General features: G+C 53.7%; 43 protein-coding genes and 1 tRNA gene (1 of these 44 running past the window's edge). 3 read left to right on the top strand and 41 right to left on the bottom strand.

Annotation, left to right across the window (positions count from 1 at the left end):
* From frr to tyrS, 27 genes are all read right to left on the bottom strand, one after another.
* Positions 1–398 carry the 5' portion of a ribosome recycling factor gene (gene frr, locus FYJ35_RS10865; protein ID WP_154526441.1) on the bottom strand. 151 nt of this gene lie to the left of the window's left edge, so the window shows 398 of its 549 coding nt (coding positions 1–398); the start codon lies at positions 396–398; its stop codon lies beyond the left edge, outside the window.
* 139 nt (positions 399–537) lie between these two features.
* Positions 538–1233, bottom strand: a complete 696-nt coding sequence (gene pyrH / locus FYJ35_RS10860) for a UMP kinase (protein ID WP_154526439.1) — start codon at positions 1231–1233, stop codon at positions 538–540.
* 101 nt (positions 1234–1334) lie between these two features.
* On the bottom strand, positions 1335–2621 hold the full coding sequence (locus tag FYJ35_RS10855) for a phenylacetate--CoA ligase family protein (RefSeq protein WP_154526437.1): 1287 nt from the start codon (positions 2619–2621) through the stop codon (positions 1335–1337).
* Entirely contained in the window at positions 2621–3799 is a 1179-nt protein-coding gene (locus tag FYJ35_RS10850; protein ID WP_277067099.1) for an ATP-grasp domain-containing protein, read from the bottom strand. Before FYJ35_RS10850 ends, FYJ35_RS10855 begins: the two co-directional genes overlap by 1 nt.
* Positions 3799–4809 carry a glycosyltransferase family 2 protein gene (locus tag FYJ35_RS10845; RefSeq protein ID WP_154526435.1) on the bottom strand — a complete coding sequence of 337 codons (1011 nt, stop codon included), beginning with the start codon at positions 4807–4809 and terminating at the stop codon, positions 3799–3801. Before FYJ35_RS10845 ends, FYJ35_RS10850 begins: the two co-directional genes overlap by 1 nt.
* 47 nt (positions 4810–4856) lie before the next feature.
* The gene (locus FYJ35_RS10840) at positions 4857–7790 is read right to left on the bottom strand and encodes a YfhO family protein (protein WP_154526433.1); all 2934 of its coding nucleotides are present in this window, start codon (positions 7788–7790) and stop codon (positions 4857–4859) included.
* Complete coding sequence (locus tag FYJ35_RS10835; protein ID WP_205839813.1) at positions 7787–10498, bottom strand: YfhO family protein; 2712 nt, start codon at positions 10496–10498, stop codon at positions 7787–7789. Before FYJ35_RS10835 ends, FYJ35_RS10840 begins: the two co-directional genes overlap by 4 nt.
* A 264-nt stretch (positions 10499–10762) precedes the next feature.
* Positions 10763–11476 carry a L,D-transpeptidase gene (locus FYJ35_RS10830; protein ID WP_154526429.1) on the bottom strand — a complete coding sequence of 238 codons (714 nt, stop codon included), beginning with the start codon at positions 11474–11476 and terminating at the stop codon, positions 10763–10765.
* A 43-nt stretch (positions 11477–11519) separates the two neighbouring features.
* Complete coding sequence (locus FYJ35_RS10825) at positions 11520–12248, bottom strand: L,D-transpeptidase (protein WP_235906553.1); 729 nt, start codon at positions 12246–12248, stop codon at positions 11520–11522.
* 145 nt (positions 12249–12393) lie between these two features.
* Positions 12394–14076 carry a hypothetical protein gene (locus FYJ35_RS10820; protein ID WP_154526425.1) on the bottom strand — a complete coding sequence of 561 codons (1683 nt, stop codon included), beginning with the start codon at positions 14074–14076 and terminating at the stop codon, positions 12394–12396.
* Positions 14077–14110: 34 nt separating this feature from the next.
* The gene (locus tag FYJ35_RS10815) at positions 14111–14587 is read right to left on the bottom strand and encodes a rhodanese-like domain-containing protein (protein WP_154526423.1); all 477 of its coding nucleotides are present in this window, start codon (positions 14585–14587) and stop codon (positions 14111–14113) included.
* Positions 14584–15603, bottom strand: coding sequence for an acyltransferase family protein (locus FYJ35_RS10810; protein ID WP_154526421.1), 1020 nt, complete (start codon positions 15601–15603; stop codon positions 14584–14586). The genes FYJ35_RS10815 and FYJ35_RS10810 overlap by 4 nt, the downstream gene beginning before the upstream one ends.
* Positions 15604–15773: 170 nt before the next feature.
* Positions 15774–17201 carry an oxaloacetate decarboxylase subunit alpha gene (locus tag FYJ35_RS10805; protein WP_154526419.1) on the bottom strand — a complete coding sequence of 476 codons (1428 nt, stop codon included), beginning with the start codon at positions 17199–17201 and terminating at the stop codon, positions 15774–15776.
* 45 nt (positions 17202–17246) lie between these two features.
* Positions 17247–18395, bottom strand: coding sequence for a sodium ion-translocating decarboxylase subunit beta (locus tag FYJ35_RS10800; protein WP_154526417.1), 1149 nt, complete (start codon positions 18393–18395; stop codon positions 17247–17249).
* A 42-nt stretch (positions 18396–18437) separates the two neighbouring features.
* A complete protein-coding gene (locus FYJ35_RS10795; RefSeq protein ID WP_154526415.1) occupies positions 18438–18821 on the bottom strand; it encodes a biotin/lipoyl-containing protein in 384 nt (127 codons plus the stop codon).
* A gap of 48 nt (positions 18822–18869) precedes the next feature.
* Positions 18870–19769, bottom strand: coding sequence for an OadG family transporter subunit (locus FYJ35_RS10790; RefSeq protein ID WP_205839812.1), 900 nt, complete (start codon positions 19767–19769; stop codon positions 18870–18872).
* A 15-nt stretch (positions 19770–19784) separates the two neighbouring features.
* The gene (locus FYJ35_RS10785) at positions 19785–21215 is read right to left on the bottom strand and encodes an acyl-CoA carboxylase subunit beta (protein WP_154526411.1); all 1431 of its coding nucleotides are present in this window, start codon (positions 21213–21215) and stop codon (positions 19785–19787) included.
* A 112-nt stretch (positions 21216–21327) separates the two neighbouring features.
* The gene (locus FYJ35_RS10780) at positions 21328–22188 is read right to left on the bottom strand and encodes a sulfate/molybdate ABC transporter ATP-binding protein (RefSeq protein ID WP_154526409.1); all 861 of its coding nucleotides are present in this window, start codon (positions 22186–22188) and stop codon (positions 21328–21330) included.
* Between the two features lie 57 nt (positions 22189–22245).
* Complete coding sequence (gene modB / locus FYJ35_RS10775; RefSeq protein ID WP_154526407.1) at positions 22246–22902, bottom strand: molybdate ABC transporter permease subunit; 657 nt, start codon at positions 22900–22902, stop codon at positions 22246–22248.
* 178 nt (positions 22903–23080) lie between these two features.
* Entirely contained in the window at positions 23081–24337 is a 1257-nt protein-coding gene (locus FYJ35_RS10770) for an XdhC family protein (RefSeq protein WP_154526405.1), read from the bottom strand.
* A gap of 69 nt (positions 24338–24406) precedes the next feature.
* Positions 24407–25093, bottom strand: a complete 687-nt coding sequence (scpB, locus tag FYJ35_RS10765) for an SMC-Scp complex subunit ScpB (protein ID WP_408634791.1) — start codon at positions 25091–25093, stop codon at positions 24407–24409.
* A 40-nt stretch (positions 25094–25133) separates the two neighbouring features.
* Positions 25134–25967 carry a segregation and condensation protein A gene (locus FYJ35_RS10760; RefSeq protein WP_154526403.1) on the bottom strand — a complete coding sequence of 278 codons (834 nt, stop codon included), beginning with the start codon at positions 25965–25967 and terminating at the stop codon, positions 25134–25136.
* Between the two features lie 78 nt (positions 25968–26045).
* A complete protein-coding gene (locus tag FYJ35_RS10755) occupies positions 26046–26897 on the bottom strand; it encodes a metallophosphoesterase (protein WP_154526401.1) in 852 nt (283 codons plus the stop codon).
* Positions 26898–27139: 242 nt separating this feature from the next.
* On the bottom strand, positions 27140–28726 hold the full coding sequence (gene cls, locus FYJ35_RS10750) for a cardiolipin synthase (protein WP_277067090.1): 1587 nt from the start codon (positions 28724–28726) through the stop codon (positions 27140–27142).
* A 258-nt stretch (positions 28727–28984) separates the two neighbouring features.
* A complete protein-coding gene (rpsU, locus tag FYJ35_RS10745) occupies positions 28985–29161 on the bottom strand; it encodes a 30S ribosomal protein S21 (RefSeq protein WP_154526399.1) in 177 nt (58 codons plus the stop codon).
* 298 nt (positions 29162–29459) lie between these two features.
* Positions 29460–32114 carry an alanine--tRNA ligase gene (gene alaS, locus FYJ35_RS10740; protein ID WP_154526397.1) on the bottom strand — a complete coding sequence of 885 codons (2655 nt, stop codon included), beginning with the start codon at positions 32112–32114 and terminating at the stop codon, positions 29460–29462.
* Between the two features lie 153 nt (positions 32115–32267).
* Complete coding sequence (gene tyrS, locus FYJ35_RS10735; protein ID WP_154526395.1) at positions 32268–33497, bottom strand: tyrosine--tRNA ligase; 1230 nt, start codon at positions 33495–33497, stop codon at positions 32268–32270.
* Between the two features lie 299 nt (positions 33498–33796).
* On the opposite strand from tyrS, the gene FYJ35_RS10730 reads away from it, so the two are divergent.
* The 3 genes from FYJ35_RS10730 to FYJ35_RS10720 all read left to right on the top strand — a co-directional run bounded on the left by FYJ35_RS10730 (position 33797) and on the right by FYJ35_RS10720 (position 36039).
* Positions 33797–34195, top strand: a complete 399-nt coding sequence (locus tag FYJ35_RS10730) for a precorrin-2 dehydrogenase/sirohydrochlorin ferrochelatase family protein (protein ID WP_154526393.1) — start codon at positions 33797–33799, stop codon at positions 34193–34195.
* Positions 34196–34396: 201 nt separating this feature from the next.
* Positions 34397–34873 (top strand): ribonuclease HI, encoded by a 477-nt coding sequence (gene rnhA, locus FYJ35_RS10725; RefSeq protein ID WP_154526391.1) that lies wholly within the window; start codon positions 34397–34399, stop codon positions 34871–34873.
* Between the two features lie 53 nt (positions 34874–34926).
* Entirely contained in the window at positions 34927–36039 is a 1113-nt protein-coding gene (locus tag FYJ35_RS10720; RefSeq protein WP_268892550.1) for a 3-deoxy-7-phosphoheptulonate synthase, read from the top strand.
* A 96-nt stretch (positions 36040–36135) separates the two neighbouring features.
* Here the strand turns inward: FYJ35_RS10720 and FYJ35_RS10715 are convergent, their stop codons facing one another.
* From FYJ35_RS10715 to FYJ35_RS10650, 14 genes are all read right to left on the bottom strand, one after another.
* On the bottom strand, positions 36136–36789 hold the full coding sequence (locus FYJ35_RS10715) for a class II aldolase/adducin family protein (protein WP_154526387.1): 654 nt from the start codon (positions 36787–36789) through the stop codon (positions 36136–36138).
* Positions 36790–36900: 111 nt separating this feature from the next.
* The gene (locus tag FYJ35_RS10710; RefSeq protein WP_154526385.1) at positions 36901–37581 is read right to left on the bottom strand and encodes a sortase family protein; all 681 of its coding nucleotides are present in this window, start codon (positions 37579–37581) and stop codon (positions 36901–36903) included.
* Between the two features lie 27 nt (positions 37582–37608).
* On the bottom strand, positions 37609–38724 hold the full coding sequence (locus FYJ35_RS10705) for a sortase B protein-sorting domain-containing protein (RefSeq protein WP_205839811.1): 1116 nt from the start codon (positions 38722–38724) through the stop codon (positions 37609–37611).
* 109 nt (positions 38725–38833) lie between these two features.
* Positions 38834–39652, bottom strand: a complete 819-nt coding sequence (locus FYJ35_RS10700) for a class C sortase (protein ID WP_235906551.1) — start codon at positions 39650–39652, stop codon at positions 38834–38836.
* Between the two features lie 447 nt (positions 39653–40099).
* Positions 40100–41575, bottom strand: a complete 1476-nt coding sequence (locus tag FYJ35_RS10695; RefSeq protein WP_154526379.1) for an isopeptide-forming domain-containing fimbrial protein — start codon at positions 41573–41575, stop codon at positions 40100–40102.
* 202 nt (positions 41576–41777) lie between these two features.
* On the bottom strand, positions 41778–48500 hold the full coding sequence (locus FYJ35_RS10690) for a Cna B-type domain-containing protein (RefSeq protein ID WP_154526377.1): 6723 nt from the start codon (positions 48498–48500) through the stop codon (positions 41778–41780).
* Between the two features lie 35 nt (positions 48501–48535).
* The gene (lepB, locus tag FYJ35_RS10685) at positions 48536–49201 is read right to left on the bottom strand and encodes a signal peptidase I (protein WP_154526375.1); all 666 of its coding nucleotides are present in this window, start codon (positions 49199–49201) and stop codon (positions 48536–48538) included.
* A gap of 404 nt (positions 49202–49605) precedes the next feature.
* Positions 49606–49677: transfer RNA gene (locus FYJ35_RS10680), tRNA-Gly, on the bottom strand.
* 132 nt (positions 49678–49809) lie between these two features.
* Complete coding sequence (locus FYJ35_RS10675) at positions 49810–51381, bottom strand: methyltransferase domain-containing protein (RefSeq protein WP_154526373.1); 1572 nt, start codon at positions 51379–51381, stop codon at positions 49810–49812.
* A gap of 183 nt (positions 51382–51564) precedes the next feature.
* Complete coding sequence (locus FYJ35_RS10670; protein ID WP_154526371.1) at positions 51565–52512, bottom strand: peptidoglycan recognition protein family protein; 948 nt, start codon at positions 52510–52512, stop codon at positions 51565–51567.
* A gap of 21 nt (positions 52513–52533) precedes the next feature.
* Positions 52534–54000, bottom strand: coding sequence for an IMP dehydrogenase (guaB, locus tag FYJ35_RS10665; RefSeq protein WP_154526369.1), 1467 nt, complete (start codon positions 53998–54000; stop codon positions 52534–52536).
* 176 nt (positions 54001–54176) lie between these two features.
* Positions 54177–54686 carry a DUF6106 family protein gene (locus tag FYJ35_RS10660; protein ID WP_154526367.1) on the bottom strand — a complete coding sequence of 170 codons (510 nt, stop codon included), beginning with the start codon at positions 54684–54686 and terminating at the stop codon, positions 54177–54179.
* Positions 54683–55597: a hypothetical protein gene (locus FYJ35_RS10655; protein WP_154526365.1), complete on the bottom strand. Its 915-nt coding sequence runs from the start codon at positions 55595–55597 to the stop codon at positions 54683–54685. The genes FYJ35_RS10660 and FYJ35_RS10655 overlap by 4 nt, the downstream gene beginning before the upstream one ends.
* A gap of 217 nt (positions 55598–55814) precedes the next feature.
* A complete protein-coding gene (locus FYJ35_RS10650) occupies positions 55815–57149 on the bottom strand; it encodes a C40 family peptidase (protein ID WP_154526363.1) in 1335 nt (444 codons plus the stop codon).
* Positions 57150–57671 lie beyond the last annotated feature (522 nt).

The following is a 57671-nucleotide window of genomic DNA, read 5'->3' as shown; positions in this document are numbered from 1 at the left end:
TCCCTGCGGATGTTCCGGATGGCAACCTTCGCCGCCTCGCCCTTTTTCTTGACCTCCTTGGAAAGCTCTTTTCTCCTCTCCTCTGTCAGCTCCGGGAAGATCAGACGGATCACCTTTCCATCCGTCGTCGGGTTGATTCCGATATCGGACATGTTGATAGCCTTGATGATGGCCTTCACCATCGACGGTTCCCAGGGCGCGATCTGAAGAATCCGTGCCTCCGGCACCGTGATATTTCCCACCTGAGAAACCGGAACCTCAGAACCATAGTACTCAACACGGACGCGGCTCAGAACGGCCGGATTCGCGCGTCCGGCACGCACGGTCTTGAAATCCTCCTCCATTGACTCATAGGTCTTTCTCATCTTCTCTGCGAAAGGCTGTATTCTGCTGTCCATACCTGTTTCCTCCTTCATGCGGCGCCCCTGAAGCGCTCATATTCCGTTGTAAGCGTCTTTTTCTCCTGAACTGTCCTTCTTCAGCCGCAGGAATCTCCCGCTCCTGAAGCTTTCCAACTTTGTCCCCGGCGCCGGTTTTTCAGACTGTGACATAGGTCCCGTCAGACTGCCCTCTGGCTGCCTTCAGGATGCTGCCTTCCTCATTCAGGCCGAACACCAGCATCGGCATGTGGTTCTCCCTTGCCAGAATCGAGGCTGTCATATCCACAACGCCCAGGTCCTTTCTGATAACCTCATCAATCGAAATTTCCCGATACTTTCTGGCGTCCGGATTCTTCTTCGGGTCGGAATCATAGACCCCGTCAACCGACTTCGCCAGCAGAATCACGTCCGCCTCGATTTCGATTGCGCGCAGCAGCGTCCCCGTATCTGTCGAGAAGTACGGATGTCCGATTCCGCCTGCAAAGAAGACAATCTCTCCCTTTTCCAACGCCGACACGGCTGCATCCTTCGAAAACAGCTCCGTGAATGCACCGACCTGGAAGGGTGTCATCACATGCGTCTGAAGCCCCTCAGACCGGAAAATTTCCGATACGTAAAGACAGTTCATGACCGTTGCCAGCATACCGATCTCATCCGCCTTCGTCCGATCCATATTCTCGCTGGATCTTCCTCTCCAGAAGTTTCCGCCGCCGGTCACGATTCCGATCTGTATGCCCTCGTCATGCAGCGTTTTCACCTGTCTGGCAATGCCTGCGACCGTCTCCTCGTCAAACCCTGTTTTTCTGCTGCCGGCGAGTGCCTCCCCGCTCAGCTTTAATAGTACCCGTTTCATGTTCTTGCCTCCGACTTTTGCTTATTAGCACAAGTTTACCATAGAGACAGCTCTGATGTCATCTATTCATCGGCCGCCCGCATTTTCATCTGAGCGGGGCTCTACACCTCGCAGACAATCATCCGAAGCTTCCCGTTCTTGTCCGGCGGAATCACCTTCATCCATTCAAACTCAAACCGGAACGGCTTCTTGAAGATCTGGTTCAGATTCGTCTCAAGGTACGTCTCAAGCTCCTTCTCCGTCATCCTGGCCTTCTCGTCCCGGACGATCTGTACATGGATCAGATCGTAGTTTTTCTGGATGAACCGGATCTGAAGGATATCCGCACAGTGTGCGATAACCGGTGTCACCTCAAAGAAGCTGGTCACCCGGCCATCCTCGTATCGGAAATAATCATTCAGCCGGCCCTCAACCTCTGTGATGAAATGAACACCTCCCTTTACCTTCATGACTGCCCGGTCTCCGACCTCGTAGTTGATCAGCGGCAAATCGGTCTTGTACAGCGGCGTGATGACAACTCTTCCCCGCTGGCAGAGCTTCCCCGCATCGTCGACCACATTCACGACAAACGAATCGTTGTGAACCACGTAATAATCCTTGTCAGGCAGCCGGATCATCGCTGCCCCGGTCTCCGCCGTTCCGTAGGAATCGATGATCCCCGGGCCCAGCACTTCCTTGAACAGCTTCCGGTCATTTTCCGTCACCTTCTCCGAGATGGCGTCATAGAACTTCGGATGCCAGACCTTCTTCCCTGTCCGGTGCGCGTACAGAACGAAGCGCATCATTTCCGTCTTGTTCATGTACAGCCAGTCCGGTCTGTACGCATTGATGGCATCTATGATCTCCTGCTCGGAGGCATACTGATTGACAAACCTGTGTCTGAAGACACCAAACCGTTGAAGAAAGGTGTCTCTCCCGCCTGCATTCTCATCGTGGGCATTGATCCGGCTCATCGTCTTTCCGGTCAGCGGATTGTAGCCCGCCACCAGCATGACCCGGTACCAGTTTGCCTTCATGTAGGCCTTCTCTCTGGGTGAAAACAGAACCGAGACCGGCTTCCCGGTCGATCCGGAGGTTGTATCACAGATCCAGTCCTTGTACTGCGGCTGATCCTTCAGGCCGCCCATCCACGTTCTGAGCTCATCCTTCGTCAGAACCGGAAGCTTCGTCAGATCGTCCCCGGTCCGGATATCCTCTGGACTGACTCCTGCCCGGTCAAACCGTTCCTTATAAAACGGAATCTCATATGCCCGCCTTGCAAGCGCCTGCACCCGCTCGTTCTGAAGCTTCATCACATGGGTGAAGTCCTTCGGTATCCGATGTGCCATCTTCGGCAGATCGGAGAACAGGTACAGGTTCATCCATTTCTTCTCTCCTGCTGCGTCCATCAGCTGACCCCTATCTCAATATGCTCCAGTGCCTTGTCAAGAGCGGCTGTCGCCTCCGCGAGCGTGCCGCCCTTCGTGATCACATGGCCGATGCGGTTCGGACCGACATGGAATTTTTTCACAGTGTCGCCGACCGTATAGTCAAACTTGACCTCGACGATATGCTCACTGTCTTTCGGGTTCCGGTTCGCCAGCGAGAAGATCGTGCCGTCCCGGTCGCTCATCAGAAGCTTCGACGCGTTCGGAACCGCCTTGTCCGTTGGGAAATCCGGCTTCTGACCCAGCGCGACCTGGATGATCTTTCGGTAATAATCATAGCCATAGTAGATCGAGACGAGCTCTGCCAGACAGGTCGCACCTGATCTCCCCCCAATCTCCAGAACGTACGTCCTGCCGTCCCTCATAATGAAGTCGCAGTTCACCGCACAGTTGTCGAGCTTCATCGCGCGGATCGCTTTCTCCGTCGTCTCGATGCAGTCCCGCTCACCCTCCTCGGAAAGCGCATACGGTGCGAAATGTCCGGCCGGCACCCCTGTGCTCCCAAGGAAGATATAGTCGCCGTGCGGAAGGACAAACTGTACCTTCCCGTCCATCACGAAGGCCTGGGCGCCAAACTCCCGGCCGATGATGAACTCCTCCACGATGTAGTAATCCTTTCTTGTAAAGGACTGCGCATTCAGGATCGCCGCCTGCAGTCTGTCCGGACTGTCGACTCTCGTAATCCCGCGGCTTCCGGAGGAATCCACGATCTTCACAATCAGCGGGTATTCCAGCCCTTTGATTTTTTCATTGACGTCCTCGTTGAAATAGACCTTACGGTACTTTGCCGTCCGGACACCATTTGCCTCATAGGCCTGCTTCATCAGAACCTTGTCGCAGGCAATCTTCGCCGCCTCGTAGGAGATGCCCGAAAGGCCCAGGGCATCGTTGACTCGTCCGATTGTCATCACGGCGACATCGGTTCCGGCTGTGCAGATCCCGTCGATCTGCCGCTCCTGTGCCGCCTTCAGGACTGCCTCGGAGTCGACCGTGTTGATATGGAGCACCTCGTCGGCATATCCGAATCCCGGGTAATTTCCCGGAATAGAGACGGCAATCGTGTAAATTCCCATCTCCCTGGCTGCCTTGATCAGCGGAACCTGATAGATTCCTGCACCCATGACCATCAGCTTTTTCACTATGTCTCACGCTCCTTTCTCCAATCCACACCCTTTTTCAACTCAAACTGCTGCCCGTCTTCATTGACCAGATAGGGCCTTTTCCCCTGTTCATCAATCTGCCGGACAACATACTGCGGATTATTACATAAACCAAGGAAGATACGGCCGATATACTCGCCGATCAGCCCCATAAACATCAGAATCAATCCGGAGAAGAAGAAGATCGATACCATAATCGAGGGCCATCCGATTGCTGTCACCGGTCTGACCAGCTTCCGGACAATCACGGCAATGATGCCGACCAGCCCCACTGCCGCAAAGATATTCCCAAGCACCGTCGCCATCCGGAGCGGTACGATCGAGAAGCCGATGATATTGCTCCAAAGCTGCACAAGTTTCCTGAACGTATAGCCTGACTGCCCCTCCTGCCTCCGGAAGTGCTCGACCGGAATGCAGCTGATGTTCCGCGTCACCCTCAGAAATACACCCTGAAGGTGCGTGTATGCACTCCTATACTGCACTGCATAGTCCCTGACAAACCGTCGGATGATCCAGAATGAGCTGGTCTTCATGTTTTTGGGCTTGTCCAGGAGGACACGTGTCGTCCACTGATTGAAGCGGCTTCCCCAGTTACGGAATTTGGAATGCTGCTTGTGTGGGTAATAACCGTATACGATGTCATATCCCTTTTTGATCTCTGCCAAAAGCTTCGGCAGCTGCGTCGGACTGGTCTGTCCATCGTCATCCATGGATATGATAAAATCACCGGAGGCATAATTCAGCCCGGCCATGGTCGCGTTATGCTGTCCGGCGTTCTTGGCAAGCTCCACCACCCTGACATTGTCATAATCCTGCACCAGTCCGCGAAGTGCGCGCACCGTCGCCCCGTCATCCGGGCTGCAGTCGTCCACCAGGACAAACTCCAGCTCTCCGGCTTTCATTTTTTCAAACTGCTCCATCGTCTCCTCGACAACCTTCCGGATCGTCCTGGACGATTTGTAGCAGGGAATCACAACTGTATATAACATGAAAAAACCTCTATATCCGGCTGAAAACCAGCCTGAAGTCTACCAGATTATACCACATGTGTACGATCGTTCCCAGCTTTGCGAAGACGTCTTCTCCTGGCCGACAGCGCGAAGGCAGCGGCAAACAGCACCAGCCCTGCGGATGAGCACAGAATGCCCGCCCGAAGTCCGGGCGAATGGTAGACAAGACGGATCTGCGAAGTTCCCTTCTCTAGGCGCACGCCCAGATAGCACAGATCTGCCCGTTCCGGACGCTTTTGTTTTCCGTTCACCTCGATGGTCCAGCCGCTGCTGTACGGAATCTGAAAGACCATATAGCGTGGGCTGTCCAGGGTGATCTCCCCGCTGACCGAGTCGCCGTCAAATGTCACATGCTGCAGACTGACCTCGCTGAGCCTTTTAACCTTCTCCTCATAATCTGCCATCGGAAGGTACAAGAGTTCACTTTTCTCCAGCGATACACAAATCTCCTCTGGAAGAAGAAGCTGCAGAATCCCTGTTCCGTCCCCGGACGCCGTTCCCAGATTCACAATATACGCGTCATCCCCCCGGGTGTAGGCACTGTTTGCAGCCGACAGCAGGATCCCCTTGCTGATGCCGTCCGCCTTCACATACGCAGCTGCGGAAAGACTGCGACCTCCCAGAAGCCTGAGACTCTCCAGGCTTAGATAGCACTCATACCCCGCCTTCTTCTCATAGGAGACGGACAGACTTCCTCCCTTCTTTCCGGTCACAAGTCTGCTGCCCTTCCTGGTCACACCGTCCCCGGCCTCGAAGGAAACCCCCTCCCGGAGAACGGAGACCTCCTCCTCTTTTCCATCCGTGGTTGTCAGGCCGGTACTCTGTGCCTGACCAGCCTCTCCTGCCTGCGCGCTGACAGACGCCCGTTCCTGCTTTGTTTCATCTGTCAGAGCACTGCTTCTTTGCCCCTGACCGGATTCAGCTGTATGTCCGCTGTCTTCGGTTACTGCCGCCCGCAACATAACAAGGTCCTTTGCTGCCGGGTTGAGGGCCTCATAGTCTTCCCTGGAGATCACAGTGTCCGTCGTAAACCCGAACGGAAGCGGATACTGATTCTCATAGAGCGCCAGTTTTCTGCGGGATCCAAGCGGCTGTTTTGCATAGCCATACGGCAAGGAAGCCGCATTGTCCGCATCAACAGCAAAATAGCGGACACCTGCCAGCGCCTCAAGCGCTGTCCTTCCGTCGAGCGACTGGATGTGCAGGATCGATGTCATGCCGGTGCTTCTCTGCTCAATCATGGCCTGAAGCTGGCTGGCATTGACAATGCTGTTGTAGATCTGCACGCCCGGCTGTCTCAGGACAAGAGAAGAATTGTCCTCCCAGTAAGCGCTCCGCACACTGTCCACACGGTAGAATCCATCGGAAAACGCGGCGGCTCCATTCTCCCCTGTGTAAAGCGGCGTGTCCGTATAGACCGCATAGGAGGATTCCTCATACCGGCTGAACGCCGTCCCCTGCTCCTGATAATACGCCGCGAGATTGCCGAATCTCGGTGAGAACGTCATCCATCCGGCCAGTGCGGCGGAGCCCGCCGTAAACAGCAGAACGATCCGTTCGCCATAGCTGTATCCATCGTGATTGCGTCCCGCATGGCTGTGTCCGGCATGGCTGTGTCCGCCATAGCCGTCTGCTTTCTTTTTCTTTTTTTCTGTCCTGCAGCTCAAATACAGAAGAACTGCCGTGTAGAGCGTCAGCTCCGCCGCCGCTGTCAGATGAAAGACAGCCTCCCGCGTCATCCAGAACCAGACTGCGCATCCCAGATCGAAGACGGCAGTCACAAGGAGGAGGAAGCGTCTGTCGCGTTTCTGAAGCGCAGAGACTGCATCCGCTGTAAAGCTGACAGCGACTGCTGCTGCAAATGCAATCAGGTACACCCACCGGTTGTTTTCATTGTTCATCGCTGCCAGCACATAGCCGGCGCCCGGAATGAGCAGACAGAAAAGAAGGACAATCAGACCGGTGCGAATCTGGCGGCAGGATGATTTTCGTTTCGCGGACGAAAAAATCAGCGCAGCTGCCGGCATCAGCGTCACCGCAAAGTTGAGATGTGTTCCATTTCCGGAGGCCTGATACGGGGTAATCAAGTTCAGGAACCACGCCAGGTATCTCCTTTTATCCTCATAGACAAGAAGACTGTTGCGCTCCGCCTCATGGACAGCCCGGAGGCTGGATTTGTAGCGTGCCAGCGCCGGGAACAGGAAGATGCCGGAGAGCGCCAGCCCCAGAAGGTAGGCAAGAGACAGACTGATCAGCAGCCGTCCGAACTGTTTCAGCCGGTCTGTCCGGTAGAGGTCAAAGAAACGGATCAGCACGTATCCCAGAAGACCGAAAGAGCTGATGTACATAAAGTAATAGTTGCTGATGAAACCCAGCGCAACGCTGACTGTAAATAACGCAAAGGAATGCTTCCGCTCCGGGTCCATCATCCGCTCCGCACCGAGAAGCATCAGCGGAAACAGAATCATGTGCGAAAGATACGTCGGATGCACAATCCCAAGCCCGAAGGTAAATCCGCAGAACACATAGAGAAGCGCCCCTGAAAGCGCCGCCGTCCGGCTTTTCCGGAAGTGAAACACGAATGCCGAGAGGCTGAGCCCTGCCAGAAAGCAGCGCAGAACCGTCAGAACACAATAGAGTGCCTCTGTCCCGGATGCCGGGACAAAGATGGAAAGAAAATCCAGCGGATGAAACCGGACAACCGCATTGATGTCATCCCCCATCCCGATCGTATAGTCAAAGCGGTCCGGATGAAAGTCTCCGTGAAGAAAGCCTCCGGCCGTCTTTCTGAGCCATTCCCCCATATAACGAAGCTGGAGAATATACTGAGACTGTCCGTCCCCCTTCCCGATCAGGTTCTTCCCCTCCAGCAGAAAGGGAGAAAAGACAAGGAGAAAAATGATGGAAAACAGGGCTGTATAAATCAGCAGATATTTCCCATATTTTTTTCGATCACTCATAGGTCGGACCTCATCTCTTTCTCATGTTCCTTTTTTTTCTGTCTCAGAGCCGCAAGCATAAAAACAATCAGGCCGAAAAGCGCGCAGACAGCGCCTGCCCGAAGACCCGGTGTGTGATATTGAAGCCGGATCTCATGTGTCCCCGGACGCAGCAGCGTCCCCAGATACATGCCGTCAAACGTGTCCGGATCTGTCTTCTTTCCATCCACATACAGGGTCCATCCGCGCTGGGCCGCAACGGTGAAAACAGCAAGCTTCGTCTCTTTGTTCGTGATGGTGCCGGTCAGAAGGCCATCCTCGATCTGTTCATTCTGAAGAGCTTCCTCATTGAGCGCCCTGACTCTGCTCTCGTACGCATCCATGGAGACCGAAACAAGCTCTGCTGCATCAAGGGACCTCGCACCATGTCCGCTGAAGATCAGCGTCACCGCTCTCGCCCGGTCTTCTGCATTGTATCCAAGGTTGATCAGGTAATCCTTCCTCCCGAGGGTATAGACATCCCGGCTGCTGCGAATTCGTACGGTCGTCCGGATGCCTTCTGACGTAATGGTCAGCTCCTCCGAGGTTCCGGCTCCGGTCAGCCCCTTCAGTCTCAGGAAACTGCAGGTACCCTTTCCGGCCTGAAACGACAGCTGCCCCTGTCCGCCTGAGAGATCCGGGCTCTTCAGAGACTCCGTTTTGATTGAAGCCGAAGGCTTCTCCACTTCCCTGAGTCCTTCCGCCCTGAGCTTGTCCGCAAGAGCCGAATCCTCCTCCGGGAGCACCACGGCATCCAGCTTCACCCATTCCTTCTCGATGTCGCTGAGCTTTTGGTAATTAGCCCAGGTGATAAAGCTGTCGGATGTAAAGCCTGCAGACAGAAGGTTCTGATTTTCATACACCGCCGTGCTCGCACTCAGGTCTGAAAGGTCTTCTCTCTTCTCAAAGCCGTATGGTACCTTGCCCTCATTTCCGGCCCCCGCAATATAATACTTCACATGGGCAAGATTTCCGGCGACCGGCCTGCCATCCAGGTCATGTACCTGCGTGACCGCGTCCAGCCCTGCGTTGTTCTCATCCAGGAGCGTCCGGATCAAATGCGTATTCAGGATGCTGTTGTACATCCCGATGCTGTTATAGCCGAAATACTCTGCGGAATTCTCCAGGCCGTGCCGTACGTCTGCGGCATCCACCCGGTAAAAACGATTGTCCGGAATCCAGGCGGCCGCTCTTCTGTCCAGCTTCTCGTATTTCTGCGTGGTATCCCCTGCAGGCTGGAAGGCTGCGGTGCGGTTTCCTCCTTCCGGCGCATACGTCAGAAATCCGTTAATTCCTGTGGAAATGATGACCGCCGCAAGCACAGCCGTCCGGACAGCTTCTCTTGAAGCCTTCATCCGCCGAAGGACCAACAGCAGAAGCAGAAATGCAAGAAGCTCCGCCGTCCCGGCTTCATTATAGCGGTTCGGCCTCTTCAGCACCCGCTCCGCCGCCGTCCCGGCCAGAAACAGAAAGCTGACCAGAAGGACATTTCGAAGAGAGGCTCCCTTCAGATCCGCAAAATCGTCGATGACGGTCACACAGCACATGCCAAGCGAAAGCGCGATCAGAAACATCCAGCGGTTGTTTTCATTGTTCATGCCGGCAAAAATGTAGCCGAAAACCGGTACCAGCAGCGCCGCCAGCTCAAGCAGAAGGGACGCCCTCAGCGTACGGCGTCTTCGATAACGCTTTGTGAACAGCACCGCAAGCGCAGGCAGAACAACCACAGCAAAGTTGAGATCCAGTCCATTGCCGGAGCTCTGGTAAGGGCTGATCAGGTTCAAAAACCATGCCACATACCGTCTCTTGTCCGCATACAGCCAGAGACTCTGCATCTCACTTGTCTGGCTCAGCCGGTAAGAGCCTCGGTACCGCAGCATCGCCGGCAGAAATGTCGCCATCGACATCATAAGCCCCACCAGATACAGCAGAATCAGCCTGCCGGCATAGCGCGGAAACGATCTGAAACGGTGCTCCTTCACGATCTCGGGATATCGGAGAAGGGCGTAGACCAGCAGTGCAATGGAGCAGATGTACATGAAATAGTAATTGCTCCAGAAGCCGAGGAAGACGGACAGGATAAACAGAAGGCTCCCTTTTTCAGCCACCACCCTCTCCATGCCAAGCAGCAGAAGCGGCAGCACAATGAAAGGTGCTGCGTAAGTCGGGTGATTCGTCACCCGGATCAGCATGTACCCGCCAAAGACGTAGACCAGGCTTCCGGACAGAACATTCTGCCAGGCCGGAAAGACGCCTGCCTTCTCCCGGTCCGCATAAATGAACGAAGGAGAAGCGTACGCATACGCTGAGAACGCAAGTCCTGCAAGGTAGAAACGCAGCAGCAGGATTACCGCATAGATCCCCTCTGCGAAGGATGCCGGAACCAGGGCTGCTAAAAAATCAAGCGGATGAAACCGGACAATCGCTCCGATATCATCTCCGATTCCGATGGAAAAATCGAACTGTCTGAGATGAAAATTGCCGTGAAAAAAGCCTGAAACGGTATCCCGGATATACTGTCCCATATAGCGGAGATAGACAACGTACTGAGACTCCCCGTCAACCGTGCAGACAAGACTGCGTTTCTGCAGGATGAACGAAAAAAAGACCGCCAGACTGACGATCAGAAAAAGAATTGTATAGATGCCGATGTATCTCTTTTTGGAATGCTTCTTCACACACAGCTCCATATCAGAATCAAACCTCATGATTGCTCAATTTTACCGTTATTTCACAGGAATTGCAATCTGTACGAGATTTGCAGCTGATTGTTCACAGAAGATTGTTCAATGCTGCCAGATGTATTTTTCAGATAAAACTGTACGGCAGCGTTCTCAGACAAACCGTCAGGATTCAAAGACTGGATAAAGAAACAGGGCAGCTGCCTGTATTGCACTGGCCTCTGCCCTTCTCATCTCCCGCTCTTCAGACAGGACACTCTCCTGAACCTTACATTAATAGATCCAGACTCTCGTTCCCACCGGAAGGTTGTTATACATCCAGATTATATTGCTCTGCGTCATCCGGATGCAGCCGTGTGACTGCGTATGCGTTCCAATTGACTCCACACCCACGCCCGGCCATCTGTGAAATCCGCTGCCGGAGAACTCCATGTAGTAGGCAAGATTGCCATAACTGGGGTACTTTGCCTTGATGGTGAAGTTTCCGATCGGCGTTGAATTCTCCCGGCCAGTCGTGCACTTGAACACCTTCACGAGCTTCCACTTCTTGTTCTTGCCTCGGAAAATATTGACGCGCTGCTTGTCGAGCGACACCCAGACCAGATATCTGGACTTGCTCTTGTGTGCCGTGCTATTGATGTATGTTGTCTTTGTCAGCTTGTTGTAATCACCCTTCGTGACAACACTCGCCAGATCCTGGCCGAAGCTCAGGTACTGTCTTGATATGCTGTAGTTGTGCCCCTTCAGCCTGATGACGCACTTTGCGCCGCCTCTGACAACCGTGACAACCGTGCCAGCCCGGAATCTCCCGTACTTTGTCCGCACGTTTCTCAGCAACGTCGCTTTCCAGGAAAGTGTCCGGACCTGTTGGAGAGACTCTCCCGGCCGGATGACAGAAGACTTCTTCGCCGCAAAGGCCGCATCAGCCGGAACCAGAAGCAGAAAAGACGTCATCATAATCAGTAACAGTCTGTGAAGCTTTTTCATCTTGCACCTTCTTTATCTATATCTGCCAGGCCGATTTTTCTTCTCAGTAGATAACGACCTTCGTCTTCGTCGGTACATTCTTGTACAGCCAGACTGCATCCTTCTCTCTCAGACGAATGCATCCATGTGACTGCGGATGCGTACCGATTGTCCCGACACCCTTCCCGGGCCATCTGTGGAATCCGCTTCCTGAAAATTCCATGTAAAAATACAGCGGCGATCCATACTGACCGGTATAGCTGTGTTTCTTCCATCCGATGGTAAAGTTTCCGACTGGTGTCATGTTCATCATACCGGTTGTGCACTTGAACACCTTGACCAGCTCCCATCTCCGGTTGGATCCTCTGTAAAGATTCAGCCGCTGTTTATCAAGCGATACCCAGATCAGATAACTTGTCTTGCTCGTGCGCGTCTTCTGGTTGGCAAACGCAATCTTGGTCGACGTGTTGTAGTCGGAGCCGCCGACAATGCTTGCCAGATCCTTCTTAAAGTTCAGATACCTGCTTGCAATCTTGTAATTATGACCTTTCAGCTTGATGATACACTTTGAACCGCCCTTTATGACAGTCACACGAGTACCTGCCTTGAAGCGCCCGTATTTTGTTCTGACCGTTCTTTTCAAGGTTGCCTGCCACGCAAGCGTATCGACCCTTTGGATAGGCTCACCCGGCTGAATTGCTGGGATTCTCACTGCCGCATAGGCCAGATCCGCCGGGATCAGCATCATAACTGAAAGCACTGCCATCAGAAGCAGTTTCCGAAGCTTTTTCATCTCTCCCACCCTCTCATCTCCTGTATTTGCTCTTTCAGCCCCATACAACCCTCACCTCTGTCTGAAGCCAGTACAATCGTACCATTTCAAATTGAGTTCATTCAAGGTTGATCTTCTGAGTTATCTCTTAAGAGTTTCTTAAGTCTCAGGAGCGAAAGACATAAAGATTGTGATCCCCAATTGTCCCGACTTTCTCTGCCGTGCAGTCCGCGTCGTAATAATCATGCAGATAGGCCAGCACCCGCTCCGGGCTGTCCGCGACGAGCCGGACCTTTTCGTTGTCAATCATATCTCTGTAAGGATTTTCAATTCCATAGCGCTGAAAAACCGACATGTACGGGATACTCTTTGTCGCCCATCCGCCAAGCGTGATAATATTGGCCGTCGCGCCGACCGGGACGCGGTCAAAAGGTCCATACGCGCCTGCGGGATAATAGCAGTTCGAAAGGCAGATATACAGATGATCTGTATCATTGGACATCTGGCTGACGTAGTTCTGCTTGTTCAGATCCTCCAGACGGGCATTCACCGTCTGTCTGCGGTAATGCGGCGCCCACGTCATCTGATTCATAATCAGGGCAAACAGCATGACTGAGGCTGCGGCCTTCGGGTTGAAATGTATATTCTTCTGGTCCAGTACCACCAGAAGTCCCAGCGTGCCGCCCCACCAGATTCCGACATCGACGCGTCTGACCCCGTATCTGCCGGCATAGAACAGATAGAAGAACAAGCCTCCCAGCAGGAAGATCTGAAGCAATACGCTCGCAACACCCTCTGCACTGTGACTTCCGTACAGAATCACAAGTATCAGGACAAAGAGGTAGATCAGAAACATCTGATTTCTGAAAAACCTGTCCGGATACAGAGCGAGAAAATCCTTCACCAGCTTTTTGTCGATCTTACGCTCCTGCTGAAACTTCGCGATCTCCTGCATCACCTGGACAGACATTTTATCAGGGTCATAGAAATTCCACCCCTTGTACAGCGTCCAGGCATTCTGATTGATACCAAGCTTCTCATATTCCGTCTCATGCCCGTTGTACGAAGGGAAATCGTAATCGAGCAGGTTGGAACGTGCGGTAGTGTATTCCTGGTATGCTGTCCGCCCGGCACTGCTCTTCACCTGGAAGGTATCGTACTCCTTCGCTGCTGCAATCAGCAGGACTGCCGGGATAACCGAAAGCACATACATCCCCAGGCGGCGAAGCCGTCTTCCCTTTTGTTCCTCCCTGCGGATCCGCAAAATCAGGAAAAATGCGCCGGCCGCGGTCGAAACCGCTGCGGCGAGCGCCTCCTCAGGCCGGATCAGGTACCCCATCAGGATCACCAGACTTCCGATCACGATTCCCGGAATCTTTGCGCGTCCATCCCGGACACTGTCATAGATCAGGAAAATCCCTGCCGCACCCGCACAGGCAGCGATCTTGGTGAAATTCACAGCTGTGTAGCATTCATACCCGAAATATGCAAGCAGGACGCCTGACAGCATCAGTCCTGACCACCCCTCGAAGCGGTTCAGGAGAACATAGGTAACCGTCGTCAGGGAGAAGAAAGCCGCTCCGTATAGAAACAGAATATACCAGGGAATCTGGGCCGTCAGCCTGTAGCATGCCCCGACGATCACGCCAAACAGCCCGTTTGATATATTTGTCCATGCATCCTGCGTGCCTCTGGACAGATTGAAAAAGCCTGCAAGTGTGATGTCATCGTTGGTCTCGAAATACGGTCTTGTCACGACCAGCAGCAGCAAAAGAAACAGAGCATTGAGGACTGCGGAAAACCAGACCTTCTTCCTGTTTCTGCTCAGCAATGCGTAAGCCTTCTTCATCACCATTTTGCTCTCCCTCTTGAAATATGGCTGCTCACTCGATTGTCGCGCCCATCAGACTCTCTGTCTCCGTCCCGATTAGATCTTTCTGCCAGTCTGCATAGCTTCCGATCTCTGCGACGCCGCTGTATCCCATGTCAGAAAGCTTCTGTGCGGCTGCACAGCTCTCCTCAAGCGTACTTCCATAGACATAGACGGACTGATTGCTGTCGCGCAGGATCGCCGGTGCCTTCTTCACAAGCTCTGAATACGGGATATTCACGGCCCTCTGAAGATGTCCGGCTGAATACAGTTCCGGTTCTCTGACGTCGATCACCATGTAATTTTTCTCATAGCTCATGTACTTTCTTGCATCCGTCACTTCCAGCATCTCGTAGGGTTTCCCGGCACTCGGACGGACAGATCGGGTCAGCAGAAAAACGGCGCACAGGCCGGTCACAAGGCTTGTCAGAAAAGTAATCAGCGCAATTTTCTCACGCGATGTCATCTTTCTTTTTCTGTATGATCTCAATCCATGGTCCTCCTGTCAGGGTTTTTCTCACCGAAAAGGAGAAGTTTCAACACCGGAACCCTCCGCACAATCCCCTTTGAAATCGGATAGGGCAGAAGCATTGCAAACAGAAAGATGAACAAGGTCGCAGCCGGATAAGGCAGAGCAAGTTTATTCCAGAACAGAATCTTTGCAGCTGTCATGATCGGTTCGTGCAGAATATAGATGTCCATGCTCATCAGCCCGGTCATTTCAAGGATGTGCACAAGTCTGCTGCCATCCACCCGCTTCAGCATAGCCTCACAAAGCCACGGCGTCACATAGATTCCGCATACGCTGCTGCCAAGTCTGAAGATGTTGACGCCGTTATGAAAGTAGATTCGATTGAATATAAGAAACAGGATCAGTGCAAAAAAGACCGGAAGACCCTGCCCTTCAAAGAGATACCGGCTCCCTTCCTTCTGAAGATCCTCATATTTCAGCCTGAGCCAAATCCCTATGAGGAAAAAGAACAGGTATTTAGGTGTGTTGATCGGGATATTCACCCACCAGGACGCGGCACAGAGGGCCGCCGATCCATAGAGAATGTCACGGAAGCTGCACTCATTCACACACAGCGCGCAGATGGCGGAGATGACAAACAGAACATATAAAAACCAGAGCGATACATCCGGGTTCTGTCCGATGAGAAGCTTCAGGCTGTCTCTCAGCGTGAACGGTTTGACCGCATAGGCACTCAGCTTCAGCTTGACCGGGATATAGCAACCCCCGATCACAAAATACGGAACAAGCAGGCGCACAGCTCTGTCCTTGATGTAGAGAAACCTCTCTTTGTAGGTTTCCATGCGCAGAATTTTCCGGGCAAGAAATCCGGACAGCATAAAGAAGAGAGGCATGTGAAAGCTGTAGATCAGGCACACCAGCACCCTGATCCACTTTGCATCGACTTCTGTCTGCTTGAGGGAATGGCCAAGCACGACAAGAATGATGCCGATTCCCTTTGCAAGGTCAACCGCCCTGAAACGCTCCTTCGCCATGCAATCAGTACCCTTTCATGTTCAAGATTTTCGCTGAAATCATTCGCATTTCGGCAGCTTCGCGTGGCTCAGCTGCCTTTCATGCTCATGATTTTGACGTCGCCAGAAAAAAGCCAGTCCGGCGTGCAGAGCACGCCGCCTGGCTTTTATTCTGCGACTGGGTCCTTATATCATACCGGGTATGCTTTGTCTTTCTTGTCGCCGGCTGCCGGATCGACACCGGTCTGCTGCGCCTGGCGATACTTGAAGAAGTCAACTGCAACCTGCGGGAACAGTGCATAGGTGAGGACATCCTCATCCTGCTGCTTCCACTGTGCGACTTCCTTCTCGTACTTCGGAAGGGACGGCTCAAGATCATCCGCCGGGCGATAGTCGATTACCTTCGCGTCACCGATGCACTTCTTCTGAACTTCCTTGTTGAACGGCTTGACGGTCTTGCCGTACTTGCCGCACAGAAGATCCTTGGACTGCTGCGGAACCATGTCGTAGCGCTGTCCGCCGTTGGAGACGGAGATGACGTTCATGACAGCCTGGGTTCCCACAATCTGAGAGGACGGGGTAACCAGCGGCGGCTCACCGAAGTCTTTTCTGACGCGCGGCACTTCCTCGAGCACCTGGTAGAACTTGTCCTCCTGTCCCATCTTCGCGAGCTGAGAGGTCAGGTTAGAAAGCATGCCTCCCGGTACCTGGTACTGCAGCGTCTTGATGTTGACACCCAGATTCTTCGGGTTCATCAGGCCATCCTTCAGGCACTTCTCACGATATGGACGGAAGTAATCTGCGATCTCGCACAGAAGCTTCAGATCCAGTCCGGAATCATACGGCGTTCCTCTGAAGGCCTCAACCATAACCTCGGTTGCCGGCTGGGAGGTTCCGAGTGCGAACGGCGACATAGCGGTATCGATGACATCGACGCCTGCCTCAACCGCCTTCATGTAAGTCATGGAAGCCTCGCCGGAGGTATAGTGGCTGTGCAGCTGAATCGGGATATCGACTGCTTCCTTCAGAGCGCCGACAAGCTCGACTGCCTTGTACGGAAGAAGAAGACCTGCCATATCCTTGATGCAGATGGAGTCTGCGCCAAGGTCCTCGATTCTCTTTGCAAGATCAACCCAATAGTCGATCGTGTAGGAATCGCCAAGTGTGTAGGACAGGGCAATCTGCGCGTGTCCCTTCTCCTTGTTTGCCGCCTTGACTGCTGTCTTCAGGTTGCGGAGATCATTCAGGCAGTCGAAGATACGGATGATATCGATTCCATTTGCGATGGACTTCTGAACAAAGTACTCAACAACATCATCCGAGTACGGGCTGTATCCCAGGATGTTCTGTCCGCGGAACAGCATCTGCAGCTTCGTATTCTTGAAGCCTGCACGAAGCTTTCTCAGCCTCTCCCACGGATCCTCGTGGAGGAAACGAAGGGAGGCGTCAAATGTTGCACCGCCCCAGCACTCCACGGAGTGGTATCCGACCTTGTCCATCTTCTCGATGATCGGGAGCATCTCCTCGGTCGGCATACGGGTTGCAATCAGAGACTGATGCGCGTCACGCAGGACAGTCTCAGTAATCTTGATTGGCTTCTTCACTGTTTTATCTGCCATTGTTTTATCCTTTCAAAGAATATTTTGATTGCTGAATGGCGAATATCAGACGCCGTAGATTGCCATGAAGGTACCAGCCGCGACAGCGGTACCGATGACACCTGCCACGTTCGGTCCCATCGCGTGCATCAGAAGGAAGTTCGTCGGATCAGCCTGCGCGCCGACCTTCTGTGAAACACGGGCAGCCATCGGGACAGCGGATACACCTGCCGAACCGATCAGCGGATTGATCTTCCCGTGCGTGACAACCTTCAGAAGCTGGCCGAGCCAGACACCGCCGGCCGTACCGAAGATGAATGCGATCAGACCAAGGACGACAATCTTCAGCGTATTGGCATTCAGGAATGCCTCAGCGGAGGTGGAAGCACCGACAGACGTTCCAAGAAGGATGACAACGATGTACATCAGCGCATTGGAAGCGGTCTCCGTCAGCTGCTTGACAACGCCGCACTCACGGAAGAGATTTCCGAGCATCAGCATACCAACCAGCGGAGCGGTTGTCGGAAGGAGCAGGCAGACAACGATCGTGATGACAATCGGGAACAGGATCTTCTCCAGCTTGCTGACCGGGCGGAGCTGCTCCATCTTGATCTTGCGATCCTTCTCGGTTGTGAACAGCTTCATAACCGGCGGCTGAATGATCGGGACGAGTGACATATAGGAATATGCCGCAACCGCGATCGGTCCCATCAGCGTTGTCTGTCCAAGCTTTCCTGCAAGGAAGATGGAAGTCGGACCGTCAGCGCCGCCGATGATGGAGATCGCCGCTGCTGCCTTTCCGTTGAATCCCATCGCGATTGCAAGGAAGTACGCAACATAGATACCCAGCTGTGCTGCCGCACCCATCAGGAAAGAAATCGGGTTTGCGATCAGCGGACCGAAGTCGGTCATCGCTCCGACGCCCATGAAGATCAGGGACGGAAGAATGGACCATTCGTCGAGCTGGTAGAAATAGTAGAACAGCCCTCCTGCGTGTTCAATCCCGAGAGAATCGACACTCGGAGCCGCAATGACATCCGGATAGATGTTGACAAGCAGCATACCGAAGGCGATCGGGATCAGCAGGAGCGGTTCAAAATCATGCTTGATCGCGAGGTACAGAAAAACCAGTGCCACGCCAATCATCACATAGTTTCCCCACGTCAGATTGAAAAACGCAGTCTGATGCAGAAGATTTGAAATAATTGAACCCATCAGGTAAACCTCCTAACGTTCAGGACACAGGCAGCGGAAAACTCAGTTCATGGTCGCAAGGAGCTGGCCATTCTCAACTGCATCTCCGACACCCACTTCGATGGAAGCGACTGTGCCTGCCTGCGGAGCGACGACCGGGATCTCCATCTTCATAGCCTCGAGCGTGACGATTGCGTCACCCGGCTTGACTGACTGTCCGACGGAAGCGTTGACCTTCGTCACCTTGCCCGGAACGGAAGCGTTGACCTTCACGGAGCCTGCGCCTGCGGAAGCTGCCTTCGGAGCTGCTGCCTTCGGAGCCGTCGCCTTCGGAGCTGCTGCCGGTGCTGTCTTCGGAGCCGCTGCCGGTGCTGCTGCAGAAGCCCCGTTCTCCTCAACAGTGACATCATATACATTGCCATTAACGGTGATGGTATAGTTCTTCATCTCAATTTCTCCTATTGAATGATTGTAGATTGTGATTGATGCTGCATCTCAGGCATTCTGCCAGCTGCTTTTTCTGCCTCTTCTTCTGATGGAACGGACGACAAAGCCATCGGCCGGTGCCTTTCCATTCTCGCTCTCATACGCTGCAACCGCCGCTGCAATGACTGCGGCAATCTCACCGTCGTCAGCGCCCTCTTCTTCCTCAGGCTCCTGTGCAGTCTCCGTCCCAACCGGCGCAGCTGCCTCAGCAGCCTCCAGCTCCTTCTTCTTCCTGCTTCCGTTCGGAATAAAGCGGAACAGGCCGATGACAAGGGTCAGGAGAACGAGGATGAGCATGACGTTCACTAGTCCGACAGCGGTGTTCTCCGCAGCCTTCTCGATGGCTTTCCCGACGGTCTCCTGGACATTCCAGTTGTAGGTTGTCGTCTGCGCTTTCATATCGACTGTAACTGTGACAGTTACCTTCGACTTGTCAGCTGCTGCCTTCTCATAATTCACAAGATCCGTGAAGGTAACATTCGTTCCATCCTCTGCGACGGTGTAGGAATCAACACCCTGGTAGGCGCCGCACTGCTCTCTTACCTGATCCCAGGAAGCGATCAGACGTGTGGCTGACTCATCGCCGGAATCCTTGAGCTGTGCGATCTGGTCATCAGAAAGTGACGAAACCTGCGCCAGTGTCTGTTCGATGGACTGTTCAATGGCTGTGTAAAGCTGTTCATACTTGCGGTCCCCGGTCACCTCGGAAGGCTGAGCAACCGCTGTTGTCTCCTGCTGGGTCTCCCCGGTATCTTTGGCAAGCTCGCTCTCCACTGCCTCGGCTTCCGTCGCCGCCTGCTCAAGCGCCGTCTCGGTGCTCGCTGTGGCTGACGCTGCAAAAGCGGTTCCGCCAAGCATGGAGACGGAAAGTCCGCATGCAAGCAGAATCGCGCTTAATCTTTTCTTCATCTGCATGCCCCTTCCTTATACAGTTGCGTGTTTTCTTGCCGGAAGATCTTCTCTCTTTGTATAGAGCATCTCGAACGCACCAATCGCCATCTTTCTGGTATCTTCCGGTCTGATGATGGTATCGATGTATCCGCGCGAAGCCGCCGCATCCACGCTGTTCTGCTTCTTCTCGTACTCTGCCGCCTTCTCATTGATGGTAGCCGCATCGCTGCCATCGTACATGATCCCTGCCGCAAGTTTTGCGTCCATGGTGCCGACCTTCGCGCTGTCCCATGCAAAGGTGACATCCGCGCCAAGCGCCTGGCTGTTCATGATCGTGAAGCCGGAGCCATAGGCATTGCCCACAATCACATTGACCTTCGGGGTTGTAGCGGATGCAAATGCTGTCACGAGCGCTGCAGCTGCCTTGCCGATTCTGTACTCGTTATGCTTGTCTGCAAGGAAACCCTCTGCATTCGTCAGCGTCAGGACCGGGATGTCGTATGCATCGCAGAAGTTCACAAAGGAAGCTGCCTTCTCGCAGCCCTTCGCGGTCAGGACCGGCTTGAACTCAGCCGTCTGCTTTCCGTCCGCATCGTATGCTGCCGTACGGTTTGCAACCGCGCCGACGGTCGTTCCGTTCAGCTTGATGAAGCCGGTGACCATCTCCTTCGCCTCTGCAGCCTTGACCTCGCAGAAGACACCGCCGTCAGAAATCTGTGAAAGCGCAACTGCAGGATCCGCTGCAGCGCCCGCGATATCGGTGCACTCCCTGTTCAGGTCATCCGCAACATCGGAGAGCGGTGCTTCATCGGAGTTGTTCGCCGGGAGCATCGAAACCAGCGCACGAATCTGTGCAAAGATCTCGTCCGGCGTACCGACAAAATCTACCAGGCCGGTATGCTCGCTCTGGAACGCAGCGCATGCGGTATCCTCTGTCTTGTTTCCTGCAAGCGCGTTCGGTGCATTCACAAAAAGCTTTCCAGCCTTGCCGTCCATGAACACAAAGTCGCTCAGGCCCGCTGCCACAGCCAGCCCGCCGCCGCACTGTCCGAGGACTGCGGAAATCTGCGGGATCACGCCGCTCGCCAGGGACATCTTCCGGTACAGCTCGCCGAATGCATTCAGCGCATCCGTTGACTCCTGCAGCCGGACGCCTGCGCAGTCGATCAGCCCGATCACCGGTGCGCCCATCTTCATGGCAAAATCATAGAGGCGGCAGATCTTCTTCGCATGCATCTCACCGATTGTTCCGCCGAGGACAGACGCGTCCTGGCTGTAGACATAGACCAGGTTATCGTCAATCAGGCCATAACCGGTGATGACACCATCCGAAGGAGTCTTGTCTTCCGTCAGGTTGAAATCAGTGCTGCGGGCAGTCACACTCTTTCCGATTTCAACGAAACTGTTTTCGTCAAGCAGGGCTTCGATTCTTTTCGCCGCACTGCTCTGTGCTGTATTGCTCATGCTAAGACCTCCATCTAAATACAACTGGTTACAAAACGTTTTATTCATCAATTCCTGCGACGCAGAAGGCGCAGTTTTGCCCCCTCATCACAAAAATCTGCCGAATCTCATATTACTTGATTAAGCTCTGAAAATCAAGGTCTTTCCTGCCCTCCGTCCCGGTCAGAATCCGCCCCCACGCCGTCCTCGGATGCCTGAAAATGTCTCCTGCCTTGCCCGTCTCCTGAACCGTTCCGTTGTGAATAATTGCGAGATCCGTACAGGCAGCCCTTGCCTCCTGCCTGCTGTGCGTGACAAAGAAAACCGGAATGTGCCGTTCTGAAAGCACCGACATTGTCTCCTCCAGAAGCTCGTCCCGAAGATATTCGTCGAGCGCCGAAAACGGCTCGTCCAGCAGGACGATCTGAGGATTTCCCACCAGGATTCTCGCCAGCGCACATCGCTGCTGCTGACCGCCCGACAGCTCGGAGGGTCTCCGGTCCTCCAGTCCCTCCAGGTGCATACGCTCGATGATCTCGGAAATTCCCTTCTCTCTTTGCTGATTAGATGTGTATAATGCGCATTTCCTGTATTTTTTGCGTGGCGTATCACGTCCGTTTTCCTGATCTAGCTGTTTCTTCCCCGCTTCGATCCGCCGCTCCTGCTGAGCCGCTCCAAGGATCCCGCACCGGATGTTCTGGCGAACCGTCATGTTCGGGAACAAGGCATAATTCTGGAACAGATAGCCCACTCTCCGAAGCTGCGGCCTGAGATTGATCTTTCGGTCACTGTCAAAGAAGGTCATCCCGTTTATGACGATTCTTCCCCTGTCCGGCACGGCTGTCCCTGCAACGCAGCGCAGGGTCATCGTCTTGCCACTGCCCGAAGCCCCCAGAAGACCGATCACGCCGCCCGGGTTCATTTCCGCCGAGTCCAACCTCACCTGCAGCGGAAATGTATTCAGCTTCATCTCAATATCAATCAAAAAGTCCAAAACAGTACTCCTTCCGCTTCCATGATTAGCGCCGTCTTCGGACAGTACACCTGTCGATCATTGTCCTCTCCTGCCTTCCGTCAGGTTCAGCACAATCAGCACGCAAGCAGACAGGACAAGATTGATTGCCACCCAGGCCGCCGCCCCTGCGTTGTCGCCCGTCCGCCAGAGCTGGTAGACCGTCGTCGCAATGGTAGCCGTCTTCCCGGGCGTGTAGCCGATCACCATGGACGTTGCCCCGTACTCTCCGAGCGCTCTCGCGAAGGAAAGGACGGCTCCTGCAATGATCCCTTGTCTGCAGACTGGCATTCTGATGTGCCAGAAGATGTACGTGTCAGACAAGCCGAGCGTCTGGGCGCTCCACTGGCAGGTTTTGTCAAAGCTCTGAAAAGCCCCCCGCGCCGTCCTGTACATCAGGGGAAATGAAACCACAAAGGCTGCCAGGACGCCCCCCGGCCAGCTCATGACAAGCCTGACGCCCATTTCGTCCAGGAAATGCCCCAGCGGATGCCGGATGCCGAACACCTGGAGGATAAAGAAGCCGCAGACGGTCGGCGGCAGGACAAGCGGCAGCGTGAGCAGTGTGTCCAGAAGTCCGCGCAGAGCGGATGGCAGGCGGGAAATCTCGTAGGCTGCCCAGATTCCTGCAAAGAAAACCAGCACACTTGTGCAGGCTGCAATCCTCAGGCTGTTCCAAAGCGGAAAAAGATCCATAACGTCTCCGTTCTATTTTTTCAAGAATAACGCCTATGTATTTTCGACTGGCGTTGCAGCGTCTCAGTCCGGATATTCAGTGCCAACGACATGCCCGCCCGGCTTTTCGCCCGGCGCCGCAGCATCTCAGTCCGTTCGTCCGTTGCCAGCGCATGTCTGCCTGCCCCTTCGTCCCGTGTCACAGCACCTCAAGCAGAACGTCCATCGCGCCTCCGCAGAGCATGTCTGCCTGCGCGCCGGTCCGTCCGGTCAGGTCGACCTGGAAGATCTCTGCCTTGTAAGGGCAGGTGTCCGCAGTGCTGCGCTCAAGCCTTGACTCTGCCATCAGCTGCAGTGCCTCGCGGATAACCTCCGCCTCCATGCAGCCTCCGCCGATCGTTCCGGCCGTCGTCCGGTCTCTCCGGATCAGCATCCGGGTGCCGGCCTGCCTGGGCGTTGAGCCTCGTCTGGAGACAATGGTTGCAAGCACCTGTCGCCCCTCACCGCCTGAAGCGATCCCTTCCAGAACATCCTCCGGTATCTGGTTCCTCGCCGTGTCCGGCCTGACCGCCAGGATCTCCGAGACGATCGAGATGGCAATTTCCTCAGGTGTCTGAGCCCCGATCTTCAGACCAATCGGTGCGTGAAGCCGCTGCTGCATTTCCTCCGGAATGCCTTCCTCAAGGAGCGTCTGTTTCATCCGGGCAGACCTGGCGCGGGACCCCATCATGCCCACATATCCGGTCTCATGCCTCATGATTTCCAGAAGGCATTCCCTGTCAAACCGGTGGCCGCGTGTCACGACCACGAAGTAGGTATCCAGATCATAGGAAATGGCCTCAGACCGGAGCGCCGCTGTAAAGTCGTCCGCGATCGTCTCATCTGCACCGGCCTTCTCTGCCAGCCGGCAGAAATCAATCCGGTCATCGATTGCCGTCACTCTCCATCCGAGAAATCTGCCCAGCCGGATGACACCCTGCCCGACATAACCGGCTCCGCAGACTACAAGGTGTTTCGGATGCCCGAGCTTTTCTCGGAAGAGCATCTGCGTCGGAAGCGCGAGGATATCCACGGCATTCGCAGGCATTTCTGGATCCGCGTTCCGGTCCTCCTGTTCCGCTGCCATTCCGTCCCTGTGAAGATCCGTCACATTTGATGCTGCTGCCTCGCCTGCCGCGCCGCTGCCGCCAGCAGTATATTCAGCTGCCTCACTAGCTGCGCCGCTGCCGGCCGCTGCAGATGCCGCTGCCCCGTTCGCCGAACCGCTGCCGACCACTGCTGTTGCCGCTGCCCCTTTCGCCGCGCCGCTGATGCCCGCAGTAAATACCGCTGCTGGCTTTCCGTCTGTCAGAAGCAGCTTCCAGCCGGTCTTCTCTCCGCCGGTGACCGTCACCAGCTCCTGATCCCGGTCTGTTCTCAGCTCCGAAAGGATGTCGTAAAATTCTCTCGCCGTCATGTTTCCACTCTTTCCACAAATTCCCTTAACCGGGCCGGTCAGGTGCTGATCCGGTCCGCCTGAAGTCCGCTAGACTCCAAGTCTTACGTTGGCCTCTTCCTCGGCTTCTGCCTTGAAATCTTCCACCTTCACAGGGTTCATGGCCGGAAGATCATCGACCGAATCGGTCCCGAAGTGCCGCAGAAATTCCTCTGTCGTTCCGAACAGGATTGGCCTTCCGGGCGCATCCAGCCGTCCGACCTCCTGAATCAGATTATACTCGACAAGCTTGTTGATGGCGTGATCACATTTGACGCCCCTGATCTTCTCAATCTCCGTTCTCGTCACCGGCTGCCTGTACGCAACAATGGACAGCGTCTCCATCAGGACATCGGTCAGCGTCGTCTTCTGAGGCTGCCGGACAACCTTGATCAGCGTCGGATACAGCTCCTTCTTCGTGCTAAGCTGATAACGGTCCTCAAGCCGGATCAAACGGATGCCCCGGTCTGCAGCCTCATAGCGCTGCTGCATATCCTTCAGGACCTTCTCCGTCTCAGCCCGGCTCAGTCCTACCGCATCCGCGATCACGGCAATGTCCACACTTTCTCCCAGCGAGAAGAGAATCGCCTCAATCTCCGCCCGGAGGGTTTCCACAGAGGGCTCATCCTTCCTGTCTTCCGGGGCTGTGCTTCCCACATCGGATCTGACCTCCCCGGCTTCCGACGGCATGCCGGTCTCCTCCGGTCCGGCCTTTTCCCCCTCCGGGGCTGCCGTCATGCTCTCCTCTGCCTGTGAATCATCTGCCTTGCCAGGTTTCTCAAGCTCCTTCATCTGCCGGTTTCTCCTCTATCCAGTCGTCGTCTTCCCCGTCCGCGTCCAGATCTGCCCACTGGGAACGGTCATTTGCCTCAATGTAAATCTCACCGAAATTCTCATCCTGCCGGACGTAGATGTGTCCGCGCTTCATCAGCTCCAGGATTGTCAGAAAGGAGACCACCACATATGTCTTTCCGGGTCTGAGCATCAGGAGATTTCTGAACGTGCAGTGCCGGCGGTTTTCAATAAAATGCTCGACATACTGCATCGTCTCTTTTGTGTTGAATTCCTCTTTTTCGATCCGGCCGAACCCCGCGCGGATCGGATCCCGCAGGTCCTCGCGCCGCTTCATGACGTCCTGAAAGACCTTGTAGAGGGCCGGCAGCGTCACCTTCGCATCATCCAGAATCTTGTCTGCGCTGACAGGCGGACGGTAAGCCGCGACCTCCCTTGGAATCTGCTTCTTCCGAAAATAAGTGCCCTCCGCTTCCTTCTCCCGCTCGCGCAGCTCCTGCGACATATACTTGTAGGTCTTGTAGGCGATCAGTTGACGGACCAGCTCGTCTCTCGGATCGATCTCCTCGCCTTCCTCATTCTTCTCCGCCGGCAGCAGCATCCGTGACTTGATATCGAGCAGTTCCGCCGCCATCACGAGGAATTCGCTCATCCGGTCCAGCTCCGGCTCCAGCGCCTGCATCGTCGACAAGTACGCCATATACTGCTCCGTAATCAGCGCGATCGGGATGTCGTAGATATTGACTTTATTCTTATCGATCAGGTGGAGCAGAAGATCCATCGGACCCTCATACGCCTGCAGTTTGATCTCAATCGCCATTCTGTGCTCCTACAAAGCCAAGGATTCCCGGCCACGCCGGTCTGTTGATCTCAGGCCTGTCCTCAATCTTCCTTTTACTTATGCTCCCACAAAGTCAAGGATCACCAGCTCTGCAGGATTGTTGATCCTCAGATCAATCGTATGCGTGCCGAGGCCTGCGCTGACGATCATTTTCCGGCCATCGATGGTAAACTCCCCGTGGTCATATTTCGGGAAAAGACCAGGATCCGGCCCGACCAGCCCGCCGATGCCCGGCAGCCGTATGATCCCGCCATGGTTGTGCCCGGAGAGCGTCAGGTCCGCGCCCCAGGCCGCGTAGGTCGGAAAATATCTCGGAAAGTGTGCAAGCAGGATGTGATACTCTCCCGGCTGCGGCTTTCCGACCAGCTTTTCCATATCCTGCACGGTCAGGAAATGCTTCCGCGCAGGTTTTCTTCCCTTCGAAGGCTGCTCGCACTCCCCTTCCCGGAGGTTTTTCCGGTAATAGCCGTTGTCGATCTCCAGGCCATAAAGCCCAATCCGGCTGCCGCCTATCCGGAGCGGAACACGGAGGTTGTCGACCATCGTGACGCCGAGCGCCCGGACCCTGCGGTCATATTCCAGAAACTGCTCCCGGAACTGAGGCACGTTCCGCATCCGGACCTCGTGGTTGCCATTGACCGCATAGACCAGATACAGCTCCGTCAGCCGGCCGAGCACATCAAGCGCGACATCACAGGCGCACCGCTCCCCCTTCGCGACCAGCAGATCGCCGACCGAGAAAACAGCTGAAACCTGCTCATTTCTGATCGCCTCCATCAGCTGCATGACGCCTGAGCGATAGACCTCATTGTGCATGTCAGACAGCACAGCCACCGAAAATGGCTTTTCCGGGGCGTTCTCTGGATCGTTGATCCGCACCTTGTAGTGTGTTACCAGAATCTTTCCCATATTCCCTCACCCCGTCTTATCAGTGTCCCGCCAGCCCATCCACAGGCAAACCCGGCTGCATTCCGTCTCCTGAACGCACGGTGCCTGTGGCATCTGCTTTGACGGTGCGCTTCCCCGGTCACATGCACCCTCGGCTGCACTCTGCCTCCTGGGCACACGGTGCCTGCGGCATCTGCTGTGTCAGCGTCCTCTGCCCCATTCGCCTGCAAAGCCTTATCTGCGTTCTGCCTCCGGCGTCAGGCTTACAGCAGCGGCGCCAGCGGCTTGATGACCGCCGCCATCATCCTCACCAGAATGTTCTGATGTTTCAGCCAGTCATCCGTGATCTTCCTGCACTTGCTGAAGGTCTCCTCGCAGTCCTTCTTGATCTGCATGACGGCGGACGTCCCGTACATCCAGACGCCGCACTCAAAGTGCAGATACAGCGACCTGTAGTCAAAATTGACGCTGCCGACCGTCGCGATCTTGTCATCCGACACGACAGTCTTGGCATGGATGAAGCCCGGCGTGTATTCATAGATGCGGACTCCGGACTCAATCAGCTGCCTGTAGCAGGAACGCGTCAGAAGATAGGCAATCCGCTTGTCCGGAATCCCGGGCGTCACGATCCGCACATCGACACCCGACTTCGCCGCAAGCGTCAGCGCCGTCATCATTTCATTGTCAATAATCAGGTACGGCGTGTAGATCCAGACATAGTCGTGTGCCTGCGAGACAATGTTCAGGTAAACATTCTCACCGACCGTCTCATTGTCGAGCGGCGTATCACAGTACGGCTGCACATAGCCATCGTCCTCAAACTGCTCCTTGTGGTACAACCTGGAGCTGAACGGTGCCCGCTTCTCCATCAGACTGTCCCGGCCGCCCGCAAACCGCGCCAGATCCTTCAGCTCCCGGTCGGATTTTGTGATGACGCTCCACATCTGAAGGAACATCACAGTGAATGAAAATGCACCTTCGCCGTGCAGCATGATGCCGTTGTCTTTCCAGTATCCGAACCGGACGATCCGGTTGATGTATTCGTCCGCGAAGTTGATCCCGCCCGTGAAGGCTGTATGCCCATCGATCACAAGAATCTTCCGGTGATCGCGGTTATTCAGGAAGATCGACGCCGCCGGGACAAACCGGTTGAACACGACACACTTGATCCCAAGGGCGCGCATTTTTTTGAAGTAGCCCATCGGAAGGGTGCCGATCGAACCGATGTCGTCGTATATGAGGCGGACATCCACGCCCTCCCGAACCTTCTTTTCCAGAATCTCCAGAACGCCGTCCCACATCTCGCCTTCTGCGACGATGAAGTACTCGATGAAGATAAAGTGCTTTGCCTTCTCAAGCTCCTCCTTCATCCGCGCGTACATCTCCTCACCCGTCGGAAAGAAGACCGTCTTCGTGTTGTGATAGGCCGGAAAGCCGCTGTCTCCGCTGAGATAGCTGCTCTGCCGGTACGCGTCCTCGTCCGCCTTCCGGAGACTCACCGCCACCGCTTCCTTCTGCTGCATCAGCGGTTTGCAGAGTTCGACTGCGCTTTCATAGCGTCTGCGGACCTGCCTGGTCACGCGGGACTGTCCCATGATGTAGTACAGTACAACGCCTACAACGGGAACCGCCAGAATCAGGATGGACCACAGAAGCTTGTAGGCAGGATTCATCCAATTGTTCAGAATCCAGAATACAAAAATCACTGCGAGCAGCTTGATCCCGAGATCGACGTATCTGTACTCTGCTCCCAGTTCAAAGATAATGTAGACAAACAGCCAGACTTGAAGAAAAATCGCAGCCAGCACAACCGTCAGTCTGCCAAAAATCGTTTTCAGAAGCCTTTTCACCGCTGCATCCCCCTTCTGTCTTCAGGCACCTGTAGAATGCCTTTAGTATAGGGCAGAAACCAGGATCAGGCAACTTCAGCCCATTTCAGGCAGCTTCAGGCTTCAGGCAACTACATGCCCCCGCGCTGGGCTTCCGCTGCACACATTGCCCATGCGCAGCATTGGGATGCATCATGCTCCACCACGCAGCGCGGAAGCGCTGCGTCTATACGACAAAACCCCCGGCTGCATAAGCCGGGGGCCTGACTGTTTACCGAATTAGTTGTACTTGCGCTTGCGTGCTGCCTCAGACTTCTTCTTGCGTCTGACGGACGGCTTCTCATAATGCTCTCTCTTGCGAATCTCCTGCTGAATACCCGCCTTTGCACAGCTTCTCTTGAAACGGCGAAGCGCGCTGTCCAGAGACTCATTCTCGCGAACGATTATGTTAGACATTCCTCAACCCTACCTCCCTCCAGTTGTAAATTGTGCATTCCAACTGTAGGTGAAATTCTGCACTTCATGCATTATAGCACCTCAGTTTCGAAGACGTCAATCCCTTTTTCACGGCACCTGACTGGCCGGCCGCCTTTTCCGGTCGTCCTGCAGACCACTTCTGCAGACCGCTTTCACAGATCACTTTGGTGGACCGCCTTCAGATCACTGGCCGGACGCGCTCTCAAACCACTGCTCCGGCTGCTGACCTGTCATTTTTTGAAAAACAGGCGGCAGTCGCACGTCCGGAGCGGACTGCTCAGGCTCCGAGCTGATTCTTCAGGGTCTCCGCCGCCAGCTTCAGCGCCTCGTCAACGCCTGCCGGGTTCTTGCCGCCGGCCATGGCCATGGACGGCCTTCCGCCACCGCCGCCTCCGACCGTCTTCGCGATCGCGCGGATCAGGTTCCCCGCATGGGCACCCTTCTTCACCGCGCCGTCGGTCGCGGTCGCCATCAGCTGCACCTTGCCGTCCGTGACGGAAGCCAGGACAACAACACCCTCTCCGACCTTTGCCTTCAGGGAATCGCCCAGCTCTCGCAGGCCATCTGCATCGACATTCTCAACACGGGTTGCGACGAACTTCACGCCGCCGATCTCCTGCACCTGATCGGACACATCGCCCAGCGCGTTCTTTGCCGCCTCGCTCTTCAGCGATTCGATCTCGGAATGCGCCTCCTTCAGCTCCTTCTGGAGCGCCGCAATCTTGTCAAGGACATCCGCCGGTGTCGTCTTCAGAAGCTCCGCCGCCTCAGCGACCTCCGCCTCCTTCTCTCTGTAATAGGAGATGACGTTATCGCCTGTCAGCGCCTCGATTCTGCGGACGCCAGCCGCAACACCGGATTCCGATAGGATCTTGAACAGCCGGATGTCCGCCGTGTTCTTCACATGCGTGCCGCCGCACAGCTCCTTCGAGAAATCGCCCATCGAGACAACGCGGACCTTCTCGCCGTATTTCTCGCCGAACAGCGCCATCGCGCCGGTCTTCTTAGCCTCGCTCAGGGACATGACATCCGTGCGGACCGGGAGCGCCGCCTCAATCTCCAGATTGACACGGTCCTCGACCTGCTGCAGCTGCTCCTTCGTCATCGGCTGGAAATGAGAGAAGTCAAATCTCAGTCTGTGCGGATCGACGTAGGAGCCCTTCTGCTCGATGTGCGCACCGAGCTCCAGCTTCAGCGCCTTCTGGAGCAGATGCGTCGCCGAATGACTGCGCGCCGTCGCCCTTCTGGCCGCCCCATCTACCTTCAGCGTCACCTCGTCTCCGGTCTTCAGCATGCCGCGCGTCACATGCCCGACATGGCCGATCCTGCCGCCGCGCAGATGGATGGTATCCTCAACCTTGAATTCGCCGTCCGGTCCCGTGATCGTTCCGATATCGCCGCACTGGCCGCCCATCGTCCCGTAGAACGGTGTCCGGTCGACAACAATCGTTCCCTTGTCCCCGTCCGTCAGCGCCTCCGTCAGCTCGCTCTCGCCCGCGATGACGGAGATCTTCGAGGTATCCTCAAGGTGATCGTAGCCATCAAAGACAGATGTAATCTCGACCGGAATCTGGTCATAGACCGTTGCGTCCTCGCCCATGTAATTCGTCTTGGCACGTGCATTTCTCGCACGCTCCCTCTGCTCCTGCATGCAGGCATCGAACGCCTTCTGGTCAACGGTGCAGCCCTTCTCCTCCAGGATCTCCTTCGTCAGATCAAGCGGGAAGCCGTAGGTATCGTACAGCGTGAACGCTTCCTTGCCGTCCAGTTCCTTCTTTCCTTCCTTCTGGAGGTCCTCCTGCAGACCGTTCAGAATGGACAGGCCCTGATCGATGGTGCGGTCAAAGTTGTCCTCCTCCTGCTGCAGCACGTTGAAGATGAATTCCTTCTTCTCCTCCAGCTCCGGATAGCCGCTCTTCGAGGTCTCGATGACGGTTCCGGACAGATCTGCCAGAAATGCATGATCGATGCCGAGCAGTCTGCCGTGGCGCGCCGCCCCTCTCGTCAGTCTGCGCAGCACATAGCCGCGCCCTTCATTGGACGGCATGATGCCGTCTGAAATCATGAACGTCGCCGAGCGAATGTGATCGACAATGCGGCGGATGGAGACATCCTGCTTCTCGACCTCATGATACTTTACACCTGCCATCGAGCAGACATGATCGCGCAGCGCGACAAGCGTATCGACATCAAACATCGAATCCACTTCCTGGCAGACAACCGCCAGACGCTCCAGCCCCATGCCGGTATCGATGTTCTTCTGCTTCAGCGTCGTGTAATGTCCCTCACCGTCATTTTCGAACTGGGTGAAGACATCGTTCCAGATCTCCATGAAGCGATCGCAGTCGCAGCCCGGCTTGCAGGTATCCTTTGTCCCGCATCCCTCGAAGCCGTACTTCGGCCCGCGGTCATAGTAGATCTCCGAGCACGGACCGCACGGGCCTGCTCCATGCTCCCAGAAATTGTCCTCCTTGCCGAACTTGGAGATACGGCTCTCCGGGATCCCGATCTCGTCATGCCAGATCTGGAACGCCTCGTCATCGTCGAGGTAGACAGACGGATAAAGCCTGTCCGGATCGAGGCCGACCACCTCGGTCAGAAACTCCCACGACCAGTGGAGTGCCTCCCTCTTGAAGTAGTCGCCAAATGAGAAATTCCCGAGCATCTCAAAGAAGGTACCGTGTCTGGCCGTCTTGCCGACGTTCTCGATATCGCCGGTACGGATGCACTTCTGGCAGGTTGTCACCCTGCGTCTTGGCGGGATCTCCGCGCCGGTGAAATACGGCTTCAGAGGTGCCATTCCTGCGTTGATCAGCAGAAGGCTGTTGTCATTGTGCGGCACAAGCGAAAAACTCGGCAGGATCAGGTGTCCCTTGCTCTCGAAGAACTTCAGGTACATCCTGCGCAAATCATTCACGCCATACTTTTCCATAATCTGTTACGACCTTTCCATATCTGTCATCTCTCATGCAGCCTGCTCATCAGCGCCCGCCTGTCAGGCTCTCGGCTGGGCTTCCGGTTGCACTGCCCTGTCTGTCATGCCGGTCTGATCAAAACTCTTGCCTGTCAGGCCTCTGTCCTCTTCTTACAGGGCGACCTTCGCGAACTTCTTCTTGCCGCGTCTGAGCACAATGCCGTCCTTCTTCAGCTTCTCGTCATCCAGCACGGCATGGACGTCGGTGACCTTCTCCTCGTCCACCATCACACCGCCCTGCTCGATGGCTCTTCTTCCCTCCGAGCGGTTCGTGACAAGCTTCGCCGCCACCAGCGCGCCGATCAGGTCAATCTTCGAATCCCGGAAAGATGCCGGGTCAAGCTTCACGGCCTCCAGATGCTCCGTATCCGCTCCGCCTGCGGCAAACAGCTTCCGTGCGCCCTCCTGGGCATGCTTTGCCTCCTCCTCGCCGTGAACCATCTTCGTCAGCTCATAAGCAAGGACTTCCTTGACCGCGTTCAGCTCCTGTCCTTCCTTCTTCGCATACTCATCGATCTGTTCAAGCGGAATGAAGGTGAGGAGCTTCATGCACTTGATGACATCGGCATCCCCGACATTCCTCCAGTACTGGTAGAAGTCATACGGGGAGGTCTTGTCCGGATCGAGCCAGACCGCACCCTTCGCCGTCTTGCCCATCTTCTTGCCTTCCGAATTCGTCAGAAGCGTGATGGTCATCGCCTCGGAGTCATCCCTTCCCAGCTTACGGCGGATCAGCTCGCGGCCGGCCAGCATGTTCGACCACTGGTCATCGCCGCCGAACTCCATCTGGCAGCCGAACCGCTGGTACAGCTGGTAGAAGTCGTACGCCTGCATGATCATGTAGTTGAACTCGAAGAAGGTCAGTCCCTTCTCCCATCTCTGCTTGTAACACTCCGCGCGCAGCATCTCGTTGACCGAGAAGCAGGTTCCGACCTCACGCAGCAAGTTCACATAGTTCAGATCCAGCAGCCAGTCTGCGTTGTTGACAATTCTGGCCTTTCCCTCTCCGAACTCGATGAACCGCGACATCTGCTTCTGGAAGCAGTCGCAGTTGTGCTGGATGACCTCCGGCGTCATCATCGGCCTGGAATCGGTCCTTCCGGACGGATCGCCGACCATACCGGTTCCGCCTCCAAGCAGGGCGATCGGTTTGTTCCCCGCCATCTGCAGTCTCTTCATCAGGCACAGCGCCATAAAATGCCCGACATGCAGGCTGTCCGCAGTCGGGTCGAACCCGATGTAGAACGTCGCCTTGCCGGCATTGATCATGTCTCTGATCCGGTCCGCATCCGTGAGCTGCGCGAGCAGTCCGCGGGCCTGAAGTTCCTCATATACACCCATCAGAATATCCTTTCCCGCCTGCCCCCTGAAAGAACGCCCGGAGCAGGCATCTACTGGCCCATTTTCCGCGGGAATCCGCCAGAATTCCCGGGAATTGCATAAGGTTTAGTATACAAATGAACACCTTAAAAATCAAGCCGCAGAAAGGTCTCGCTTTTTTTCCGCTTCCTATGTAAAATAGGGGCTAATCGGCTGCTCTGGTGCCGGGTGCATCCGGGACACAGCTTCAGAACAGCTCAGAACATTAGTGTAAGGACATTTCTGCAGGATTTTGCAGAAGAAGGGGGGATGATCGTCGTATGGACAGAGATAAGGAAAAGAAATCTCAGGCCCCCTGCCGCCTGCTTCCGGTTCTGATTAACCTGAGCGACAAGCATGTCTGCGTCATCGGGGGCGCCCCGGAGGCTGAGCGATACGCAAGGTTTCTGGCAGCCTGTACGAGACATCTAAGCGTGCTGTGTGAGGAAGCCTCCGAAGAGCTGCAGGCGATGGCAGGTGGAGGACGCCTCTCTTTGCTGAAGCAGTCCTACAGCCGCGAGGCGCTCTACGGGATGGATGTCGTCTTCTGCGTATCCGGCTCAGAGGCGCTCATTCGCGACGTCTCTGCCATCTGCCGGACAATGGGCATCACCCTGTACACAGCCGGCCGACCGGACAAATCCGATTTCATGCTGGATACAGATCTCCTCACAGACTGATTGATCCGGCAGACCATCTGCCCGGCAGGCATCGGGCCGGCACACATCAGGCGTGTGGGCATCCGGCAGGCTGGCATCGGTCTGACAAGATATCAGCCGGGCGGACATCGATACAGAGGGCCTCCGGCAGGCAGGCATCGGGCCGGCGGGAATCAGGCTGTGGCATGTCACCGTCTGGCTGATGGGAAGAAGGGATACTTAATGACACATGTAACAATCTACACGGACGGCTCCGCCCGCAAGAATCCGGCCGGGCCGGGTGGCTACGGTGCCATCCTGGAGGTTACGGACGCCTCCGGCACGCTCCACACGCGGGAGCTGAGTCAGGGCTACGTCAGGACCACCAACAACCGGATGGAGCTGATGGGTGCAATCGCCGCGCTCGAGGCGCTGAAGATGCCCTGCGAGGTAGAGCTCTGGTCCGACTCGCAGTACCTGATCAATGCCTTCACCCAGCGCTGGATCGAGGGCTGGATCAAAAAGAACTGGATGCGCACCAAGACAGAGCCCGTCAAGAATGTTGATCTGTGGAAACGGCTTCTTCAGGCTGCAGCCCCTCACCAGATTACCTGGAAATGGATCCGCGGCCACAACGGTCATCCGCAGAATGAGCGCTGCGACCAGCTCGCGACCAGCGCCGCCGACTCCGGTCATCTGATCGAAGACCCCGGCGCCTGAACGAAAGCCCACTCTTCATACCAGGCTTTTTCATGAAAAGGCTCTGAAAGGGCCTGCCAGACAAGGAAAACAGATCCGGATTCTGTCCGAATTCTCAAGTCAATCAGGAGGAAACAACCGCTATGTCCATGCATTTTGAAAAGAAGCTTCCGATCCCGTCCGAGATCAAGCAGCGCTACCCGCTCTCGGGTAAGGTTCGCGCCGCAAAGGAGCAGCGCGACAAGGAGATCCGCGACATCTTCACCGGGAAGGACGACCGCTTCATCCTGATCATCGGCCCCTGCAGCGCGGATAACGAGGACGCCGTCATGGACTATATCTGCCGCCTGAAGAAGGTGCAGGAGCAGGTTTCCGACCGCATCCTGATCATTCCACGCATCTACACGAACAAGCCGCGCACAACCGGGAAGGGCTACAAGGGACTGCTCCATCAGCCGGACCCGACCAAGAAGCCCGACCTACTCGCGGGCATCATCGCCATCCGCGAGCTGCACATGCGCTCCATCGAGGAGACCGGCTTCACGGCAGCCGATGAGATGCTTTACCCCGAAAACTTCCGCTACCTCGACGACCTGCTCGGCTATGTCGCGGTCGGCGCGCGCTCCGTCGAGGACCAGCAGCACCGGATGACCGTCTCCGGCATGGATGTCCCGGCTGGCATGAAGAACCCGACCTCCGGCGACCTGTCCGTCATGTTCAATTCCATCGTCGCCGCCCAGAGTGGACACAACTTCATTTACAGAGGGTGGGATGTCACGACCGATGGAAATGACCTGGCCCACGTGGTTCTCCGCGGTGCCGTGAACCACAACGGTGTCTGCGTGCCGAACTACCACTATGAGGATCTGGTCCGGATCAACGAGCTGTACGGCAAGAAGGATCTGAAGAATCCGGCAGTCATCGTCGACTGCAACCACTCCAACTCGAACAAGCAGTGCTTCGAGCAGATCCGCATCGCGTCCGAGATCATGCACAGTCGTTCCTACAATCCGGAGCTGAAGAAGCTGGTGAAGGGCCTGATGATCGAAAGCTACCTCGTCTCAGGAAGACAGGACAACCTCGGCGGCCCCGGCCACGTATACGGTCAGTCCATCACAGACGCCTGCCTGGGGTGGGAAGAATCCGAGAAGCTCATCCACGATATCTACAAGAAGCTCGGCAGCTGAGCCTGTTTCTGACAGAGGCCGCCGCGATTTCACCCGTCCATTATAAAAGGGCTGCAGTCTGCCGACTGCAGCCTTCTTTGAACTGTTCGTTTTGCATCAAGCTTTTTGTCCGTAGCTGGTCCGGAAGGATTCGAAGGTTTCCTCCACCTCCTGCCCGGTCAGTATTCTCATCTTCCCGATGCATTCTGCTCTCCACTGCATCTCGGCGGTTGTCTCGACTGCCGATGCCCTGGCATACGCATCCGCAAGCGATGTTCCCGACGCCACCATCCCGTGGTTCTGGAGCAGGCACGCAGGAGAATCCTTCATCGCCTCTCTCACTCGCTCTGCAAGGACTTCCGTTCCGTAGGTCACATAAGGAACGAGCGGCACAGATCCCCTCCCCATCAGATCCGGCAGAAGGAAATGAACGGCCTTCACTTCTTCTCCTGCGATGCCGAGCGTTGTCGCAAACATCGAATGCGTATGGACAACCGCGCGGGCATGTGGTCTTGCCTTGTACACAGCTGCATGCAGCCGGTGTTCGCTTGAAGGCTTCCGGCTCCCATCAACAATCTTCCCATCCAGTGTCATGATCACGATGTCCTGCGGCGTTGTCTCATCATACGGAATCCCGGACGGTGTGACCGCCATGTATCCCGTTTCCGGATCATAGATGCTGATGTTGCCGCTTGTCAGCGTCACCAGCCTGTCGGCCAGCATTCTCTTTCCATAGACTACAAGTTCTAAGCGCTCTTCTTCCAGAAGCATACCCGATAACCTCCCATTCCGGACAAGTATCTCTTGCCTGCGTCCTGTCCATGATACCATACCTGCCTGCTTTTTCTCTGTTTTTTCATACGAAAAAAGGCCGATTCCTTTTCAGGATTGGCCTTCTTTACTTTCACTTCCGGCTATGCACTCCGCCACGAACCACTGCTTCCCCAGCGGACAGCATAGATTGAGCACTGGCTTCTGCTGATCAGGGCCTGTACCATCCGGAATTTCTTTTGCAGTATAGACTGCACTGACCTTGTAGGCGAAACGACTGCCGCGGGCATCGATGAAAAAAACGTCGTTCTGGTCGCTGAGATCCATGATGCGCCCGAGCAGACTGTCCCGGTTTTCACTTGCGATGGAAAAACTTCCGTTTTCCGTAATTCCATTTGCAATATAAGCCATATATTCAGGAGAGATATAACGCGCAGCGACAGCAACCTCTAGATTCAGTGCGGGAATCTGCAGGATCCCGGTGCAGTCCACACCGTCTACGGAAATCACCGCAAAGTCCGTTCCACTCTCCGGTAGCGCCGAGAAAGCCCGCGCCGCCTCTCCTGTCCCCAGCCCGTCATCCTGCTCTGTGTCGCCTGATTTTTCATCTTTCAGAATTGAATACTCCGGAATCGCCTGCCGGAGATCCGACAGCACCACGGCCTGCTTCTCTGCCATCTTCTGATCATATCGTCTTCTCTCACGAAGAACATACATTCCACCGATGATCAGGATGATGCCTGCCGATATGAACAGAAAGCAGATGACTTCCTGTGTCCTTCTCTTTGTCAAACTCAGGGTCCCCCAGATGAATGTCAATCATTTTCTCCGCAGTCCGACAGCTCCCCTCAGGACCAGAACCGCGCCGGATGCGATCAGGAGGACAAGCCACAGATTCAGCCGTGAATCGTCACCCGTTTTCACTTCCCGAAGCACACTTGATCCACCATGCAACGACCCAGGCGTACTTCCCTTGCCTCCCGAAGGCTTTTCCCGGTTCTCGTCCGGCGGGGTGACCGTTGTCTTGCGGTTTGTCAACGAAAACCATGTGGATTCGGTCCCGTCCGCATCTGTTTTTGAGCTTGTGCGGATCGAAACAACATATTGCGAGCCGTCCTCATTCTTCACGGTCCCGCTCTCCGCCACCTGATATTCAGCGTTGTCCGCCCCCACCCAGGTCTCCGACCAGTTGTTTTCCGCCGACAGCGTGTACGTCTTGTCGGTGTGCCAGTCTCCGAAGGATCCGCTGCTTTGCAGATCTCTGCGGGATACCGTCACGTCTATACTCGCCGGCCTCCCCGTGCCGTCATCATTCTGCCAGTACTTCGTCACCGTGTATTTGTGCTTCTGCGGAGCGGGAGGCAGTGTGACAGCATCATACTTCGCCTCTGCCGTCACATCATAATTCCAGTCGATCCCGTCCTTCGATGTCGGTACAGAAATCAGATTCGGAGAAAATGTATATTTCTTCCCGTCGACGACGTGGCTCTCTCCGAGCACCATGTAAACACCCAGTTTCAGATCCTGAAACTTTGCAATCCCGTTTCCGTCTGTCACTGCTGCCTCAGCAGCTTCTGTCAGGTATGGTGCATGTGTGTAATTCACAAGCGTTGCTGCATACGCGTCCCATTTGCCGGATCCAAGATCAATTCGATCGGAGTCCCCGAGATCCGCGTTCAGCTTTTTCAGCTCCTCCGTCGGCTCGAAAACAGCCCCGCCCTTTCCGAAGGTTCCGATCTGATAGATGCGGAAGGTAAAGCCCGCCCCGCCTTCCATGGAAACACTGAGCGTCCCGCTCCTGCTCTGGTCCACGTCCGTGTACGCAAAAGCCCGTTTGGCCGGTGTCAATACGCACATCAGAAGCACTGTTAAAAACGCTGGCAGAAGCAATGCCACACGCATTTTTTTGTTGTGAGATCCATTCATATCAATCATTCTGCACTCCTGACGCCGCCCCTGTATCCTTCCTGCCTGGCGCGTTCTGCCACACCTTGTTTTCTGCTGCATTTGTCTGCCACCGTCTGCTGCACACGATCCATTCCGCTCATCTGCCACGATCTTCCTTATTCCCAGCGCGGCGACTGCGACCGGAAAAGAAAAGAATCCAAAGCGCGATCAGCAGCAGCATTGGCAGCGCGATAAACGGTATCACATACCGAGGTTCAATCAGAACTGCGTCCGCGCTAACCACAAAATCCGTCTGCTCCTCCTTAATCCGGTGTCCCCGGACCAGAAGACGGTGCGTATTGACACCGTAGGGTGTACAGGTTACGAGCGTACAGTAATCTTTGTCCGGGTCAATCGTAAGGTCTTCCAGCTGATCGGGCAGTACAATCCGAATCTGATCCACCTCGTAGGTGAGTGTACGGTTCAGCACCTGAATCTGAAACGTATCTCCCTCCTTCAGCTGATCAATGTCCGTAAAGAGTTTTGCTGATGGAAGTCCACGGTGTCCGGAGATCACACAGTGCGTTCCTTTACCACCTACCGGCAAGGACGAGCCCTCTATATGCCCCACGGCGATCTCGAGAACCGCCGGGTCCGTGCCGTGATAAATCGGCAGCGAAACGGCAATCTTCGGGATGTTCACGTATCCCATGATGCCCGTTCCTGTGACATCGAGGACTTTGTTGTACGCTTCCTTCTCCTCGTAGGTGAGCGCAAAGCGATCTCCTGATTTTGCAAGAAGCTTTTTGTTGTACGCCTGCGCTGCCTCCCACATCGCACGATTCTTCTCGTCCGACATGTCCGAAACCTTCTCGACATACCCCGCGATCGCTCTCGACTGGTGAAGATCATTCCACCAGTCCGAAAATGTCGGATACACAAGAAGCCCAACCCCTGCGAGAAATATCAGAATCAATACCGCATTGACAAGGCGAGAACCGCGTTTTTTCCGACGGGCAGACGCCCCGTGCCGCCTTCCTTTCCCGGCATTCTCCCCAGCATTCTCTTTATTCAGTTGCTTTGGCGATGTATTCTGATTCACGATTATGCGGCAGAGAGAACCCCTCATCGCCCAGAAGAATCAGTACACATAGATTTCAACATCGCAATTGATGTGTTCCTGATTCTGCTCGGAGATGACGAATGCTCTGCATCCTTTACTCTTTCGTTTCGCGACTGTGGTCTCTGCTGCCGCATATACGACGGTGGCCACCTATCTGTTTTGGTAAACTGTCTGGGTCATCCTGCCCTTCGGGCTGGCGGTGCACATTCGTGCACCGCTTCAGTCCCGTTTTCGTCACTTTCGCAGATCAAGACTCCTGAAGTAGCGAACTTAACGCCGCCGCTGCATGCCTTGATGCTGTCAGGATTCCTTGCTGCTCATCTTCTTTCTCATCGCCAGCACAATGCCTGCCATGACAACCAGCGCCGCACCGATGATGTAGATCATCGTCGTGCCGCGACCACCAGTGGAAGGAAGAATGGAGCCCTTCTTATTGACGATATCTGTCGTCAGAGAGCCGGCGTCTTTATCGACTGTGAACGTTGCCTCACCTGTCGTCACGTTGCCGGACAGTTTTGTAAGCTTCGGATCACCCAATTCTGTGTCATGTTCTGCAGAGATCGTAAACTTAACCGGCGTGATCGTGTTGTAGCCGGCCGGAGTCGTGGTCTCTGTCAGCCTGTAGTTGCCGTCATCAAGACCATCGAATTCGAATGTCGTCTCATCACCTGCTGTGAAGGACTTAACTTCCTTATAGGTCCCATCGGACTCCTTCTCCAGTTTGAAAGCAGCACCCTTGAGGGACTTCTTGTCCTGGTCGATCTTATTGACAACTGTCTTATATGTGAAGACGACGTTTTTGTCCTCCGGAGTCTTGCCGGTCTCACCATCGCCGCTCTTGTTCGGGTTGTTGGAGTAAGTGAGGTCGACCTTATTCGGGTTGCCGGCAGCGCCGATTACGGCGTTTTCGTTAAGCTTTGCAGAATAGGTCACAACGACCTTTGTGTTTGCATCCAGCATAACGCCGATACCCTTCAGGTTGTCACAAGTCCAGGTCACAGTCGTTGAGCCATCGTCATTGGTCGTCACATTCTCCGTAAAGGAGCTCGTCACATTCTTTTCGCCGATCGTGATCTTTGCGTTCTTTGCTGTATAGGTAAGACCCTTGGACATGGTATCGGTGAATTTATACGTGTACTTTTTATAATCAGCGATATTGTCCGGCATTGTACCTGTGATCTGATATTGTACATCGTCGTTGATATCAGCGTCCGCGGAATCCTGCCAGTCAGATGTCTCTCCCTCGCTGTCGTTTGCGTCCTTGACCTTCTTCTCAACGGTCGGAACATCGGACTTGACCTCGGCCTCCGTGTCTCCTACAACCTGCACGATAAACGTCGTGTAGGCATCGGACGTATTCTTCTGCGTGCCGTCCTGATCCTTCACCAGATAGTAGCCGGCCGCAAGACCATCGATCACAGTAGAGCCCTTGGCAGACGTCACCGTCTTTACCGGAGCTGTGAGGGTAAGCTTTTCTTCAAGCTGCGCGATGCTCATGGTGCCAGCACCGAGAGCTTTCGCTACATCGGCAGCCGACTCAGTTCCTGTGTAGTTGACTCCCGTGCCCCACTGCACGTTTGAGAGAACTTTATCTCCAGCATCATTATTGGAGAGGTCTCCTCTGAAGATCTGGTACGCCTCATAGGTGTGTCCGGTGGCTGTTCCGGTCAAAGTGAGTTTATATGTTGTTCCCTCCGCAAATACGATAAGCCCCATCGCCATGACCATGACCACCGACAAAAGCAGGGTCATGAGATGCTTTGTGATCCTTTTCATTTCTTCTTTCCTCCATTGATTAAGTGAAATTGTGTCCGCCCCGCATCTGTGCAAGGCAGTATTTTTTTTCGTGCTTTCAATAATCTTTCCAGCTGACTTCCGTCATTCGTACTGCCCTTGAGAAGAACTGACTGTCGTCCTCTAGTCTAACCTCCGCAGTCCAGCACATCCCTTTCAAAGGTAAAGCAAGGTTTCCTCCGTCTCACGGTCTCAGGCCACCTCCTTTCCCTCTACTGCGGTATATCAGGAATTTTCTCACCATGAAGACTGCACCTGCCAGAAGAATTAGCAGGATGCCTGATGCTACCCATGGCAGATCGCCTGAACCGCCGGTGGATGGAAGTTCATACGATGATTCCTTCTCGTTTATAATCGCCTGGCCATCTTCTGCGTAATCCAGCTTCTGGACAACCACAACGGATCCTGTACTCAAATCCCCGTATTTAGGTTCTAAATAGCCATTCGCTTTCTCTTCCTTGACAAAATAATGCCAATTCCCTGTGTATGTAGTATCTCCCTTCGCTATTGTTCCGACAGAAGGTAATCCAGAAATCAAGTAACTATATCTTCCGTTCTTCATCGTTAATTCGCAGTCAGGCTCTGAATTTTCATGCTTAGTTACTTCGCTAGCGGCAAGCATATATATTGCATAGGGAGTTGCTGGCTCCAATACCTTTTTGTCACTACCCAGCAATTCACGATACAAAGTCACTTTGATTGATTTTCCGGATGGCCATTTCTGTTCAATGGTTCCATCACTCCATATCTTCGTGAATTCCAATTTCTGTTCCTGACTGTTGGTAATCGTTCCTCCGTTACCCACTTCCTTTTTATCTGGAATGTATACGCTAGGTGACGATACCTCTTTCACAGAATAGGATATTTCTTTCCCACTTTGATCATATTTATTAAGTTTTATAAAATTAGCCTGCCATGCCGGGGATTCGTATTCGTCCTCTGTGCCATCCAGAGTGATTTTCTTTCCTGTTGGATTACCATTTTGCAATAGTTCGAAAGTGCAGGAAGCACCGGCAGGCGGAGTGTTTGTTCCATCCGAATTTACCCATGCTTTCTTTGCAGAGATCGACTCTTCTTCCCGGGTGTTGGTAACAGTTAACGTTCCTTTTTGAATCTTCCCATTATTACTCGAATATGATGTCGTATATCCTGTGACTGGATCCTCCTCTACCCAGTAGTAATATTTATTTTCGTTCCCATCGTCCAAGGCAAGCGGACCTACAGTAACACTATTCTTATTACTGCTATTCAAATCATAACTTCCGATTGTTTCTCTTTGCCCTGCATCTGTGTACTGATCTGTCGGAGTGTACAGGAGATCCTTGTAAATTTTATTCGGTGAATATGAAACATATACCGAATAAATAGTGTCCTTTGTTGGACTTCCCAGCGGAATGGTATGATCGGCCTGATTGTTAAACGATATGGGAGTACCATTATTGATTATGTATTGCTCGTTATATTGCGAACGTACAGACAGGGCTACTTCCGTACCACTCTTGATATTAACTTCATTTTTATAGAGCTCATTTGGCCATTGTTGATCCCCGGTCCAGACCTTCACAGTTACTTTCACTCCGCCAGGCTTTCGTGCCTGCCTGTATAAAGTTACATGTGCTGTTCCGGGATTAGCGTCATCTGTATGATCCGCGTTCATCCATACTTTGTCGATTCTGATTCCGGTCTTTTCATTCGGAACATAAATCGTACCGGAAGTACGAATGATGTAAACTTCATCCTGTGTTACTCCGGAATGATCATATTGAGGAACCTCGCTCCATATTTCCCAGTCAGATTTCGACTCCGATTCAAATTTTGCCCAGACAAAATAATATGGCTTACTATTCATGGAATAGGCCTTGTTAGGACCCAGTTTTGTCTCGGTGAGCCTGTAGAGAGCTCCTTCTTCGAGTTTGTCATCAATTTTATTCAGATGAATTTGGCCATTTTCATTTGTGGAAGCTTCCTTTATTGTGCTCCAGACTGCCGCATTATTCTCATAGCCTTTGTACTCCTCGAGTTTAAAAGTTACTCCCTGTAATTTGATGTTGTAGTTTTCACTGTCAACCTTATATAGATCAAGCTCCTTTTTGGATACCGTTGCTCCCGCTGAGCTCTCAGCCAGCGCAAGTTTATTCTCAATGGAAGACTCTGCAACTCCGGAAAGTCTGGCCGAATTACTTAGCTGCGTAGCATTAATTCCCGGTGTCACATAGTACTCGTAATACACCACGCAAGAAACCTCATCCGGTAGTGTCACTGTGAGTGTATGTGTCTTTTCTTCATAAGAGAAACCATACCTGTTCGGGTCAATGAGCGCTCCGCAATGGTTCTCTCCTGCTGCATCGTATGCATAGACCCTCAATGATGCAGGCTGGAAATCCATCTGAACATCTTTTTCTCCTGATGTCAGTTGATCCTGAAGTGTCAGGCTATCAGAACCTTTGACCAGATCTTCACCCTTCGGATTGACTGGGAGATAATAAATTGCTTTTTTTACTCCTTTAACTCCCTCAACATCCGTCAGCTGTCCAATCTTATCCAGCTTCTTAATCGTATGTTTGACATTCGTTGTAACGTCAGAAGTCAGATTTCCCCATTGAACTGTGTTGGAATAGGGTTTCATTTCATTACGAATATCACTCCAGAATTGTCTATCCTCAATCGTCGCAGTATAGTAGAACGCAATGCGGAAAGACTCCGTATAGGGTCTCTCATATCCATCAGACAAGGTGAAAGTAACCTTAGTTGTTCCATCCTTCTGGTTTTCTGTCGCAGTTGTTGTTACATGATCAGCTAATTTAAAATGCCAATTACCATTGAAGCCGTTCAGGTCGTCAGGTTGATAGTTATCATTTTCATAATAAACAACTTTGGTAAGTTTCCCAAATTTCATGCCGGAAGGAAGAGTATCAACAATCGTCTGTTCTCCTCTGGATTCTTTATTCAGTCGGATCAATACCCTATAGTACAGTGTTATCCCGTTCTCAGAATATTCGATTTCCGGATCATTACTGGAATACGAAGTATCCGTCCCGCTAGTACTAACCTGTTTCGTCAGATCTCCATCCGGTTTTTTATAATCATAGCTTGCTTCCGATTCATGATCCAGAATTGCAGCTTTATTCTTGAATGTCCAGGTTGATCCCGCTGACTGTTCTGTTTCATCTGCAATTGTGTCATAATCGAGAGAAATATTTTTATTCTCCTTAATTGTGGACAGTGCTTCGTCCAGAAACTTAATCTGAAAACCAGTCAGCTTAGTGTTCTCATCCATTTTGCTGATATCATTTCCGGCAAGATCAAGCAGTTTGTAATCTGTCCCATACGTCAATCTGGTGCTATTCTCTGTCCAGAGCACAAGCTCCTTAAGCAGAGCCGGAGTTGTGTAATGCCTTTCCGAAAGCGAGGTGCTCCCATCCCATGCAGTCATTGTGTCTGTATAGGTAAGCTTAGAAAGATCAAGATCGCTTTCCGGAAGGTCAATTCTTGCCGTCCACTTGATTTTTTCTCCCGTTTCCGTCTGGCCATCGGTCATAGAATACCACTTTGTAACATTATAAGTAGGATGGGATACGGTAATCTCTCCTGATTCGCCGGTATACTCCTTGCCATGGTTGTTATAGGTAACTTTATTCTTTACCCTCGATGAAGTTCCCTCATTTCCCGTAGGCGCAGGTGTTTCATACTCAATTTTGTACTGCTCTGCAGAAGATCCGGATGGAAATGTATAATTACCATTTGCATCGAACTTCCCTGTTCCTACCTTATTGCCACTCCCATCCTTAATGGTAAAATCCAGCGGGAAAGTGATATTAGAGCTGTCTCCGTCCGTTACAGTAAATACATCCTTCAACGTCGTTCCGCTCAGATCCTGCCGATCCGGATTGTTCACCGTGATCGTCCATTTCAACTTTCCTGTCTGATAGTCCTGATACCCTTCTTTTTTTACAACCGGCTCATGGATGGTGGTTGTAGTTCCTCCCCAGCCAGTGACATGTTTATTCCATGCGCAACAGTTGTTCGAAACCTTCGCACTGCCGTCTGAAGAAGTGATATTACCTTCTACAGGAACTTCATAGATTACATGATACTTCTCACCAGCCTGCAATTCCGGCAGATTGTCTATTTCCAGCTTGCCATCATTATTTACCCTGGGGTTAAGGCCGCTAACGCCAGACCGATCATCATTTTGATAGACCCAGACTTTACTGGTATTATAGTTCGGAACATCAATACCAGATGCAGACATGGAGTCGCTGAATTGAATGGCATCTCCGGTCCCCTTCGTCGTAGAGATCGTCACCTCATAACGAATACAATGCTTCCCATTCTGATCTGTATAATAGCGTCCCGTTTTTTGTGTAGAAATATCATATTGATCCGTTGTTGTCTTAGGATGAATAGTTACATGCGCATTAGCCCCGAAGTCGACGGTCACCGGATTATCAGAATTTGTATTATGTGCCGTACCTATAAATTTAAGGCTTCCCTCAAAGGCTTGGGAAACATTATAGTCCTCGTTCAGGCTAAGTGTTATTGTCCCATCCGGGCCAACCGACATTGTCCCTATCTTTTGGCCTTTTTGTATCGCATCGCCCGTGGTCAATTCGCTGACGCCAATATATTGTGGATCCATTTTATAGGTCAGTACTTCGCCTTTCCTAAGCTGTCCACTTTCCACTTTGTAATTCAATACAAATTTTACATTGTCTCCATCTTTTATATTATTATTCGGATTCCACTTTCCGTTCCCATCCTTCGTATACGTCGTTACCGAGGTGATATATTTTCCCAACTTATTTTCCTGTTCGTCCTTCACCTCCACCTCATACCTGCTCCCATCCTTCATGCTGATGGTGAGCTTCTCGGTTGACGTGAACGGCTTCTTGCTGACAAGCTCCCAGTCCCCGTCCTTCTTTATCACCTCTACAAGGCTGCTGTCGGAGGAGGTGACATCGTCGACATCCGCGATGGAGAAGTTCTTGTTCTGCTTGCTGTCATGAAGATCAAGTTTCTCCGCAAGAGAAGAAAGCAGGATGCTGCTGCCGCCCTTGATGGAATAGGTATAGCCGCTGAAGGTGAAGTCCACGGTATAGACGATGGCATAGACCGAGAAGGAATCGGATTCAAATGAAACCGCATTCTTCCCATCTGACGAGATGGCGTCGTTGCTCGTGCTCTCGATCGTCTTGCCGTCGGACTTCTTTGCGACAACATCGGTACTTCCACTGTCGGTGACGTGGACGACATGTGCCTCCTCCGCGCGGTTCAGGACCGGGGAGATCATTTTGACATGAATCGGCTTCAACGGTTCCGTCTTTGTTCCGTTAGGTTTCGTGAAGGTGATGTCCATCGCAGCTGCTGCGCCTTTTCCACCAGCCGCATCAATCGCCTTGTCGAGAATATCCTGCCTGGTGACGGGAGTGACAGCCATGGAGGTTTCATCTTCAAAGGCACCTTCCTCCGCATCGACATGTACCATGACAGTCCCGTTCTCCGTGTTTACCTTCTGATCGAAGGTAACCGCTGGCATCGCTGCTGACGAGGGAACTTCTGCCTCCATATCCTCTTTTTCTGTTTCTGTCGTTTTTTCAGCCGCTTTCTCTGTTATTTTCTCTGTATATTTCTCTGTTACTTTCTGAGTCTCTTTTTCTGTTGCTTTCTCAGTTTCCTTCTGTGTCGTTGTCTCAGTGACGGTCTTCTTCACGATCTGCACAAATGCCACAGTCTGCGGCAATGCACCTCGGAAGGATGCGCTCTTAAGAGTGCCGTTCTCATCCATTTCATAATGTGCATTGTGCGCATCTGTAATATCTGTGATATCCGTCAGATTCTTCTCGGTGACTGCATAAATTTTCCACGAGGTTTCACATCTGGTTGTTGTGGTAGTAAGGCTGCCATCCCCACCTGCTTCATTGTTTTCAGTGTTTTCTTCTCGGGTAGAGTAACCGGCATCGTTGAGACCCTTCTTTAATTCTGCTGAGAATGTAACATCCCCTTCAGTTGTGGTATCACTTCCATCCTTGTTCTTTGCCGCAAGCATCAGGGCATGAAGACCCGCAGCGCTGTATTCAACGGTTGTTGTGGTTGTTGAAGCAGCTGCTGTACTGTCTGAGTTTCCCACATTCTCAGCTGGATCCGATACGGTATTGGCAGAGTTGTCTTTTGAAATCTGCGCATTCACAGCGATGAGCACGGCATCCTTCTCATCTGAATCAAGATACGTCCCATTGAGTATCGAGTCAGCCGGAAAAGCTCTCCCGTCTATGTAGGATGCGTTGATCTTTACGTGCTCATCCTCATAGGTCAGCTGCTCCTGGAAAGACACATCTCCTGTTGCCTGTTCGATAACGTTGCCTTCAGCCTCGTTCACCCCTTCTTCATCGTTCTCGATGATGCCGTCCTTGGTTCCATCTGTATTTCCTGCACCAGCATCTTCAAAGGACCCATTTGAGGCAGACGAAGTATCTGCACTCTGCACCGCTGACGCAGACGAAGCACCATCATCCGTTGAAATCACCCCATCCTCAGCAGCGTTCATTTCTGCTGACATTGCATTCTCTGCTGGCGCATTGACGCCGGATGGCTCCTCTGCCTTGGCTGCTTCAACGCTATTCTCTGCTGCCGGCGCTTCGGCAGCCTGCGCTGCCTCTGCAGTATTCTGCTGCACATCAGCCTGCTCAGCGATCTGCGCATCCGTACCAGGGCTGTTCTCTATGCTCTGCACGACATCCGTGGACACTTCTTCCGACAAAACGGACACTGGATTAGAGAATACGGTTGTTGTGAAGATGACTGCCACAAGGTTCAGTGCCAGAAGAGCGCGCTTTGCGTTTCTTCTCTTCTTCATGCTTATTCTCTTATTCAGCGTTCCTTGCATATTGCTGTTCTGATCTGTTTTCATGAACTTCGCACTCCCTTAAGATCAACAGATATCTGTTATTTCACCAGTCCAAATCGTCTGAGAGGCCACACCCGCAAGAGAATTCGGCCGACCATCCGATCCTGTCCGATACATCCAATTTGTGAATTGCGGGAATCCTCCGAGGTTTCCCGTTGATCCCCCATGAGAAAATATCTGCCTATCGGAACCTGATACGGATAGGTGATATCCGTCGTATTGCCCTTGCTTCTGGATATAAGATAAGACTCATCAAGCGCTCTCCCATTGACAATCACGTTCCCGGCATCATCGATATCCACCGTGTCACCCGGCTCCGCGATTACCCGCTTGACCAGAATCTTATTGTTAAAATAAAAGGCCATCAGTTCGCCCTGATGAACCCTTCTGATTTTCATCGCTATGATAACGTCCCCTTCCTGGAGCGTTGGTGACATCGATGTTCCATAAATTCGGAGAATCGGAAGGAATAACGTTGCAATCAGGATCGCGGCAGCTGCCACCGTTATGCTCGTCAATATGATTCTGTAAAGAAATCTTCCCCGCTTTCTTCCGGTATGGGCTTGCACATCTTCCTGACGGAGCTGTTCTTGGGCTGGGATGTCCTGGAAGATCTTCTCTGCTCCTGCGCGGTGATCTCGCTGCGCGGCAGTCCTCGTGGATTCCTCTGTTCTATTGTCAATAAAAGGATCTGTTTCTTTCATACATCGGCAATCTATGTGAAAAATATGAACGTTCGATTTCATCCTCTCCTAGGCTAAAAAAAGCCGACTCTATTCTACCCCCCCCCCTTTTACTTCCGCAATTGTCAGATTGTATATTTTTTTTAGCACAATTTTGTTGCTAATAACGAAACAATTTTCGTTAGCATAATTATTCTTATAAAATGCTAATATATTTAACAAATAGATTGCCTCTTTTACACCTCTTTATTGAAGCAGAATGTTCGTCCAATTCCACTTAATGTAAAAAAGCTCTGAAATACTGGCGGCACACGCCGACAGTATTTCAGAGCTTTTCATGTATTGCCTCATCGACATCTATAAACAACAAACACTACATAAAAAAACAGGTGCATGTACAATCACATACACCTGGAATTCTCACCAGCGCGAAACGGGATTCGAACCCGCGACCTTCGCCTTGGCAAGGCGACGCTCCACCTCTGAGCCATTCGCGCACATCTTGTCATCCTTGAGCTCTTTGTTTTTCCCTCGCTCTTGACGACAAAATGAATGATACTACTTCTTCTCCTGCTTGTCAACCATATTATTGTTCGACTTTTTGGAAATATTGGAACTATTTACGGTCATCAGCCCTTCTGACAGGTTCTACGGTACCGAAAGATTAACTCCGTCGTACCGAGGCGCTCATTCATCAGGTATTTTTGAAGAAGTCTGTAGTCTTGCCCCTCCTGACACACTTCTCTGGCGGCCTCCTCCAGCGCCTTCGAGCTTCTGGTTACGACAACCACAATGGCATCCTCCGCAAGAAGCTCCGCTGCCTTGCGCAGAAAGCGCTCCTCAAAGGACGCGCCGCCCGCATCCTCTTCGACCCTGCTTCCCTCCTGGGGAAGCTCTGTGATCAGCTCATCAAATGTATACGCATGTGTAAAATCGAAGAAATTGCGGTTGATATAGTTGATGTGTCCGATCGTTCCGGTGTTGACGCGTGCCTTCTCGATGGCCTCTCCGAAGGTATCGATTCCGTAGCAGGTTCCGGATGGCAGAATCAGCTCCCGCTCGATCAGCAGAGTCCCGGTTCCGCAAAACGGATCGAGGACCTGTGCGCCCTCTCTCAGATACGACTGTGCGAGTCTCAGGACAAGGGCGGCATTGACCGGCGCCATACTCTGAGCTGTGGAAACCTTCCGGTAGGCAAACCGCCTGTCCTTCAGTGTGAAAAGCTTCAGCATCGGAGCAAGCGTCCCATCTGAACGCTCGATCAGGCGCAGCTCGACCTCATAGTCGGTGTCATTGTTCTGGATTCTTCCCTTCTCCAGCATGTCCAGCCTCGAGGCAACCCCTCGGATGAAGCTTCCCTTCCGCTCCATCAGCTCGCGTTTTCCCTTCAGTTCCACGCGATACCGGTACGGACCCTCTTCTCCTCCATGAAGATACTTCAGATAGCCGTAGACCTTCATCTCATGAAGGCACTCAGCCGCCTCCCGCTCCTGCGCAGGGATTGGCCGTGCCCCTGGAATCGGAAACAGCATCTCCGACCAGGTTCTGACCTGCATCAGCTCTTCCAGGCTCCCGTCTCTGACAAAGACACCACCCTTCAGCATTCGCACGCTGCCCTGCTTGATCTGCTCTGCCGTCGCCGTTACCTGACAGCGATTGCAGACAAGAAGAAGCTCCGGGGCAGGGTCGGTCTTTGCGTATGTGTGGCGTTTCTTCTCTCCCGCACGCTCGATCATCCTGCGGATCTGGCTGGCTTCCCCCGCAAGGTGCTTGTCATTGTCCCAGAGGCTGTGTTCAGGACTGTTCTGATTGCGGTTGTCTGCCTGCCCCTCTCCTGCCTCAATCTCCATAAGCCGCGCTCTAAGCTGCGGCATATACGGTCTGTAGTCCAGATGCTCGACCGCCTTCAGGTAGTCCTCCCGCACAAAGAGCGTCTTCTCCGTGCGCCAGGCCTCCATAACCGGAGCAAGGACATCCTCATTCTCGGTCTGACCGAGGATCAGTGCCGCATTTCGGCGGATCTTCGGATCCGGGTCCTTGAGAAGACCGATAAGGACAGAAAAATCGCCTCCGAGCAGAACCATAAACTTCCGCCGGAGGCTCTCGTCCCTGATCATCTGACGCACAGAGATCAGGCTCTGCCGAACCTCATCTCCGCGGGTGATATGCTCATACAGTTGTTTCAGACTGCTCTCAGTCATAGATCCCTTTCCCGCCTTCCCGGGTTCTTCCGGATCGCTTCGATCCGCCCCGGTCTTTTATGCTTCTATCCGATCGGCTTCGCGCTTATATGATCTGATCCCGCTGATCTCTGGGGTTCACTAACTGTCTGCGTCAGCCGCAGCAGTGTGCATTATACACACTACTGCGGCTGGTTTTCTTGCTCAGCCCTCGTCTGCAGAAGACTGGAACGCCTCCGCTTTCTTCTTCAGCGCATCCCACAGGTCGCTGTCCGAGGTTTCCGCCTCAACCTCCGTCTCCGTTCCGATCGAGTCAAGATATTCCTTCAGAACATCCTTCTCCGTCTGTTTGGAGAGCTCGGAGATTTTTTCATTCCTGGCATCATCGCACTCCTGCCGATACGTCATGACGTCATCTTTGAACTTTTCCCAGTCGTCCGGATGCTCCACGAACCACTTCGGACAATCCTTCCCCGTCACATCATAATGACGGATGATATCGTCCCGTCCAAGTCCGTACTTTTCGGTCAGGTATGCGACCAGATGAACATCCGACCAGTAGGTGGAATCATTGAACCTGCCGGTCGTATCCTCATGGCAGTTCTCGATCGAAATCGAGTAATAGTTCGCCTTGTTGGACGCCCAGGCAACTTCCCCGTCTGGAACGCACTGGATGATCTCGCCCTTGAGACCGATGACGTAGTTCGCGCTCATGTAGGTATCCTGAAGATCCTTGAGGCTCTCGAAGTAATCATGATTCTCCTGCGCCGTCGTCTTCGGATTGCCCAGATAGTGGACGACAATCTTCTTGATTCCATCCGTCGGGATCCCCGGCCTTGACCAGTCGTTGATGTCCAGAAGCTGCACGTCGATGCTCGGTTTCGGGACGGCCGGTCCCAGCCTGGCGGCAAGGGACGCTTCCGTCTGGTAGGGGATCTTTGGCTTTTTCGCCAGAAGCTCCTCCACCTGCGGATCCTCCTTCGGCAGAAGAATATAGAGCAGCCCTCCGATGAGCGCTACAATCTCAAAGAAAACAATCCAGAAGATCAATCTTCCAATCTTTCGCTTCCTTCTTCGCCTGTTATTCGGTTGTTCATCCTCATAGCGATATTCATCATCGCCGTCCGTCTGGTACCAGTCGTCTCGTTTCATCCGTCCTGTCCGTAACCGAGCTTAGTTTACGTTATCCTCCACCGTATAGTTTGGCGCTTCCTTCGTGATATGGATATCATGCGGATGCGACTCTCTGAGTGCCGCGTTCGTGATCTTAACGAACCGTCCTTCTTTTTTCAGAGTCTCGATATCCTTGCATCCGCAGTAGCCCATCCCGGATCTGAGACCACCCATCAGCTGGAAGATCGAGTCCTCGACAGAGCCCTTGTAGGCGACACGTCCCTCGACGCCCTCCGGTACCAGCTTCTTCGCTCCGGACTGGAAATAACGGTCCTTGCTGCCGTTCTCCATCGCTGCGATGGAGCCCATGCCGCGGTAGACCTTGTACTTTCTGCCCTGATAAAGCTCGAACTCACCCGGTGCCTCATCACAGCCCGCAAACAGAGATCCCATCATGCAGACATTCGCCCCCGCAGCGATGGCCTTCGTGAGGTCGCCCGAGAACTTGATACCGCCGTCCGCGATAATCGGAACGCCATACTTTGAGGCTGCCTCGTACGCGTTCATGACGGCTGTGATCTGAGGTACGCCGATTCCGGCGACGATTCTGGTCGTGCAGATGGAGCCCGGTCCGATTCCGACCTTGACGCAGTCCGCACCGGCCTTGATCAGGGCCTCCGTACCCTCCGCCGTCGCGACATTGCCCGCGATGACCTGCAGATCCGGATAAGCCTCCTTGATCATGTTCACAACGCGGAGAACATTGGCAGAGTGGCCATGTGCGGAATCGACAACCACAACGTCCACATGCGCCTTCACAAGCTCGCTGATACGGTCCAGAACGTCTGCCGTCACGCCGACACCCGCCCCCGCAAGCAGCCTGCCCTTGGCGTCCTTGGCGCTGTTAGGGTACTTGATCTGCTTCTCGATGTCCTTGATGGTGATAAGCCCCTTCAGATGGCCTTCCTTGTCGATGATCGGAAGCTTTTCCTTGCGCGCCTGCCCGAGGATCTTCTTAGCCTCCTCAAGCGTGATGCCTTCCTGCGCGGTAACCAGATTCTCGGACGTCATGTCCTGGGCAATCTTCCGGGTGAAATCCTCCTGGAACTTGAGGTCGCGGTTCGTAATGATGCCGACCAGCTTTCCCTCCGTGTCCACGATCGGGACGCCGGAGATGCGGTACTTTCTCATCAGGTCTTCTGCTTCCTGAAGGGTATTGTCCGGTCCGAGTGAGAACGGGTCTGTGATGACACCGTACTCGGAGCGTTTGACCTTGTCGACTTCTTCTGCCTGGGCTTCGATCGACATGTTCTTGTGGATGATGCCGATGCCGCCCTGGCGCGCCATAGCGATGGCCATGCGGTGTTCTGTCACCGTGTCCATGCCGGCGCTCATGACAGGAATGTTCAGTCTGATCGTCTTTGTCAGATTTGTCGTGAGGTCGATCTGGTTCGGAATGACTTCCGAATAGGATGGAACCAGCAGTACGTCATCAAATGTAATACCCTCTCCAACTATTTTGCCCAAAGCAGTCTCCTTTCCTGATGCATAACTGATAAAGCCCAAAGCCGGGAACAGTCCCGCAAAAAGATTTCAAAAATTATAGCAGACCAGGAAATCTCCCGCAAGGGAGAGTCTTCCACGAAATAGTTCTCTGCACGGTACAAAACAACAGCAGATGCACGAAACACGCCTTAGATGGATTACTGCAGATAGACCTTCTGGGGTGAATACCGGCGCATGTCCTGTACGACCTCATCCGGAAGCTCCAGAATCAGCATCTTCTGATCAGAGCCATCCCCGTAGACAAGCGTCCAGGTCTTCACATTCGGCTCCCGGCTCGAATAATCGAGCACCTTGATGCCCTGACGGTTCTGATACCCGTCCAGATGTGCGCTTCCGGTCGGTGCCATGACGACGAGCGAACTGTTGTCATAAGAGCCCTTTCTCTTCCGGGTGCTCTTGCTGTAGATCTCGTCGATATCGATGTCCCCGTTCACGTAGAGGTACTCATACTCCACGCTGAACCGCGGGAAGATCAGCCAGATCTCCAGAAACAGCAGGACGATCCCGCCCAGCATGACCAGTGGCTGAACAAACAGCATACCTGCCGCAAACACCAGCACCGCCGCCGCGATCAAAAGCCCCTTCTTCAGCGCATTGGTCTGAGAAGGTCTTGGTTTCACCATGATTTCCTTGTATAAATCGTTCATTTGTTGCCCGCTCCTTTAAGATAATGAAGATAGGTGAGCGCCATGTCTTCATGGCGTGTGTTGCTCACAATGCCAAAGTATACCTTCTGGTCGGTCGGATACCAGGCATAATCAGACAAGATACCCGAATCGTCGACCCGGACGCCATAGATCTGTTCGCCCTCAAACGGTGAAGAGTGGATCTCAGCTGCTGTTTCGGTCACTGTTTTAGCTTCTGCTTCGGCGGCTTCTGTCCCGGGTTCCGTCTGGTTCTGCAGACTGCTCAGCGCAGTGACCGCGCGGACCGTGCTCTCGCCCTCCGGGTCCAGCGTTCCTGCTTCCGATGCATCCTGCTCAGACAGCGCCTGAAGATCTGGCGCGGAAGCGTAGGCCAGGTCCCCCGCCTTTCCGTATGTCTCAATCTCCTCTGGGCTCAGGACATCATCCAGGTTCATCAGCATCCCCCGCTGCTGGATGTAGGAGAAGGCATAGTCCGGGACAAGCACAACATCCAGTGTCCCGGAGGAAACCTGAACCTGAAGTTTGACGTCCGCCACCTGCTCCGCCTGCGTCACTTCACCCGGATGCAGATCAATGGAGAGATCGAAGGAAAGCTCCTCATGTTTCTTTAAACCCCCGATATAGGAGGAGAAGTCCTCCTGCATCTGATCGCCGGTCGCATTGTAGTCCGCCGACAGGGCACTGACCTGAAGAAGCGTCTTCGTCATCAGTCCCCTCACGATCGTCACCGCGATGTTGACCGCGACAATCGCGATTGCCAGAAATACCAGCCACACCTTGTAATAATCCCAGAGATACTGGAGCCTCTTCTTCCCGTGCAGGGAAGCGATCTTCTGCCGCTCCTGCCTTCGCTTTTCCCGCTGCTCCTCTTTCTCCTGCTGTCGCTCCAGCTTCTTCTCTTCATCTGTCATAGGCACATCATCCTTCGGTGTATTTAGCCATTATTATAAAGTTGAAGGGCAGCTTTTTCAACCATATGCATGAGCAGGAGCCCAATTCATGTTTGGTATGATCCCATCCTGTACATATGGAGAATTTCGAAAACATAAAAAGATCCTCCACCCTGACGAAATGCCGGGATGGAGGATCTTCTCATTTCAAAACTGTGTAAATGATTCAGCTTTCGAATCAGACAACTCTGCAGGCTGCAACCGGTGTCATCCAGTTCAGGCTGCTGTAGCAGATGCCGGACTTGCTGTTCGCCGCATGGACAATGGAGCCGCCGCCGACATAGATTGCAACATGGTCAATCTCGCCGCCCGTGCTGCTGAAGAACACCAGGTCGCCAGGCGCCAGGCTGTCGATTGAAACCTGCGTGCCGCAGGACAGCTGGGATGCAGCGTAATGCGGAAGAGAAACGCCGAAGTTTGCAAAGACTGACATCGTGAATCCGGAGCAGTCAGCGCCGCTCGTCAGGCTTGTCCCGCCCCATACATACGGATTGCCGACAAACTGGGATGCATATGCCACAACGGCAGATCCCGTCGCAGAAGCGGCCGGAGCTGCTGCCTCGGTCTGAGGTGCTTCCGTCTGTGCTACGGTCTCCTGCGTCTGCGGAGCCTCGGTCTGTGCTGCCGTCTCCTGCGTCTGCGGAGCCTCGGTCTGCGCTGCCGTCTCCTGCGTCTGGGAAGCGTCTGTCTGTGCTGCGGTCTCCTGCGTCTGCGGAGCCTCGGTCTGCGCTGCGGTCTCCTGCGTCTGCGGAGCCTCGGTCTGCGCTGCGGTCTCCTGCGTCTGAGAAGCGTCTGTCTGTGCTGCGGTCTCCTGCGTCTGGGAAGCATCTGCCGGAGCTGCCGTCTCGCCGCCCTGATCTGCGGAAGCATCAGAAGAACCTGCTGCGTCTGCCACCTGCTCAGCCTGCTTCTCAGCTTCTGTATCGCTCATCATCTGATCGATCGTCTTCGCCGTCGGATAAGCCGTCTTCTCCTCGACATAATCCTTGGAGACATATCCGTAGGTGTCGGAATCCAGGGCAACCTTGAACCAGTTCCCCTCGTCAGCGACAATCTCGGCCTCTGACCCCTCATCCAGGGCAGTGATGACCTCCGACCCCTCATCCGCCTGAGCGCGGACATTCAGGGAAACCGCGTTGTTGACTGCATAGTTGTAAGCGACTGTCGGCGCAATCGCTGCTGCCTCGTCTCCGGTCTTGATCAGCCATGCTGCCACATATCCTTCCACATCGCCGGACTTGATCTTGTACCAGCCGTCGTCCTCGACACTCTCGATGATCGCGGAATCATGGTTCTTCAGGATTCCGATCACCTCGCCGGAATCCGTGCTCGGCTGTGTGCGGACATTCACATAGTACGCTTCGTCGCACTCTGCAAATGCCAGCGACCCGGCCACATCAGATGCTGCCTCAGTCTCCGGTGCGGTATCCTCGGCATAGACAGCTGCGCTGTTCGCAAACAGAAGCCCTGCCGTCAGGCAGAATGCTGTAGCTCTTGCCAATCCTTTTCTCATGTTTCTCTTACCTCCTGGCACTGTGATGGTTCATCCATCCCCCGGTCGGTGTCACGTACTCAACTATATGGTGGATGAAGGATTCCGGAAGCCTTGCGGCTTCAATGCCTTACCGGCTGCCCCAGATCGGAAGCCCTTCACCAGATTGTTACCACTATAAAAGCAACTTGTGTCAATCCTGTGAAGATGTAACAACTTGTTAAAAGTTTTAACATAAATATTTCAAGAATGCAAGTATATTTTGTAATAAAAGGGAATGAAAACCTGCATTACGGTTCCCGCCGCACTTCCGATTCCAGCATCCAGGCTCAATTCTGCGGCTCCGCCGTCATCTCGCGCTCCTCACTCGATGATGAGCGGCCGTCTTCATAAAAAAGACCGGGGTGGACTGCTCCTGCTGTGCTACCCGTCAAGAGGACAGTGAATAATTAAAAAGTTTTGTGCCGCCAGTCGAATGATCGACTGGCGGTATTCTTATGCCGCTACATAATAGTTCTCATGGTATTCAACAGGGGTCATGAG

The sequence above is a fragment of the Porcincola intestinalis genome, assembly GCF_009696445.1.
GTDB classification, from domain to species: Bacteria; Bacillota; Clostridia; order Lachnospirales; family Lachnospiraceae; genus Porcincola; species Porcincola intestinalis.
Note: the sequence above shows the minus strand (reverse complement) of the source record. Positions and strands in the feature narration are given on the sequence as shown.

What these genes read in the sequence shown, in the direction of transcription:
- FYJ35_RS10810 (WP_154526421.1), bottom strand. Translation starts at nt 15,603, where the DNA reads ATGGCGAAGGAGCGTTTCAGGGCGGTTGACCTTGCAAAGGGAATCGGC.
- FYJ35_RS10660 (WP_154526367.1), bottom strand. Translation starts at nt 54,686, where the DNA reads ATGAACGATTTATACAAGGAAATCATGGTGAAACCAAGACCTTCTCAG.
- FYJ35_RS10670 (WP_154526371.1), bottom strand. Translation starts at nt 52,512, where the DNA reads ATGAAACGAGACGACTGGTACCAGACGGACGGCGATGATGAATATCGC.
- FYJ35_RS10845 (WP_154526435.1), bottom strand. Translation starts at nt 4,809, where the DNA reads ATGTTATATACAGTTGTGATTCCCTGCTACAAATCGTCCAGGACGATC.
- FYJ35_RS10650 (WP_154526363.1), bottom strand. Translation starts at nt 57,149, where the DNA reads ATGAGAAAAGGATTGGCAAGAGCTACAGCATTCTGCCTGACGGCAGGG.
- FYJ35_RS10715 (WP_154526387.1), bottom strand. Translation starts at nt 36,789, where the DNA reads ATGCTTCTGGAAGAAGAGCGCTTAGAACTTGTAGTCTATGGAAAGAGA.
- FYJ35_RS10790 (WP_205839812.1), bottom strand. Translation starts at nt 19,769, where the DNA reads ATGAAGAAAAGATTAAGCGCGATTCTGCTTGCATGCGGACTTTCCGTC.
- FYJ35_RS10755 (WP_154526401.1), bottom strand. Translation starts at nt 26,897, where the DNA reads ATGGGAAAGATTCTGGTAACACACTACAAGGTGCGGATCAACGATCCA.
- FYJ35_RS10655 (WP_154526365.1), bottom strand. Translation starts at nt 55,597, where the DNA reads ATGACAGATGAAGAGAAGAAGCTGGAGCGACAGCAGGAGAAAGAGGAG.
- FYJ35_RS10855 (WP_154526437.1), bottom strand. Translation starts at nt 2,621, where the DNA reads ATGGACGCAGCAGGAGAGAAGAAATGGATGAACCTGTACCTGTTCTCC.
- modB (WP_154526407.1), bottom strand. Translation starts at nt 22,902, where the DNA reads ATGGATCTTTTTCCGCTTTGGAACAGCCTGAGGATTGCAGCCTGCACA.
- FYJ35_RS10770 (WP_154526405.1), bottom strand. Translation starts at nt 24,337, where the DNA reads ATGACGGCGAGAGAATTTTACGACATCCTTTCGGAGCTGAGAACAGAC.
- lepB (WP_154526375.1), bottom strand. Translation starts at nt 49,201, where the DNA reads ATGAAAGAAACAGATCCTTTTATTGACAATAGAACAGAGGAATCCACG.
- FYJ35_RS10675 (WP_154526373.1), bottom strand. Translation starts at nt 51,381, where the DNA reads ATGACTGAGAGCAGTCTGAAACAACTGTATGAGCATATCACCCGCGGA.
- FYJ35_RS10695 (WP_154526379.1), bottom strand. Translation starts at nt 41,575, where the DNA reads ATGAAAAGGATCACAAAGCATCTCATGACCCTGCTTTTGTCGGTGGTC.
- FYJ35_RS10835 (WP_205839813.1), bottom strand. Translation starts at nt 10,498, where the DNA reads ATGGAGCTGTGTGTGAAGAAGCATTCCAAAAAGAGATACATCGGCATC.
- FYJ35_RS10805 (WP_154526419.1), bottom strand. Translation starts at nt 17,201, where the DNA reads ATGGCAGATAAAACAGTGAAGAAGCCAATCAAGATTACTGAGACTGTC.
- rnhA (WP_154526391.1), top strand. Translation starts at nt 34,397, where the DNA reads ATGACACATGTAACAATCTACACGGACGGCTCCGCCCGCAAGAATCCG.
- rpsU (WP_154526399.1), bottom strand. Translation starts at nt 29,161, where the DNA reads ATGTCTAACATAATCGTTCGCGAGAATGAGTCTCTGGACAGCGCGCTT.
- FYJ35_RS10730 (WP_154526393.1), top strand. Translation starts at nt 33,797, where the DNA reads ATGGACAGAGATAAGGAAAAGAAATCTCAGGCCCCCTGCCGCCTGCTT.
- FYJ35_RS10705 (WP_205839811.1), bottom strand. Translation starts at nt 38,724, where the DNA reads ATGATTGATATGAATGGATCTCACAACAAAAAAATGCGTGTGGCATTG.
- alaS (WP_154526397.1), bottom strand. Translation starts at nt 32,114, where the DNA reads ATGGAAAAGTATGGCGTGAATGATTTGCGCAGGATGTACCTGAAGTTC.
- FYJ35_RS10820 (WP_154526425.1), bottom strand. Translation starts at nt 14,076, where the DNA reads ATGAAGAAGGCTTACGCATTGCTGAGCAGAAACAGGAAGAAGGTCTGG.
- scpB (WP_408634791.1), bottom strand. Translation starts at nt 25,093, where the DNA reads ATGACGGCAGCCCCGGAGGGGGAAAAGGCCGGACCGGAGGAGACCGGC.
- FYJ35_RS10795 (WP_154526415.1), bottom strand. Translation starts at nt 18,821, where the DNA reads ATGAAGAACTATACCATCACCGTTAATGGCAATGTATATGATGTCACT.
- FYJ35_RS10825 (WP_235906553.1), bottom strand. Translation starts at nt 12,248, where the DNA reads ATGAAAAAGCTTCGGAAACTGCTTCTGATGGCAGTGCTTTCAGTTATG.
- FYJ35_RS10840 (WP_154526433.1), bottom strand. Translation starts at nt 7,790, where the DNA reads ATGAGTGATCGAAAAAAATATGGGAAATATCTGCTGATTTATACAGCC.
- tyrS (WP_154526395.1), bottom strand. Translation starts at nt 33,497, where the DNA reads ATGGGTGTATATGAGGAACTTCAGGCCCGCGGACTGCTCGCGCAGCTC.
- FYJ35_RS10800 (WP_154526417.1), bottom strand. Translation starts at nt 18,395, where the DNA reads ATGGGTTCAATTATTTCAAATCTTCTGCATCAGACTGCGTTTTTCAAT.
- FYJ35_RS10760 (WP_154526403.1), bottom strand. Translation starts at nt 25,967, where the DNA reads ATGGCGATTGAGATCAAACTGCAGGCGTATGAGGGTCCGATGGATCTT.
- FYJ35_RS10785 (WP_154526411.1), bottom strand. Translation starts at nt 21,215, where the DNA reads ATGAGCAATACAGCACAGAGCAGTGCGGCGAAAAGAATCGAAGCCCTG.
- pyrH (WP_154526439.1), bottom strand. Translation starts at nt 1,233, where the DNA reads ATGAAACGGGTACTATTAAAGCTGAGCGGGGAGGCACTCGCCGGCAGC.
- FYJ35_RS10830 (WP_154526429.1), bottom strand. Translation starts at nt 11,476, where the DNA reads ATGAAAAAGCTTCACAGACTGTTACTGATTATGATGACGTCTTTTCTG.
- FYJ35_RS10690 (WP_154526377.1), bottom strand. Translation starts at nt 48,500, where the DNA reads ATGAAAACAGATCAGAACAGCAATATGCAAGGAACGCTGAATAAGAGA.